At 71.5% G+C, this 40,748-nt stretch carries 35 protein-coding genes; 17 read left to right on the forward strand and 18 right to left on the reverse strand.

The window, feature by feature from the left end; genetic code table 11:
* Positions 1-1,738 (forward strand): SpoIIE family protein phosphatase (locus tag AB0I98_RS40810; protein WP_362950760.1); only part of this gene is annotated, 1,738 nt, incomplete at its 5' end.
* A 40-nt stretch (positions 1,739-1,778) separates the two neighbouring features.
* On the opposite strand, the gene AB0I98_RS40815 is transcribed toward AB0I98_RS40810, so the two are convergent.
* The 4 genes from AB0I98_RS40815 to AB0I98_RS40830 all read right to left on the reverse strand — a co-directional run bounded on the left by AB0I98_RS40815 (position 1,779) and on the right by AB0I98_RS40830 (position 6,229).
* Positions 1,779-2,003 carry a heavy-metal-associated domain-containing protein gene (locus AB0I98_RS40815; protein ID WP_362950762.1) on the reverse strand — a complete coding sequence of 75 codons (225 nt, stop codon included), beginning with the start codon at positions 2,001-2,003 and terminating at the stop codon, positions 1,779-1,781.
* Positions 2,004-2,116: 113 nt separating this feature from the next.
* Positions 2,117-2,734, reverse strand: coding sequence for a 2'-5' RNA ligase family protein (locus AB0I98_RS40820; RefSeq protein ID WP_362950763.1), 618 nt, complete (start codon positions 2,732-2,734; stop codon positions 2,117-2,119).
* 361 nt (positions 2,735-3,095) lie between these two features.
* Positions 3,096-5,474, reverse strand: a complete 2,379-nt coding sequence (locus tag AB0I98_RS40825; protein ID WP_362950764.1) for a glycosyl hydrolase family 65 protein — start codon at positions 5,472-5,474, stop codon at positions 3,096-3,098.
* Positions 5,471-6,229 (reverse strand): beta-phosphoglucomutase family hydrolase, encoded by a 759-nt coding sequence (locus AB0I98_RS40830; protein ID WP_362950766.1) that lies wholly within the window; start codon positions 6,227-6,229, stop codon positions 5,471-5,473. The genes AB0I98_RS40825 and AB0I98_RS40830 overlap by 4 nt, the downstream gene beginning before the upstream one ends.
* A 101-nt stretch (positions 6,230-6,330) precedes the next feature.
* On the opposite strand from AB0I98_RS40830, the gene AB0I98_RS40835 reads away from it, so the two are divergent.
* Positions 6,331-6,774, forward strand: coding sequence for an archease (locus tag AB0I98_RS40835; protein ID WP_328369391.1), 444 nt, complete (start codon positions 6,331-6,333; stop codon positions 6,772-6,774).
* An 11-nt stretch (positions 6,775-6,785) separates the two neighbouring features.
* Here AB0I98_RS40835 and AB0I98_RS40840 read toward each other — a convergent pair whose 3' ends face one another.
* From AB0I98_RS40840 to AB0I98_RS40855, 4 genes are all read right to left on the reverse strand, one after another.
* On the reverse strand, positions 6,786-8,198 hold the full coding sequence (locus AB0I98_RS40840; RefSeq protein WP_362950767.1) for an RtcB family protein: 1,413 nt from the start codon (positions 8,196-8,198) through the stop codon (positions 6,786-6,788).
* A 25-nt stretch (positions 8,199-8,223) separates the two neighbouring features.
* Positions 8,224-9,057: a universal stress protein gene (locus tag AB0I98_RS40845; RefSeq protein WP_362950769.1), complete on the reverse strand. Its 834-nt coding sequence runs from the start codon at positions 9,055-9,057 to the stop codon at positions 8,224-8,226.
* A 14-nt stretch (positions 9,058-9,071) separates the two neighbouring features.
* Positions 9,072-9,728 (reverse strand): phosphoribosyltransferase family protein, encoded by a 657-nt coding sequence (locus tag AB0I98_RS40850; RefSeq protein ID WP_362950770.1) that lies wholly within the window; start codon positions 9,726-9,728, stop codon positions 9,072-9,074.
* Positions 9,729-9,796: 68 nt separating this feature from the next.
* Positions 9,797-10,453, reverse strand: a complete 657-nt coding sequence (locus tag AB0I98_RS40855) for a dienelactone hydrolase family protein (RefSeq protein ID WP_362950772.1) — start codon at positions 10,451-10,453, stop codon at positions 9,797-9,799.
* Positions 10,454-10,565: 112 nt separating this feature from the next.
* On the opposite strand from AB0I98_RS40855, the gene AB0I98_RS40860 reads away from it, so the two are divergent.
* Entirely contained in the window at positions 10,566-11,018 is a 453-nt protein-coding gene (locus AB0I98_RS40860) for a YbhB/YbcL family Raf kinase inhibitor-like protein (RefSeq protein ID WP_362950774.1), read from the forward strand.
* 17 nt (positions 11,019-11,035) lie between these two features.
* On the opposite strand, the gene AB0I98_RS40865 is transcribed toward AB0I98_RS40860, so the two are convergent.
* Positions 11,036-12,505 (reverse strand): alpha/beta hydrolase, encoded by a 1,470-nt coding sequence (locus AB0I98_RS40865; RefSeq protein ID WP_362950776.1) that lies wholly within the window; start codon positions 12,503-12,505, stop codon positions 11,036-11,038.
* Positions 12,506-12,721: 216 nt separating this feature from the next.
* On the opposite strand from AB0I98_RS40865, the gene AB0I98_RS40870 reads away from it, so the two are divergent.
* Both AB0I98_RS40870 and AB0I98_RS40875 read left to right on the forward strand, forming a co-directional pair.
* Complete coding sequence (locus AB0I98_RS40870) at positions 12,722-13,900, forward strand: histidine kinase (protein WP_362950779.1); 1,179 nt, start codon at positions 12,722-12,724, stop codon at positions 13,898-13,900.
* Entirely contained in the window at positions 13,901-14,578 is a 678-nt protein-coding gene (locus AB0I98_RS40875; RefSeq protein ID WP_362950782.1) for a response regulator transcription factor, read from the forward strand.
* Between the two features lie 156 nt (positions 14,579-14,734).
* On the opposite strand, the gene AB0I98_RS40880 is transcribed toward AB0I98_RS40875, so the two are convergent.
* The gene (locus AB0I98_RS40880) at positions 14,735-15,154 is read right to left on the reverse strand and encodes a CBS domain-containing protein (RefSeq protein ID WP_362950784.1); all 420 of its coding nucleotides are present in this window, start codon (positions 15,152-15,154) and stop codon (positions 14,735-14,737) included.
* Between the two features lie 18 nt (positions 15,155-15,172).
* Positions 15,173-15,598 (reverse strand): CBS domain-containing protein, encoded by a 426-nt coding sequence (locus AB0I98_RS40885; RefSeq protein WP_362950786.1) that lies wholly within the window; start codon positions 15,596-15,598, stop codon positions 15,173-15,175.
* A gap of 296 nt (positions 15,599-15,894) precedes the next feature.
* Between AB0I98_RS40885 and AB0I98_RS40890 the strand changes: the two genes are divergently transcribed.
* Both AB0I98_RS40890 and AB0I98_RS40895 read left to right on the forward strand, forming a co-directional pair.
* Positions 15,895-17,100: a hypothetical protein gene (locus tag AB0I98_RS40890; RefSeq protein ID WP_362950789.1), complete on the forward strand. Its 1,206-nt coding sequence runs from the start codon at positions 15,895-15,897 to the stop codon at positions 17,098-17,100.
* Positions 17,101-17,234: 134 nt separating this feature from the next.
* Entirely contained in the window at positions 17,235-19,181 is a 1,947-nt protein-coding gene (locus tag AB0I98_RS40895; RefSeq protein ID WP_362950790.1) for a protein-arginine deiminase domain-containing protein, read from the forward strand.
* 51 nt (positions 19,182-19,232) lie between these two features.
* Here the strand turns inward: AB0I98_RS40895 and AB0I98_RS40900 are convergent, their stop codons facing one another.
* The gene (locus AB0I98_RS40900; protein WP_362950817.1) at positions 19,233-20,234 is read right to left on the reverse strand and encodes a LacI family DNA-binding transcriptional regulator; all 1,002 of its coding nucleotides are present in this window, start codon (positions 20,232-20,234) and stop codon (positions 19,233-19,235) included.
* Between the two features lie 191 nt (positions 20,235-20,425).
* On the opposite strand from AB0I98_RS40900, the gene AB0I98_RS40905 reads away from it, so the two are divergent.
* The 4 genes from AB0I98_RS40905 (at position 20,426) to AB0I98_RS40920 (ending at position 24,844) form a co-directional block, all read left to right on the forward strand.
* On the forward strand, positions 20,426-21,376 hold the full coding sequence (locus AB0I98_RS40905; RefSeq protein WP_362950793.1) for a TIM barrel protein: 951 nt from the start codon (positions 20,426-20,428) through the stop codon (positions 21,374-21,376).
* 9 nt (positions 21,377-21,385) lie between these two features.
* Positions 21,386-22,810: a sugar porter family MFS transporter gene (locus tag AB0I98_RS40910; protein ID WP_362950795.1), complete on the forward strand. Its 1,425-nt coding sequence runs from the start codon at positions 21,386-21,388 to the stop codon at positions 22,808-22,810.
* A gap of 154 nt (positions 22,811-22,964) precedes the next feature.
* Positions 22,965-23,981 carry a Gfo/Idh/MocA family oxidoreductase gene (locus AB0I98_RS40915; RefSeq protein ID WP_362950796.1) on the forward strand — a complete coding sequence of 339 codons (1,017 nt, stop codon included), beginning with the start codon at positions 22,965-22,967 and terminating at the stop codon, positions 23,979-23,981.
* Positions 23,978-24,844, forward strand: coding sequence for a sugar phosphate isomerase/epimerase (locus AB0I98_RS40920; protein ID WP_362950797.1), 867 nt, complete (start codon positions 23,978-23,980; stop codon positions 24,842-24,844). Before AB0I98_RS40915 ends, AB0I98_RS40920 begins: the two co-directional genes overlap by 4 nt.
* Here AB0I98_RS40920 and AB0I98_RS40925 read toward each other — a convergent pair.
* Positions 24,834-25,547: a response regulator gene (locus AB0I98_RS40925; protein WP_362950799.1), complete on the reverse strand. Its 714-nt coding sequence runs from the start codon at positions 25,545-25,547 to the stop codon at positions 24,834-24,836. The genes AB0I98_RS40920 and AB0I98_RS40925 overlap by 11 nt on opposite strands.
* Entirely contained in the window at positions 25,544-27,169 is a 1,626-nt protein-coding gene (locus tag AB0I98_RS40930; protein WP_362950800.1) for an ATP-binding protein, read from the reverse strand. Before AB0I98_RS40930 ends, AB0I98_RS40925 begins: the two co-directional genes overlap by 4 nt.
* Positions 27,170-27,388: 219 nt before the next feature.
* Between AB0I98_RS40930 and AB0I98_RS40935 the strand changes: the two genes are divergently transcribed.
* The 4 genes from AB0I98_RS40935 to AB0I98_RS40950 all read left to right on the forward strand — a co-directional run bounded on the left by AB0I98_RS40935 (position 27,389) and on the right by AB0I98_RS40950 (position 31,568).
* Entirely contained in the window at positions 27,389-28,375 is a 987-nt protein-coding gene (locus AB0I98_RS40935) for a tripartite tricarboxylate transporter substrate binding protein (RefSeq protein ID WP_362950819.1), read from the forward strand.
* Positions 28,372-28,908 (forward strand): tripartite tricarboxylate transporter TctB family protein, encoded by a 537-nt coding sequence (locus tag AB0I98_RS40940; protein WP_362950802.1) that lies wholly within the window; start codon positions 28,372-28,374, stop codon positions 28,906-28,908. The genes AB0I98_RS40935 and AB0I98_RS40940 overlap by 4 nt, the downstream gene beginning before the upstream one ends.
* A gap of 1 nt (position 28,909) precedes the next feature.
* On the forward strand, positions 28,910-30,403 hold the full coding sequence (locus tag AB0I98_RS40945; protein ID WP_362950803.1) for a tripartite tricarboxylate transporter permease: 1,494 nt from the start codon (positions 28,910-28,912) through the stop codon (positions 30,401-30,403).
* Positions 30,404-30,569: 166 nt separating this feature from the next.
* Positions 30,570-31,568 (forward strand): peptidase, encoded by a 999-nt coding sequence (locus tag AB0I98_RS40950; protein WP_362950805.1) that lies wholly within the window; start codon positions 30,570-30,572, stop codon positions 31,566-31,568.
* A gap of 51 nt (positions 31,569-31,619) precedes the next feature.
* On the opposite strand, the gene AB0I98_RS40955 is transcribed toward AB0I98_RS40950, so the two are convergent.
* Both AB0I98_RS40955 and AB0I98_RS40960 read right to left on the reverse strand, forming a co-directional pair.
* Positions 31,620-33,260: a thiamine pyrophosphate-binding protein gene (locus AB0I98_RS40955; protein WP_362950808.1), complete on the reverse strand. Its 1,641-nt coding sequence runs from the start codon at positions 33,258-33,260 to the stop codon at positions 31,620-31,622.
* Positions 33,260-34,042, reverse strand: a complete 783-nt coding sequence (locus AB0I98_RS40960) for a cyclase family protein (RefSeq protein WP_362950809.1) — start codon at positions 34,040-34,042, stop codon at positions 33,260-33,262. The genes AB0I98_RS40955 and AB0I98_RS40960 overlap by 1 nt, the downstream gene beginning before the upstream one ends.
* Positions 34,043-34,108: 66 nt before the next feature.
* Between AB0I98_RS40960 and AB0I98_RS40965 the strand changes: the two genes are divergently transcribed.
* Positions 34,109-35,287, forward strand: a complete 1,179-nt coding sequence (locus AB0I98_RS40965) for a cytochrome P450 (RefSeq protein WP_362950811.1) — start codon at positions 34,109-34,111, stop codon at positions 35,285-35,287.
* Between the two features lie 6 nt (positions 35,288-35,293).
* On the opposite strand, the gene AB0I98_RS40970 is transcribed toward AB0I98_RS40965, so the two are convergent.
* Positions 35,294-37,231: a serine protease gene (locus AB0I98_RS40970; RefSeq protein ID WP_362950813.1), complete on the reverse strand. Its 1,938-nt coding sequence runs from the start codon at positions 37,229-37,231 to the stop codon at positions 35,294-35,296.
* 223 nt (positions 37,232-37,454) lie between these two features.
* Positions 37,455-39,146, reverse strand: coding sequence for a heme peroxidase family protein (locus AB0I98_RS40975; protein WP_362950814.1), 1,692 nt, complete (start codon positions 39,144-39,146; stop codon positions 37,455-37,457).
* Between the two features lie 277 nt (positions 39,147-39,423).
* Here AB0I98_RS40975 and AB0I98_RS40980 point away from each other — a divergent pair.
* On the forward strand, positions 39,424-40,748 hold a 1,325-nt coding region (locus tag AB0I98_RS40980), incomplete at its 3' end, for an ATP-binding protein (protein WP_362950815.1).

Below are 40,748 nucleotides of genomic sequence, written 5' to 3' on the forward strand. Positions count from 1 at the left end.
GCGACTGGTCCCGCTCCCCGACCGCCACGCCTTCCACAACACCGACCTCCACGACCGGCGCGTACGGGAGGCCGAACGTGAGGCCGCCGCCCGCGCCCAGGCCGACCGGGCCGCCCGCATCGGCGAACTGACGGCGGCGCTCGCCAAGGCGATCAGCTCGCAGGACGTCGTCGACGCGGTCGCCCGCCATGTGCTGCCGCCGTTCGGCGCGGCCGGGCTGATGATGCAGGTCATCGAGGACGAGCGGACCCGGGTCGTCGGCAGCGTCGGCTACTCCCAGGAGTTCCTCGACCTGGTCGACCACCTTCCCGTGACGGGACGCAGCGCGGTCACGGACGCGCTCTTCAGCCGCACCCCGCAGTTCTTCTCCTCCCCCGAGGAGTACGCGGGCCGCTACCCGGCGCTGGCCGGGCAGCCCGCGGCGGGCGGCAAGGCGGCCTGGGCGTTCCTGCCGCTGATCGCCTCGGACCACCCGGCCGGGGTGTGCGTGATCTCCTTCGAGCAGCCACGCCGCTTCACCGGCGAGGAACGCACGCTGCTGGTCGCGATCAGCGGCCTGGTCGCCCACGCCCTGGAGCGGGCCCGCCTCTTCGACGCCGAGCACATCCGCGCCCAGGAACTGCAGCGCGGCCTGCTCCCCCGGACGCTGCCGCCGCTGCCCGCCTGCACCTCCGCGGCGCGCTATCTGTCGGCCCGGCAGGGCATGGACGTGGGCGGCGACTGGTACGACATCATCCCGCTCTCCGGCGACCGGGTCGCCCTCGTCATCGGCGACGTGATGGGCCATGGACTGCCCCAGGCGGCCACCATGGGACGGCTGCGCACCGCCGTCCACACCCTGGCGGATCTGGAACTGGCGCCCGACGAGATCCTGGCCCACCTCAACGACGTCGTCTCCGAACTCGGCGACGACTCCTACGCCACCTGCCTGTACGGGGTGTACGACCCGACGACCGGCGTGTGTGCCTTCGGCTGCGCCGGGCATCCGCCGCCCGCCGTCGTGCGGCCGGACGGCACGGTCGAGTTCCCGGCGGTGGCCCAGGATCCCCCGCTGGGCGCCGCCGACCCGCCCTTCGAGAGCGTCGAGGTCGCCCTGCCGGAGGACTCCCTGCTCGTGCTGTACACCGACGGCCTGATCGAGTCCGCCAGCCGGGACATCGACGTGGGCATGGCCCATCTCGCGCGGCTGCTCGGCGGGGCCGACACGGAGGACGACCTCGACCGGCTCTGCGATCGGCTCACCTCGGGCCTGGTCCCGGCACAGCAGCAGTCCGCCGACGACGCGGCCCTGCTGGTGGTGCGGGTGCACCGGCTGCCGCCCGAAGCGGTCGCCGTGTGGCCGCTGAGCACGGAGCCGCAGGCGGCCGGCGAGGCACGCAAGCTGGTCCGGGCGCAGCTGTCCGAGTGGGGCCTGGACGATCTGGCGATGACGACGGAACTGCTGGTCAGCGAGCTGGTGGGCAACGTCGTCCGGCATGCCAAGGGCCCGGTCATGCTCCGTCTGCTGCGCAGCCGCGCGCTGATCTGCGAGGTCTCCGACGGGAGCCTCACCACCCCCCGGATCCGCCGGGCGTCCGAGACGGACGAGGGCGGCCGGGGCCTCCAACTGGTCGCGGCCCTCTCCCAGCGGTGGGGTGCCCGCTACACCGGGACCGGCAAGTGCATCTGGACGGAACAGGCACTGACCGGCCCCGACTCCCCCGCCGCCCTGCTGACCTTCTTCGACCAGGTGGCATGAGACCAGGTGGCGTGAGAGGCGGCACGCTCCCCCACGGCGCTCAGGCCGCGGCGGCCCGTGCGCCCCGCGCCACCTCGAAACCCGCCTCGACGATCGCGCTGCGCACCGCGTCCTCGCCGAACTGCTCCCCTCGTACGATCACCCGGCCGGCCCGCACATCGACGTCGACCTCGGTGACGCCGGGTACCGCCACCACCTCTTCGGTGACGCTCGCCGCGCAGTGGCCGCAGCTCATGCCGATGACGGTGTACTGCTTCTCGGCCATGGCAGGTACTCCTGTCGTCCGGGATCGGTGTGCCCTGAGGTACGCGACCGGGACGGGTGATGTTCAACGCCCTTACGGAGAAGGCCGGTTGACGATCCGGTTGAGGACGGACCTCATCCCGCACCGCCCAGCGGCACGAACGCCAGCTCCTGCCAGCGGATCTCGTGCTGCTTGCGGTCCTGGACGGCCTCCACGAGCCGTGCGCCGTCCACGGTCAGCGTGGCCCGCCGGCCCGAGGCGCTGCGCAGCCTGCCCTGCAGGAGCCGCGAGTCGCCGAGTGCGGTGCCGTAGGCCAGCGAGATCCTCGGGCGTTCGTCCTCGTAGTCGTCGGCGTCCTCGCCGAACACCTCCACGACGGCGTCCCTGGCCTGGTGCCGGAGCTCCTGGAACTCGTCCTCGGGAGCGATGTCGAGCAGGACACCGCACCGGCCCGCCACCGCCGCGCCCACCGTCACCGTGAAGGGGCGCACCGCGCCGAGCCGTTCCCGCAACCGGCCTTCGAACAGGGCGAGTTCCGGTCCGGTCACCTCGCTCGCGGGCCGGTCGTCGACGACGGCCAGCGTCTCGTGCAGCCACTCGTCCTTGACCGGCGAGACGAACCCGAACCGGGCGAGGACCGGGCGATAGATGTCGGTCACCGGTTTGATCTCGGGGAGTCGCGGGACGAAGTCCACCCTGAGCTTGGTCCACCCGTCGGGCCAGAGCCTCGCCCCCCTGAGATACCGGTCCATGAAACTCCCTCTCATCCAGCCGAATCGACGCCTTTCGTACCGCCCACCCGGTGCCGCGATCGCCCACGCCCGGGTACGGCTCACGGCAGTCTGCCGCACCCGGGGCTCCGGTGGGTAACCGCCGCAGTACCGGGAGTCGCCACCGAATGCCCTACGGTTGACCGGAAGTTGATGCTCGAACACACCGATCTAGAGCGCGCTCGCGCAGGTCAGCAGGGTTTCGACAGCGTCGGCGGCTCGGGCCGAGAGGTCAGCCGTCCGCGATACGCCGCGAGTTGACGCCGCCGGAGTCACAGATCAGGCGTGTACACCCGCCGACCACGTCCGGTACCTTGACCCCCGTCCTGTGCGGGGGGTGACGTCACCCCCGCAGCATCAGCCGTCGCATCTCGCCCGGCCGGACGGACACCGTGCGGTCCGGCAGGCGGACGTCGATCGGGTCGAGGTCGGACGCGGGAACCGTGATCTCCAAGCGCCCGTGTTCCAGCCGGAGGTGGATGCCCCAGTGGCCCTGGTAGTGGATGGCGAAGCCGTACGAGGACAGCTCCGGCAGCGGAACCGGGTCGAGGCACAGCGCCCCGCCGCTGGTCGCCAGTCCGGTCAGTCCACGCTGGACGAGGTCGAGGGTGCCGGCCATGGCGCCGAGGTGGATGCCCTCGCCGGTGGTGCCGCCCTGCAGGTCGGCGATGTCGCCGCGCAGCGCCTCCTGGCAGAACATCCAGGCCTCCGCGCGCCGGGCCCGGGCCAGCACCCAGCCGTGGACCAAGCCGCTGAGGGTCGACCCGTGGCTGGTGCGCCGCAGGTAGTAGTCGACCGTGCGCCGCCAGGTGTCCTGGTCAAGGCGGTGGCCCAACCGGCGGAAGATTTCCTGGAGTTCGGCGGGTGAGAAGAGGTAGCCGAGCATCAGCACATCGGCCTGCTTGGACGCCTGGTAGCGGTTGACGGTGTCGCCCTCCGCCTCCAGGATCCGGTCCAGGCGCCGGATGTCGCCGTAGCGCTTGCGGTAGCCCTCCCAGTCGAGTTCGGCGAGGTCGCCATAGCCCTCGAACTGGCTGATGACACCCCCGTGGAAGGGCACATGGAGGGTGCGCGACATCTCATCCCAGTGTTCCCGCTCGCCGCCGTCCAGGCCGGTGCGCTCCAGGAGTTCGCGGCGGCGGGGTTCGGGCAGGGCGCGCAGCATCTCCAGGGTGCGGGTGAGCACCCATGCGGCGGTGACGTTGGTGTACGCGTTGTCGTCGAGGCCGGGCAGCTTCGCGTCGGGGTAGGCGTCGTGGTACTCGTCTGGGCCGACCACGCCCCGGATGCGATACCGGCCCAGGCCCTCGTCGTACACCGCCGAGTCCGCCCAGTAGCGGGCGATCTGGAGCAGCATCTCGGCGCCCTTGGTGTGCAGGAACTCGGCGTCGCCGCTGGCCTCGCAGTACCGCCACACGTTGTACGCGATCGCCGAGCCGACGTGGTGCTGGAGTCGAGAGTAGTCCGGCAGCCAGCGCCCCGAGCGCGGGTTGAGATGCAGTTCCTGGGTCTCCTCGCGCCCGTCGCTGCCGCTCTGCCACGGGTAGAGCGCGCCGCGCCGCCCGGCCGCGCGGGCGGCGGCACGGGCCTGGTCCAGGCGCCGGTGGCGGTAGCCGAGCAGGGCCCGGGACACCTCCGGGAAGTGCAGGTTCAGATACGGCAGCACGAACAGCTCGTCCCAGAAGACGTGCCCCCGGTACGCCTCGCCGTGCAGTCCCCGGGCCGGCACGCCCACGTCCAGGTCGGCGGTGTGCGGCGAGAGGGTCTGCAGGACGTGGAAGAGGTGCAGCCGGAGAATGCGGCCCGCGGCGCCGGGGACGTCGATCTCGGCCCGCCGCCACAGCTGGTCCCAGGCCGTGCGGTGGGCCTTCAGCAGGTCGTCGAAGCCGGAGGCCGCGTCCACCCGGTCGACGGCGGCGTCCAGCGGATCGCTGATCGCGGGGTCGCGGGAGGTGTGCAGGGCGACGGTCTTGTCCACGGTGACGGTACGGCCGGGGATCAGCTCGAGGTGGATCCGCTGGACGGCTCGATTGACCTCCAGCCGCTCCGTCACCGGGACGTCGGCGGTCAGCCGGGCCGCCATGCCGATCCGGATGTCCGAGGTGCGGGTCCGGCAGCGCAGCCACACCGTGTCAGGTGCGGAACTCCCGGTGTGCACGTGGGTCAGATGGTGGCCGTCCAGATCGCGGTAGCGCGCGACCCCGGAGTTGGTGACGCCCCCGTCGAGCGCCGCCTCGACGTCGAGGGCGCCCGCGAAGCCCTCGGCGGTGAGCTCGGTGCGCAGGACCGCCAGATGGGGGTCGGCCATGCCCACGAACCGCTGCTGCCGTACGAACAGGGCCTTGCCCTCCGCCAGCGCGTACCGCGTGACGCGCTCCAGCATCCCCGAGTCGAGGTGCAGCACCTGCCGGTGGTCCAGGACCGTCGCCGTGTCGGGGGTGAGCCACCGCCCGCCGGGGCGGCGGAAGCGCAGCGCCAGCCAGTTCGGCAGGTTGACCATGTCCTCGTTCTCGACGCTGTGTCCTGCCACGTCCGAGGCGAGCCGGTTGTAGCAGCCGGCCGCATACGTGCCGGGGTAGTGCACCTCGTCGGCGATGCACTCCGGGAACGCGCCACGGGTGGCGAAGTATCCGTTGCCGAGCGTGCACAGCGACTCCCTGAGCCGTTCGTCCGCTGGTTCGTAGCCGTCGTACTCCCAGGTCCAGGACGTCGGTGCGGTCACCGCGGTGCTCCTTCCACGAGCAGTTCTGCCAGATCTCGTACGACGATGTCGGCGCCGTGCCGCAGCAGCCTCGCGCCGGTGTCCGCACCGGCGGCCCGGTCCACGCCGACGACGAGCGCGAACGCACCCCGACGCCCCGCTTCCACGCCCGCCAGCGCGTCCTCCACGACGGCGGCGTGCCCGGCGGGGACGCCGAGCCGGCGGGCCGCCTCCAGGAAGAGGTCGGGTTCGGGTTTGCCGGCGAGCCCCAGCCGGGCCGCCTCACCGCCGTCCACCAGGGCGTCGAAGAGGTCCCGGACCCCGGCCCGGGTGAGCAGCTCACCCGCGTGCCGGGACGCCGAGGCCGCCGCCACGGGTACCCCGGCCTCGCGCAGGGCACGCACCAGCCGGACCGTCCCGGGATAGGCGTCGACGCCGTGGGTGCGCAGCCGCTCGGTGAAGAGGCGCTCCTTGTCCGCGGCGACGGCCCGTACGCTCCCGTCCGATGTGTCGAGGCCGCGGGAGGCGAGGAAGGCGGCGGCCCCGTCGAGGCGGGATTTGCCGTCCACGTGCCGCAGGTAGTCGTCCCGGGGATCGAAGGGGCGCCGCTGGTCCGGGTCCTCGGGCGGGTGCTGACGCAGATAGGTGTCGAAGGCGGTCCGCCAGGCGGCGGCGTGCACCCGGGCCGAGTCGGTGATCACTCCGTCGGTGTCGAAGACGACGGCCCGCACGTCCCGCAGTGCGGGTGCGAGCGCCAGGCGGGTCGGGTCGGTCATGGCGGCTCCTGAGGCGGTGGCTCCTCTGCCGGTCCGGACATGCCCCCCGAATCCAGTGTGCGGCGCCGCGCAGTGGGCACACGGGGGACATGGTCGGCGACATGGGCGACGACATCACGGCGCGCAGGCGCGGGACGAGTGGGCACCGGCTGGTGCCGCACACGGCTGACGTGCGCGTCGAGGCCTGGGCGGAGAGCCGCGAGCGCTGTCTGGTGGAGGCCGTCACGGGCATGGTGGAGGGCTTCGCGGACGTCTCCGGGACCCGGGCGACCGGCGTGGCCCGGCTGCGGCTGGCCGAGGGCAGCCCCGAGGATCTGCTGACCACGCTGCTCGACGAGGTCGTCTTCCGGCTGGAGGTGCACGGGCAGGTGCCGGTCGACGTGGAGGCGGAGGCGTACGACGAGGGGCTCGACGTGCGGATGGCGGTCGCCGACCTCGGCGTGGTGGAGGTCATCGGCGCCGCGCCGAAGGGCATCGCGTGGGAGAACCTGCGCATCGAGCCCGGTCCGTACGGCTGGTCCTGCGCGGTGACCATCGACGTATGAGCGCATCCGGCTCATCCCTTCACCACGCCCAGCGGCACGAGCTTGGCCACCGTCCGGCACAGCCCCGCCGTCTCGCTCGCGGCGACCACCGCGCTGACGTCCTTGTATGCCTCCGGGGTCTCCTCGGCGAGACCGCGCATCGACTTCGGCCGGACGGCGATACCGGCCGACTCCAGCCGGGTGCGCAGTTCCTTGCCCGTCACGGTGCGGGCGGCCCGGTGCCGGCTGAGGGTGCGGCCCGCGCCGTGGCAGGTGGAGTGGAAGGCGTCGCCGCCGGGCACCCCGGCCAGCACGTAGGAGGCCGTGCCCATGGTGCCGGGGATGAGCACCGGCTGGCCGAACTCCCGTAGATCCTCGGGCAGTTCGGGGTGGCCGGGCGGGAAGGCGCGGGTGGCTCCCTTGCGGTGCACGCACAGCAGGCGCCTGGCGCCGTCCACCTCGTGCGTCTCCATCTTGGCGAGGTTGTGGGACACGTCGTACACCAGCGACAGCTGTGCGCCGGTGACGCGGCGGAAGACACTGCGGGCCGCGTCGGACAGCAACTGGCGGTTGGCGCGGCCGTAGTTGGCGGCGGCTGCCATCGCGCCCAGGTAGGCCTGTCCCTCGGGCGAGTCGACCGGGGTGCAGGCCAGCTGGCGGTCGGGGACGGTGATGCCGTAACGGGTCATGGCCCGGTCCATCGCCCGGACGTGGTCGGTGCAGATCTGGTGGCCGAGGCCGCGGGAACCGCAGTGGATCATCACGCACACCTGGCCGGGGGCGAGCCCGAAGGCGGCGGCGACCGGTTCGTCGTACACCTCGGCGATCTCCTGGACCTCCAGGAAGTGGTTGGCGGAGCCGAGGCTGCCGACCTGGCCGAGGCCCCGTTCCCGGGCCCGCTCACTGACCTGCGTCGCGTCGGCGTCGGCGACCGCCCCGCCGTCCTCGCAGCGGGTGAGGTCGCGCTGCTCGCCGTGGCCCTGCTCGACGGCGTACCGGGAGCCGCCCCGCAGGATCCCCTCCAGCTCCGCCTGCCCGCTCAGCCGCCACACCCCGCCGGGCCCGGCGCCGCGCGGTATCCGCCGGTCCAGGCCGTCCATGACCGCGGGCAGCGCCCTGCGCAGTTCCCGCCCGTCGCAGTCGGCCGCCAGCAGCCGCACCCCGCAGGAGATGTCGAAGCCGACCCCGCCGGGCGAGACCACGCCGCCCTCGTCCACGGCGGTCGCGGCGACGCCGCCGATCGGGAAGCCGTAGCCCCAGTGGATGTCCGGCATGGCGTACGAGGCGCCGACGATGCCGGGCAGCGTGGCCACGTTGACGACCTGCTCCAGCGACTGCTCGGCGTCGCTCAGCAGGTCACGGGAGGCGAACACGATGCCGGGCACGCGCATCCCGTCGTGCGGGTCGATGCGGAATCGGCAGGGGCGTTCCTCGACCAGGTCCATCGCTCCGCCTCCGTGACGCGAGGGTCTATGACGTGGGTACGACGGCCACGGGACAGTCCGCGTGGTGCAGTACGGCATGGACGACCGAGCCCAGCCGCAGCCCGAACCGGCCCTCGACCGGGTGGCGCGGGAGCACCAGCAGCCCGGCCTTGGCCGATGCCTCCACCAGGACGTCGGCGGGCGAACCGGTGATCAGCTCCTGCTCCACGTGCAGCCGCGGATACGCGGCGGCGGGGCGTGCGGCGTGCTTCAGGAGCTGGGCGTGGGCGTGCTGCTCGTCGTCGATGGTGCTGACCTGGGGGACCATGAGGCCCGCCCTCGCGAGCGGCGACCAGGCGTGCACCAGACGCACCGGGGCCCCGCGCAGGTCGGCCTCGGCGAGGGCGAACCGTACGGCGTCCTCGTCCCGCTCGTCGCGGACGCCGGCCACGATGCCGTCGTGCCCGGCCTTCTCCGTGTGACCGCGGGCGACGACGACCGGTCGTTCGGCGTGGGCGGCTACCTTCAGGCTCACGGATCCCAGGAGCAGCCCGGCGAAGCCGCCTCGTCCGCGGGTGCCGAGCACGATCAGGTCGGCGTCGGTGTCCTCGGCCGCGTTCAGGACCGCCTCGGCGGGCTCCCCCTGCCCGAGGACGGTGTCGACCCGCAGCCCGGGATGGGCCGTCGTGATGCGGGTCCGGGCGTCCTCCAGCAGATCGGCGGCCGCGCCGCGGACCCGCTCGTCGGCGTGTCCCACCGCGTGCACGACCTGGAGTGCCGCTCCGCGCAGCGCCGCCTCCCGGGCCGCCCAGTCCGCGGCGAGCCAGGCCTGCGGTGTGTCGTCGACGCCGACCAGGACGGTGCCGGTCGCTTCGGTCACTCGCTTCTCCTCCTTCAGCCGGGCAGGGTGTGGGAACCGTGCAGCGCGTCGAGGACCTCGTCGTCGGTGAGCTGGTCGAAGTTCTCGTACCAGAGGCCGACGGCCATGAACTGCTCCGGCCGGTGCAGGCAGATCACCTCGTCGGCCTCGTCGCGCAGCAGCTCGACCGCCTCCGGTGAGCAGACCGGCACGGCCAGGACGACCTGCTCGGGCGCCTCACGGCGGACCCGGCGCAGTGCGGCGCGCGCGGTCGCGCCGGTGGCCAGGCCGTCGTCGACGACGATCACGGTGCGGCCCCGCAGATCCACCGGGGGACGGCCACGCCGGTAGCGCCGTTCGCGGCGCCGTACCTCCTCCCGCTCCCGGTCGACGGTCTCGGCGAGGGCGGCCTCGCTCAGGCCCAGCCGGTCCAGGGCCCGTTCGTCGAAGAGCGGCGGGTCGTCGCCGGCGATCGCGCCGACGCCCAGCTCCTCCTGGAACGGCGCCCCGATCTTGCGGACCACGAGGACGTCCAGCGGGGCGTCCAGCGCGTGTGCGACCTCGCGGGCGACCGCGGCACCACCGCGGGGCAGCGCGAGGACGACAGCGTGCGGGAGAGCCCCTTTCTCCTGCAGGGTGCGCAGCCGCGCGGCCAGTTCCCGCCCGGCCTGCTTGCGGTCGCGGAACTGCATGGCTGCTCCTTCCGATTGCCTCCGTGCGCGGCTGCCGGGTACCCGGCCCTCCGGTGCCCCACACGGCGTCACCGCTGCTGGGCGCCCAGCCGTTCCACGCACCACTCCCTGGCCAGGCCGGCGACCTGCTCCAGCGCGCCCGGCTCCTCGAACAGGTGGGTGGCACCCGGCACGACACTCAGCGTGCAGGGGGCCCGCAGCCGCCGGGCGGCGTCCTCGTTGAGCCGCAGCACCTGCGCGTCGTGCCCGCCGACGATGAGCAGCACGGGCGCGCGTACGAGGTCCAGGGCGTCGCCCGCCAGGTCGGGCCGTCCGCCGCGTGAGACCACGGTCAGGACCCGGTCCGGCCGGTCCGCCGCGGCCATCAGGGCGGCGGCCGCACCGGTGCTGGCTCCGAACAGGACGACGGGCAGTCCCTGGACCTCGGGTTCCGCGTCGAGCCAGTCGATCGCGGCGACCAGACGGCGCCCGAGCAGCGGAATGTCGAAGCGGTGCTCGGCGGTCAGCTCGTCCTGCCGGTCCTCCGCCTCGGTCAGCAGGTCCATCAGCAGCGTGCCCAGGGCGGCGGTGCGGAGTTCGGCGGCGACCTGCCGGTTGCGCGGGCTGTGCCGGGAGCTGCCGCTGCCGTGCGCGAACAGGACGACGCCGTGAGCGGGCGCCGGGACGTCGAAGTCGCCGGGGAGCTCGACGCCGTCGGCGGGCACCAGAACGGTCTGCGAGATCATCGGGCCGGCCTTCCTCAGTCCGTAGCACTCCTGACCTGGCCCGGGTATCCGTCGCGCGGAGATCCACACGTCTTCCTGATATGTCCCGCCGCCCAGGGGTACTCCGGGCCACATGACCGGCATCGAACTCAAGAGCAACGCATTCACCGACCACGCCCCCGTCCCCCGCCGGTACGCGCTGGAGGGGGAGAACGTCTCCCCGCCCCTGACCTGGTCCGGCGTACCGGACGACGCGGCCGAGCTGGTCCTGATGTGCGAGGACCCCGACGCCCCGTCGGGGAACTTCGTGCACTGGATCGTCGTGGGCATCGACCCCCGCAGCGACGGCATCAGCGAGGGGCAGAGCCCGCCCGGCGGCACCGAACTCGTCAACGGCTACGGCCGTCCCGGCTGGGGCGGACCCCACCCCCCGCCCGGGGACGAGTCCCACCACTACGTCTTCCACCTCTACGCCCTCGCCGAGCCCTGCGTCCTCCCGGACGCCCCGCGCGCCGACGACGTCCGGCAGGCCGTGGAGAAACGGGAACTCGCCGACGGCACCCTCATCGGGCTGTACCGCCGCTGAGCGCTCCGCCGCTCCCGCTACGTGCTCGGCTCCGCCGCGCAGGCGAGGTCGTGCGACGGGCGCTGCCCGGTGGTCAGGAACGCCGTCACCGTGCTGTTCGCACACGTGTTGGGTCCGAACGGATAGACACCGTGCCCGCCCTGGTCGGCCGTCACCATCGTGGCCCGCTTCCCGAACGCCCGCCGCAGCTCCTGGGCACCGACCAGCGGGGTCCCCGGGTCGCGCTCGTTCTGCACCATGAGCACGTTCGACGGGCCCCGGTCACCGATGCGTACCGGCGGCTCGACCCGCTCGTCCGGCCAGAACGCGCACGGTCCGATGCCGGCCGTGGCCCCGCCCAGCATCGGGTACTTCAGCCGGTCGACCGCGACGTTGCGCTGGTACTCCCGGACCGTCTCCGGCCAGCGCGTATCGCCGCATATCACTGAAAAGCGGGCGGACATGAAGTTCTCCATGTTCGGAATCGGCGGGCTGGGCGGCACCGGCCGGTCGGTGTCGAGCGCGTGCCAGAACTCGACCAGCTCGGGCATGTTCGCATCGACGTAGAGGCGGTCGAACGTGAGCCCGCGGAACAACATCCCGTCGATGCCCTGGACCGGTTTCGCCTCCAGCCGCTCCGCGAGATCGAAGTACTTCGCCCTCACCTGCTCCGGTGTGGTGCCCAGACCGTACTCGGGGTGCGCGGCCGCGAACGCCGCGAAGTCCGGGAACCGGTCCTCCAGTCCACGGGCGAGCAACCGCATGGCCGTGACGTCGTAACCGCCGGGGCCCAGGTTGCTGTCGAGCACGACCCGGTCGCTGCGCTTCGGGAACAGCGTCGTGTACACCGCACCGAGGTAGCTGCCGTAGGAGGCACCGAGGTACGAGAGCTTCGGCTCGGCCAGCGCCGCCCGGATCCGGTCCATGTCGCGTGCGATGTTCGCGGTGGTGGTGTGCGGCAGCATCCACGCCGTCCGTGAGGTGGCGCACTGCTCGGCTACAGTGCGCGCGTTCCCCGCCTCCCGAGCGACATCGGCCGCGGTGTGCGCGTACGGCGGGACGTTGCCGCGTGCCTGCTGCTCCGGCGTCAGATCGCAGGTCACCGGCGCGCTGCGGCCGACGCCACGCGAGTCGAAGCCGATCAGGTCGTAGGAGTCCAGCACCTTCTGCGGCAGCCCTGAGCCGGCCAGCACGGCCGGGTAGCCGAGTCCCGTGATGCCGGGGCCGCCCGGATTGGTCAGCAGTACGCCGCGGCGCTTCGAGGGTTCCTTGCTCGCCAGCCGGGAGATCGCGATCTCGATCTGCCGGCCATCCGGATCCCGGTAGTCCAGGGGGACTTCGAGCATCGCGCACTCCAGACGGGGCAAAGCGGCCTTCTCCGAGGCGGTCTTCTCCGAGCACGGGCCCCACCGCACGGTGTCCGGCGTCGCAGCCACCGTCCTTTCCGGGATCGCGGTCGCCGCAGCCACCGCGGTGGCGGCGAGGGCAAGGGACAGAGTTCTGCGCATCTGATGTCCTCCTGAGGGGGTGTGTGGGGCGCACGGGGCGAGGGTGATCACCATCCCGACCGCCTCGACGAGTCTGTTCGTGCGGCGCCACCGGCACATCGGCCCGGCGGCTCGAATGGCCTTCGCCCAAAGTCGAGGCGGCGATTCAACTCTGGTCGAAGGCACTTCAGCCCCTGGTCTGACTCACCGGCCGTACGGTGTCGCGACAATGGCCAGGTGAATACAGACGCCGCGCCACGGCTCGGATGGTGGCAGCAGACCTGGCGGCTGGCGGCAGCCGCGGCAGTGGGCATACCGGCGTGGCTCTCCACCGGTGCGGTGCTGCACTGGCAGGCGGACGAAACGGGCTCCTGGTTCCTCACCGGTGATCCGCTGGTGGCTCTCGGCTGCCTGACGGCGCTTGTGTGGCGACGGCGGTTCCCGTTCGCTGTCGCCATGACGGTCGCGATCGCCTCGACCGCGTCGACACTCGCAACCGGCGCCGCGCTTCTGGCGCTGGGCTCGATCTCCGCCCGTCGCCGTCCGGTGGAGATCGGGGTCGTCGGGCTGGCCTACGTGACCGCGTCACAGTTCGCCATCGGGCTCTACCCGGTCGAGAGCCCGCCCGGCTCGTTGTGGTTCCAGCTCGCGTTCCCGGCGCTGACCGCGGGCATCGCGGTGGCCGTGGGCATCGCCGTCGGCGCGCGGCGTGTCGAAGTGCGGTTCTTGCGGGAGCGGGCGGAGAGCGCGGAACGGGAACAGACCGCACGAGCGGCGCAGGCACGGGCCCTGGAACGGAACCGGATCGCCCGCGAGATGCACGACGTGCTCGCGCACCGGATCTCCCTGGTCGCCATGCAGGCCGGAGTGCTGGGCCACCGCAGCGACCTCGCAGCAGAGGAAAACCGTGTGCTGGTCCGCGGCATCGCCGAGGGCTCCCACCAAGCCTTGGAAGAACTACGGGATGTCCTCGGTGTGCTCCGGGCCGACCCGGGCCGCCCGGAACCACCCCAGCCCTCCCTCGACCTCATCCCCGACCTGGTGGCCGACGCCCGCACCTCCGGACTGGACGTCACGCTCACCACCACCGTGACGGGAACACCGTCCGACGTCGTCGGGCGAACCTGCTATCGCATCGTCCAAGAAGGGCTGACCAACGCCGCCAAGCACGCCCCAGGCGCACGCGTCCACATCACCCTCGACGGAACAGCGGGCGCCCAACTCGACGTCAGTGTCCACAATTCCGCGGCCACCAAAGCCGCACCACGACCGGCATCGGGCTTCGGCCTACTCGGTCTCACCGAACGAGTCGACCTCGCCGGCGGAAAGCTCGACCATCGCCCCACACCCGACGACGGATACCTCCTCACCGCCCAACTACCCTGGCCGGACCCCACCCACGAAAAGAGATCCTGAGTGGACAGCGAGCGGAAGCCGGTGCGTGTCGTCATCGTCGACGACGAACAACTGGTGCGCATGGCGCTGCGGCTCGTCATCGACGGCGAACCGGACCTGACCGTCGTCGCGGAGGCGGCCGACGGGGACGCCGCGATCACCGTGGTGGACGAGCAGCGACCGGACGTCGTACTGATGGATGTACGCATGCCCGGCCGTGACGGTCTCAGCACGACCCGGGAACTCCTTGCCCGACCGGCGCCGCCCCGGGTACTCATGCTGACCACATTCGACTCCGACGATCTGGTGCTCGGCGCACTGCGCGCCGGAGCACTCGGGTTCGTCCTCAAAGACACCCAACCGCCGCAGATTCTCGACGCGGTGCGAACCGTCGCTGACGGCAACCCCGTGCTGTCTCCGGCGGCCACGGCACGGGTGATCGCCGCGGCCACCGGCCCGCAGTCCTCTCACGCTCGCAGCTCAACCCGCGAAGCCGCACGGAAGCAGCTGTCCACACTGACCGAGCGAGAACGCGAAACTGCTCGGGCCATCGCGGATGGACTGGGCAATCCGGAGATCGCCCAGCGGCTGCACATCAGCATCGCGACGGTCAAGGCACACACAGGCAACCTATTCGCCAAGCTGGCCGTCGAGAACCGGGTGCAGATCGCACTCCTGGTCCGCGACGCAGAGGAATGACTTGGGTGCTCGTCGGACAGGTCGAGCCGGTCGCGATGGGCGTTGATCTCCAGGGCGGTGCCTGTGCGGGCGCAGGCGGGAAGCCCTACGGCCAGTCCACCTCGCCGCCCGGGTCGATGTTCAGTTCCGCGCCATGCAGCAGCCGCATACCCCTCGCTACCGGTTGGGCTTGGACGAGCTGATGTTCCCGAGCGGCGTCTCCGGGGCCCGTTCGACGGCCAGGTCGCCGAGGGAGACGATGCCCACGGGGTGCTCGTCCGCCACGACCGGGATCCGGCGTACGGCGTGCTCGCGCATCAGCTCGGCCACCCGGTCGACGTCGTCGTCGGGGCCGACGCTGAACACATCGGCGCTGCACACCTGGGCCACGGTCGTGTGCTCCGGGTCCTCGCCCTCGGCGACGGCGCGGACCACGAGGTCACGGTCGCTGACGATGCCGCGCAGCCGTCCTTCCTCGGTGACCAGGACGTCCCCGATGTCCTGGTCCCGCATGAGCCGGGCCACCTCGGTCACCGACGTGAGGGGTTCGACCGTCACGGGTGCGCTGGTCATGATGTCGCGTACGTGCTGAGTCATGGCACGCTCCTCACTGCGTCAGCGGGTGGGATCCGCCCTGCTGATGTCGGCCAGCGCGGAACGCGGGTCGTCGACCGTGGCGAGGTCGCCGAGGCTGACGACGCCGACCGGGCAGCCGCCCCGCTCGACGACCGGCAGCCTCCGGACGGCGTGGCGGCGCATCAGCTCGGCCGCCCGGTCGGTGGTGTCGTCGGGGGTCAGGGTCACCACGGGCGGGCGCGTGCACACCGATCCGACGGCGGTGGTGCCGGGGTCGCGGCCCTCGGCGAGCGTCCGGACCACGATGTCGCGGTCGGTGAGCACACCGAAGAGATCGCAGTCGTACGCCACCAGCACATCGCCGACGTTCTGCTCACGCATCAGCCCAGCCGCCCGCGCCACGGTCGTCATCGGCTCGACGGCTGCCGCACCGGGCGACATCACGTCACGTATCTGCCGGGTCATCGGACCTCCCGGATCCACGGAGCAGGGCACGCCGCCCGCGTAGCCCGTACGCGCGGCACCAAACCCGTCCTCGCCCCTTGACGCCCACGAACCGGCGTTGGCACACTCACCGACCGCTCGTAGAAAACGCTTGCTACAGCCTCGCCACACGCCGCGGGACCCCTTGGAGCCACGACCCTCCAGGTCACGCACACCCCGATCGTGAATCGATTCAGTCGAACGGGATTCGACGACGGCACCGGCGAGGGATCCAACCCCCCGCACACCCCACATCTGGATCACTTGGAGAAGACGAGATGGGACGCAGAGCCGCACAACCCCTCGCCGACACTCCCGCAACGGCCCCCAGAGGACGCGTTGTTGCCGCCGCCGCATGCGCCACCGCCCTGCTCACCGGAGCGGCCCTGCTCACCGAACCCGCGCACGCGGCCGCCCCGCCGCAGGTGGCGGCGGCGTGCGGCGAGGGCTCGTACCAGGCAGAGGCGGTACTCAGCGGCAGCACCTGGACCGCCCGGCGCGGCAGCAGTGTCGTGTACACCGGCAGCGACATGCGCGCCGCGATGCAGGCCGCCGTCAGCAGCCTTACAGCGGGCCGCACTTCGAAGGAACGGGTCGTCGTCCGCGGCTCGGGCTCCATCAGCGCCGGATCCCGGGTCTCCCTGCCCAGCTACACCGTGCTCGACGTCTGCGGCACGATCAACGTCACCGGATCGGGCTCCGGCGACCAGGCCCCGGTGTACGCCCGCGGCGCCCGCGACATCGAGGTCCAGCACCTCACCCTCACCGGCGCCCCGCTGTACGGCGTCTTCATGCGCAACGTCCAGAACGTCGTCCTCGGCCAGCTCGACATGCGCCTGTCGCGCGGCCTCGGCGTCCGCATCGACAACCGCGGCGACACCAGCCAGTGGACGCGGAACGTCCGGATCGACAACGTGTACGTCTCCGGCGCGAGCAGCCACGCCGTGGAGACGTACGGCGTCGACGGCCTCACCGTCGGTACGGTCACCGCGCGCAACGTGGGCGAGTCCGGGCTGCTGCTCAACCAGACCATCAACGCCACCGTCACCAAGGTCGACGCGGACGGAGCGGGCACCGGCACCGGCTACGCGGCGTTCCGCATGGCCAACCGCAATGGCCGGGTGGGCAGTTCGTACCCCACCAACATCCGCGTGGGCGAGGTGATCGCGCGCGGCGGCGGCCGAGGGGTGTTCTGCGTCTCCGAGAGCGGCGGCGCGGTCATCGACCGGGTGAACATCTCCAACACCGGCAACAACTCGATCCTGATCGAGAACTGCACCAACGTGAACATCGCCGCGCAGAGCGGCAGCGTCACCGGCGGCGGCGAGATCCGGCTCGCGGCCCGCTCGGAGTTTCCCAACAACTCCGACATCATCATCCAGAACCTCCGGGTGACCAACTCGGGGATCAGAGAAAGCCCTTGCGGCACGAACACCACGTTCCGCAACAACACGTTGGTGAACAGCAGCCAGAACATCTGCTAGGCATCGCCTCACTGGGGCCGCCGGTGCGGCCCCAGTGTGCGGACCCCGGTAAGAACTCTTACCTTCGCAGTCAACGCACAGCCCCCATTTCCCCTCTTGCACGGCGAAACACCCCCACCGAGAAGGGATTCGCCGTGCGCGCACGTACGCGTATACGCACCCACCCCGCGGGATCCGTGTTCCTCGCCCTCGCCGCCACGGGATCCGTGCTGGCCACGCAGCTCTCCCCTGCCGCCGCCGCGGAGCCGGCCGCGACAGCCGATCTCCGAGCGGACGTCAACCGTGACGGCCGGGTCGATCTCACCGGCGACACCGACACGGCCGGCGAGGACAGTTGGACCGTCGGCCGGGGTGCCGTCACCCTGCCCAACCTCGACGACGACACCAATCGCTGCCCGGTCACCGGACCCGGCGGCAGACCGTTGCCCGACGCCAAGCTGGCCGCCTGCAAGGACGCCTCCGACACCAAGGTCAACGGCGCGGCGGACGCCGCCGATCTGGCCCGGGTGCGCTCAACGCCCTTGCCGGGGCTGGCGGGTGACGCCACGGGCGGCATCAAGGTCACCACGGGTGCCCAGCACACCCACGTCTTCCTCAAGCGGTCCGGGAACTGGGTCCTGGTCACGCCCGACACCCGGCTGACCGCCGCCGAGCTGCGCTCCGGCGTGGAGTTCGGCGTCGAGTCGACCGACATCATCCGCGACAGAGCGCAGTGGGACGGCCGTACGGTCATCCGCCTGACCGTGACCTCCGCGGGCGCCACCACCTCCGACGAGGTCACCCTGCGTGTGGCTCCGCTGCTCACCCACCACCATCTGCAGCAGACCCAGCAGGCGATGGTCACCAAGCCGTGGGGGGAACCGCTGTTCGTGCGGTTCGTCCAAGGTCTGGCGAAGCAGGCCCGGCGCGCCGGCGTCACCAAGCCGCTGGTCACCTTCGACAAGTACGGCGACATCTGGGCGCAGGACTTCGTGGAGCCCGGGTACGTCGCCATGACCGGACCCGACGGGGACCGCCACGTCATGCGGGTCATGCTGCGCTCGGCCCAGCCGGAGCGTGAGTCGGGCCGGGAACTGTTCGAGAAGATCCGCGGCCGGGACATCGGCGTCGTCCAGGTCACCGACCGGTCCCCACAGCGCGACTGGTCGCTCAACTCGATGGGCAACCTGGAGACCATCCCGCCGTACGCGCACAATGGGCGCTCGTTCCCGGCCGGGCGGATCATCATGGGCGAGCGCAAGGACAGCGGGACCCGGCCGTCCCAGGCGATGCGCACCATGCTGAAGTCCCAGGGTCTCCAGGACCCGCTGCTGCTCGACACCTCCTGGCTCGGCGTCGGCCACGTCGACGAGTTCGTGCAGTTCCTGCCCGCCGACACCCCGCGCGGCTGGCGGATCGGCGTGGCCGACCCCGAGGCCGGGCTGAAGCTGCTGCGCGACGCCCGGGAGGCCGGTCACGGCCGGACGAAGATGTTCTCGGTGCCGCCTTCCGCGAACGGGCCCGTGCCGAGGGAGACCATCGAGCAGGCCCTGACCTCCCGCCACTTGGTGGCCGACAACACCATGGCGGCCCAGCGCATCGCGGCCAACCTGGAGATCCTCAAGCGCGAGACCGGAGTCACCGACGCCGAGATCGTCCGCGTACCCGCCCTGTATACGCGCGACGTGGCCGTGTCGGCGAACGGAAGCGACACTCCCATGCCTCGCCTGACCCGTGTGGGCGGCGACAGCGCTCTCGCGGACGCGGCCAGGAAGCACGGTCAGCAGAAGTGGCTCGCCGAGGAGCCGAACGCCGCGGCGGCTCCACAGACCGTCACGACGAGCGCCTATGTCCCCGGGGCGGTCAATGGCGTGCTGCTCGCCCGCGACCGCTATCTGGCGCCCAAGCAGTGGGGGCCGGTGATCGGCGGCAAGGACATCTTCACGGAGGCGGTCACCGCGGCCTATCGGCGCGTGGGCATGAAGGTCTCGTACCTCGACGACTGGTTCACGTACCACCTCGGCATGGGTGAGGTGCACTGCGGCACCAACACCCTGCGGGATGCCTCGGCCGCCTGGTGGGGACAGGGCGACTTGCGCTGAAGCAGGTGACCGGCCGGCATCGCGGTGGCGGTGCCGGCCGGGTGCGGTGACTCAGCCCCGCTCCTCCGGTACCGGCCCGCTGGTCCCCCGTACCACCAGCTTGCAGTCCAACACCGCTTCACGCGGCTCGAGTTCGGGCTTCTCCAGCCGCTCCACCGCGAACCGCACCGCGTGCTCCGCCATGAGCATCGCGTCCTGACGGACGGTGGTCAGGCCGACCGGCATCAGATGGGAGAGGTGGCTGTCGTCGTACCCGACGACGGACAGATCGCGCGGGACCTCGACGCCGGCCCGCGTCAGCGGCATCAACAGCCCCAGCGCGCAACGGTCGTTGCCCGCGAGGACCGCCGTCGGCAGCGGAACGTCGCGCTCCCGTTCCGCCAGCAGCAGCCGGCCCGCCTCGATGCCCGACTGTTCCGTGTGATGCCCGGGGATCACCCTCGCCTCGGACTCCAGCCCGTGGCGCCGCATCGCCGCCCGGTAGGCCCGCCGCCGCTCGGCCGAGCCGGGACCGCGGCCGCCGTCGATGTGCACGATGCGACGGTGCCCCAGTTCGAGGAGGTGCTCCATGGCCTGCCGTACGCCCTTGCCCTCGGCCGAGTGCACGAAGTCCACGCGGGCATGGGGGACGCGCCGGCTGACCGAGACGGTCACCGCACGCTGTCCGAGTTCGTTGAGGTAGGCGGCCTCGGCGTCGGGGCCGAGCACGATCAGTGCCTCGCAGCGGTGGGCGAGCAGCGCCTCGATCGCCTTCGCCTCGCTGCGGCTCTCGGAGGCCGCGGAGAGCAGCACGTCGTAGCCGAGCCGTTCGGCCTCCGGGTAGATGCCCTCGATGAGGTCCGTGTGGAAGGTCTGGTGCACGGTGAACATCACGCCGAGCGTGCGGCTGCGCCCGCGCGCCAGCAGCCGGGCCGCGGAGTCGGGCCGGTAGCCGATCTCGTCGGCGACCCGCAGCACCCGCTGCCGCGTCTCCTCGCTGGCCCCCGGCTGGTTGCGGAACACGATGGAGACCAGCGCCCGGGAGACACCCGCCTTCTTGGCGACGTCCGCCATCGTGGGCCGCTGCTTGCCCGCTGCATCCACCTGTGAACCCACCCTTCGACGCGGCCACCTTACGTCTGCCGCGAAATCCCCCGGCAACAAGCTATTGACATGACATTTGGACAGGGGTCATCGTACTCGCACTAGAGCGCGCTAGTAGCGCGCGACAGCACATCTCGATGCCCCCATCGAAAGGCACCGCCATGGCAACGGCGCCATCCTCGCTCCGCACCTCCGCAGGCAACCTCTGCCTGGGCTCCGCCCCCGACTCCTGGGGCGTCTGGTTCCCCGAGGACGAGCACCAGGTGTCGTACACCCGCTTCCTCGACGAGCTGGCCGCGGCCGGCTACCAGTGGCTCGAACTCGGCCCGTACGGCTACCTCCCCACCGATCCCCAGCGGCTGAAGGAGGAACTCGACGCCCGCGGTCTGCGGGTCTCCGGCGGCACCGCCTTCGGCGCACTGCACCGGCCCGAGGTCTGGGACGAGATGCTCGCGCACGTCCGCCAGGTCGCGACGCTGACCGCCGCCGCGGGCGCCCACCACCTGGTGCTCATCCCGCCGATGTACCGGGACGAGAAGACCGGCGCGTTCACGGAGTCGCCCGAGCTGACCGCCCAGCAGTGGGCCGGGTTCGGCAAGGCCGCCGACCGGCTCGGGAAGCTGCTGCTCGACGAGTACGACGTACGGCTCGTCGTCCATCCGCACGCCGACAGCCACGTCCAGACGCAGCCGGAGATCGAGCGGCTGCTCAACGAGTCGGACTCCCGGTATACCAACCTGTGCCTGGACACCGGGCACGTCGCCTACGGCGGCGGCGACAACCTCGATCTGATCCGCCGGTTCGGCGAGCGCGTCGGCTACGTGCACATCAAGCAGATGGACCCGGAGATCCTCGCTCAGGTCGCCGCGGAGGATCTCCCCTTCGGTGAGGCCGTCAAGCGCGGGGTGTGCGTGTCGCCGCCCGCCGGTGTGCCGAAGCCCGCGGATGTCGTGGCCGAACTGGCGAAGCTGGACGCGGAGTTGTTCGTGATCGTCGAGCAGGACCTGTACCCGTGCGCTCACGAGGTGCCGCTGCCCATCGCGGTGAGCACGCGTGAGCATCTGTTCGGGTGCGGTCTGTCCGGTACCCGACGTCCGGCCGTCAACCGGTAAGGGGCTGCCATGGACGTCAGGAACGACGCGATCACAGCAGCCGTCACGCCGGTGGACGACGCTCCGCCGGCGGTCTCCCGCAGGCTGCGGCTCATCACGGTCATCGCCACCTTCGGCGGACTGCTCTTCGGCTACGACACCGGTGTCATCAACGGTGCGCTGCCCTACATGACGGACGATCTGGGCCTGACCGCGGTCACCGAGGGCATGGTCACCAGCTCGCTGCTGCTGGGCGCGGCCCTGGGCGCGGTGGCCGGCGGGCGGCTGTCGGACGCGCGGGGACGGCGCCGTACGATCCTCGTTCTCGCGGTGCTGTTCTTCGTCGGTGCGCTCGGCTGCACGCTCGCGCCCACCACCGCGGTCATGGTCGTGGCCCGGTTCGTGCTGGGCCTCGCGGTCGGCGGCGCCTCGGTGACCGTGCCCGTGTATCTCGCGGAGATCTCCCCCGCCGAGCGGCGCGGCGCGCTGGTGACACGGAACGAACTCATGATCGTCAGCGGCCAGTTGCTGGCGTTCACCTCGAACGCGATCATCGCCCGGGTGGGCGGCGAGTCCGGCGGTGTCTGGCGCTGGATGCTGGTGATCGCCACGATCCCGGCCGTGGTGCTGTGGTTCGGCATGCTGGTCATGCCGGAGAGCCCGCGGTGGCTCGCCTCCAAGACACGCTTCGGCGAGGCCCTCGAGGTGCTCAAACAGGTGCGTTCGCAGCAGCGGGCGGAGGCCGAGCTGGCCGAGGTGTCCGCGCTCGCGGTCAAGGAGGAGCAGGAGAAGCTCGGCGGCTGGCAGGACATGAAGGCCACCCCGTGGATCCGCAAACTGATGTTCGTCGGCTTCGGCATCGCGATCGTGCAGCAGATCACCGGCGTCAACACGATCATGTACTACGGCACTCAGATCCTCACCGATGCCGGTTTCGCCGCCGACAGCGCGCTGACCGCGAACATCGCCAACGGTGTGATCTCGGTGCTGGCCACCTTCGTCGGTATCTGGCTGCTGAGCCGCGTGAACCGCCGCCCGATGCTGATGACCGGTCAGATCGGCACGACCGCGGCCCTGTTGCTGATCGGTGTGTTCTCCCTGGTGCTGCCGTCCGGTGACGGACGGGCGTATGCCGTGCTCGCCATGACGGTCACCTTCCTCGCCTTCCAGCAGGGCGCGATCTCGCCGGTGACCTGGCTGATGCTGTCGGAGATCTTCCCGATGCGGATGCGTGGCTTCGGGATGGGCGTCGCGGCCGTGGTGCTGTGGCTGACCAACTTCGCGATCGGCCTGGTCTTCCCGTCCCTGGTCTCCGGGATCGGGATCTCCAATACCTTCTTCCTCTTCGTGGTGGCGGGAATCTTCTCGCTCGCCTTCGTGAAGCTCTACGTCCCCGAGACCAAGGGCCGCTCACTGGAAACCCTCGAAGCCGAACTCCGGGCGCGCTACGCCTAGGCGCTCCGCTGGATATGCGGTTCTTCCGCCGCGGGCCGGCGGGGGCTGGTCGCGCCCACGCGGCGGTAGCCGCAGATTCAACACAGCCCCGCGCCCCTTGCGGGGCGCGGTTCCGCACCCGACTTCCGCAAGACCGCTTAGTTAGGAAACGACCATGACTGTACGTGTAGGAGTCGTCGGCGCCGGCTGGATCGGCAACGACCACATCCGGCGCCTCAGCGACACCATCGCCGGAGCCCGTGTCACCGCGGTCACGGACATCGACGCCGCCCGCGCCGCGGAGGCAGCGGCGCCGGTCGGCGCCCGGGTGGTGCCCGACGGCGCGGCGCTGATCGCGGCGGACGACGTGGACGCCGTGCTCGTGACGTCCTGGGGTCCGACCCACGCCGAGCATGTGCTGAACGCGATAGCCGCGGGGAAGCCGGTGTTCTGCGAGAAGCCCCTCGCGACGACCGCCGAGGACTGTCTGAAGATCATCGAGGCGGAGACGGCACACGGCCGCCGCCTGGTCCAGGTCGGTTTCATGCGCCGCTACGACGCCGGATACCGGCAGATGAAGCAGGTCATCGACGCGGGCCGGATCGGTGAGCCGCTGATCGTGCACTGCGCCCACCGCAACCCGACCGTCCCGGAGTCGTACATCTCCTCCATGGCCGCCCTGGACACGGCGGTGCACGAGGTGGACGTACTGCGCTGGCTGCTCGACGACGAGATCGTCTCCACGCAGGTGGTCACCCCGCGCGCCACGAGCAAGCGGTTCGCCCACCTGAAAGACCCGCAGATCATGCTCTTCGAGACCGCCAAGGGTGTCCGTATCGACCTGGAGGTCTTCGTCAACTGCCAGTACGGCTACGACATCCAGTGCGAGGCGGTCGGCGAGGAGGGGCTCGTCCGGCTGCCCGACCCGGCCGCGGTCGGTGTGCGCGGCGCGGGACGGCACAGCACGGAGGTGCTCACGGACTGGGTGGGCCGGTTCGCCGACGCCTTCGACACCGAGTTCCGTGAGTGGATCGCCGCGGTCGCGTCCGGTACCGAGCCCAACGGCCCGTCCGCGTGGGACGGCTACGCCGCCACCGTCATCACCAGCGCGACCGTCGAGGCCCTGGAGTCGGGCCGCGTCGTCGCCACGGACCTCAAGCCCCGCCCGACCCTCTACGGAGGCGCCGTATGAAGATCGCCCTCGACCCGTACATGCTCCGTGCGCTCCCCATCGACGAGATGGTGCGCACCGTCGCCGAACTCGGCTACGAGTACATCGAGTTGTCGCCGCGCGACGACTTCATGCCGTTCTTCGTGCATCCGCGGGCGGACGACGAGCGGATCGCGGAGCTGAAGAACTCCCTGCGCGCCCACGGCGTCCAGCTTTCCTCCGTGCTGCCGCTGTACAAGTGGTCCTCGCCCGACGAGACCGAGCGGCAGGCCGCCGTCCGCTACTGGAAGCGGATGATCGAGATCACCGCCGACCTCGAATGCCCGCTGATGAACAGCGAGTTCAACGGCCGCCCGGAGCGCGCCACCGAGAGCGAGGCCGCGTTCTGGCGCTCGCTGGAGGAGCTGCTGCCGCTCTTCGAACGCGAGGGCATCGCCCTCAACCTGGAAGCGCACCCGGACGACTTCTGCGAGGAGAACACCCCGGCCGTCGATCTCGTCCGCGCCATCAACAAGCCCTGGGTGAACTACCTGTACTGCGCCCCGCACACCTTCCACCTCTCGGGAGCCGACCCCACGGCCGACATCGCGGCGATGATGCGCTACGCGGGCGACAAGCTCCAGCACGTGCACATCGCGGACTCTTTCAACCACAAGGGTTCGTCGGGCCTGCGCTACATCCTCAACCCGCCCGGCACCCCGGCCCGTATCCACCAGCACCTCGACATCGGCCAGGGCGAGGTCGACTGGGACGCCTTCTTCGGCACCCTGCGCGAACTCGGCTTCGACGGCGTCGCCACGTCCTGCGTCTTCGCCTGGGAGGAACGGGCCCGCGACTCCTCGGCGTTCATGCTGGACCGCATCCGCAAGGAACTCACCGCATGACAGCGGGCTGCCCACGGAACCGGTAGCGGCGTTCGGGACGCCCTGCCGCGCCGTAGCGCAGGGAGACCTCCGCATGGCCGGTGGTGTGGAAGTACTCCAGGTAGCGTCGGGCGCTCACCCGGGAGACACCGGTCAGGGTCGCGCACTCGGAGGCGGACAGGGTGCCGGCGCAGTCGCGGAGGGTGCGCTCGATGAGTTCGGCGGTCTCCACGCTCATGCCCTTGGGCAGCGGGCTGACCGCCGGCACCGGTGCGGTGCCTCCGGCCATGACCCGGTCCACGTCGGCCTGGCTGCGGACGACCGTGGTGAGCAGCCGGCCGCGCTGGGCGGCGTACCGCTCGAGTCGGGAGCGCAGGTCCTGGAACTCGAACGGTTTCAGCAGGTAGTCGACGACGCCGCGGCGCACGGCACGGCGTACCGTGTCGCCCTCCCGCGCGGCGCTGATCACGATGATGTCGCAGTCGTGGCCGGCGGTGCGCAGCCGGGGGATGACGTCGAGGCCGAAGACATCGGGCAGGTAGAGGTCGAGCAGGACGACGTCCGGGCGGAGTGCGTCGACGGCGGCGATAGCCTCCTCGCCGGTGGTGGCGACGCCGACGACGGTGAAGGGCGGGACGCGTTCGACGAAGGTGCGATGGACTCTGGCCACCATGAAGTCGTCGTCGACGATGAGGACGCCTATCCGATTCGGGTCGTCGGTCATGTCGCTCCTTCCGCCACCGCGTCGGTGAGGTGGCTGACGGTCATGCGCGCGGTGAACATGGCCCCGTCGGGGGTGTTGGTCACCGAGATCTCACCGCCGTGACGTTCGCAGACCAGCCGGGTCAGCGCCAGGCCTATGCCGCGCTCGCCCTCCTGGGCGGCCTTGGTGGTGAAGCCGTGCTGGAACACTTCCTGGGCGAGTTCCGGTGCCACGCCGGGACCTGAATCCCGTACGACGATCTCCACACTGGAGGCGTCCTGCCGCAGACCGACCTCGACCCAGCGTCCGCCGTCGTGCGCCGCGGCGTCCACGGCGTTGTCGACGAGGTTGCCGACCACGGTCGCCACGTCGGCGGCGTCCTCCGGGGTGAGCCGGTCGAGCGCGGTGTCGTCCGAGATCCGCAGCGTGACCTTCCGTTCAGCGGCGAGGGACGCCTTCGCCGTCAGCAGCGCGGCGACGGCCGTGTCGCGGACCCGGCGGCTGAGGGTGATGTCCAGCGACTGCCGGTGCCGGCTCAGGGCCCGGATGTAGCGGACCACCTCGTCCTGTTCGCCGATCTGGATGAGCCCGGAGATGGTGTGCAGCTGGTTGGCGAACTCGTGGGCCTGCGCGCGCAGCAGCTCCGACGAACTGCGGAAGGAACCGATCTCCCGCTCCAGACGGGCGAGTTCGGTGCGGTCGCGCAAGGTGGTGACGGAGCCGAGCAGACGGCCGTCCTTGGTCACGGTCATCCGGTTCATCACCAGGACCCGGCCGTGGCGTACGACGACCTGGTCCCGCTGGTCGGGCGTGGCCCCGGCGAGGACGTCCCGCAGCCGTCCCTCGATGCCGAGTTGGTCCAGGCTCCGGCCCACGCACTCCTCGGGCAGGTCGAGCAGGGTCCGGCCCATCTCGTTGACGAGGGTCAGCCGGGCCGCCGGGTCCAGGGCGATCACGCCCTCGGCGATGCCGTACAGCATGGCCTCGCGGTGTTCGGCCAGCCCGGCGATCTCACGTGGCTCCAGGCCGAGCGTCTGCCGTTTCACGCGCCGGGCGAGCAGCCAGGAGCCGGCCACGCCGAGGCAGCTCGCGATGCCCAGGTAGGCGAGGAGGTAGGAGGACGCGCCGCTGAGGCGCTGCCACACGGTCGGGTCGGCCTCGCCGATCATCACCGTGCCGAGGTGCCGGCCGAGGTTCTGCCGGGTCGCCCCGAGGACGGGCACCTGGGCCACCAGTTCGTGGCTGCCGTCGAGCGTCAGCGGCCCCGACCAGCCGCGTCCCGCCGCGGCGCCCTCGCCGAGGGGCAGCCGGTCGCCGATGACCGTGGCGTTGGTGGAGCTGACGATCCGGCCTGCGGCGTCGGCCACGGTCACCGAGGTGACTCCGGACTGGGTCTGCATGGAGTTCACCAGTGGGGCGAGGGCTTCCTGCGGCAGGGGCTGGGTGAGCTGGCTGCGCACCAGGGGCGTGGCGGCCAGCTGCTCGGCGAGCGCGGCGACACGGCGGCCCTCGACGCGGTTGAAGGTCGCCTCGGACTGGGCAAGGGAAACGGCGGCGACTGCCACCAACACCACCACGACGATGGCGAGTTGGAGCACCAGCATCTCGCCCGCGAGGGTCTGGCGACGGAAGGTGGTGACCACGACCTGCTCAATCTCTGACCTGGTGGTTTCGGGTGCCGGGACGGCCCCATGATGGCGCCGGCCCGGGAGCGGGGGAAGACATCCGTCGCCGCCCCGCCGCTGACACAAAGACCAAAACCTCCGTTGGTTCCGGAAGCGAGACAGGCCGTCGCCGCCCGTGCACCATGTGGCGCACATCACGCTCCACAAACCCGCATCGACCGACAGGTGGTGGCACTCGTGCGTCTGCGCACCCCGCTCGCCCTGCTCGGGGCCGCCGTGCTGGTCCTGGTGGCACCGCCGCTGCTGACCACCGGCAGCGGCTCCGACACCGGCACGCAGATCCCGGGCCTGCGCTTCATGGTCCCCAACACGCCCGGCGGCGGCTACGACATCACCGCCCGGACCGCCGCGAAGAACGCCGAGGACGCCGGACTCACGCACTCCATCGAGGTGTTCAACCTGCCCGGCGCCGGCGGCACCGTCGGACTGACCCGGCTGGTGGGCGAGCACGGCAACGGCAAGCTGGCGATGTCCATGGGGCTCGGGGTCGTGGGCGCGGCCCGCTCCAACCACGCGCCCAAGACCCTCGCCGACACCACCCCGATCGCCCGGCTCACCGAGGAGCAGGACGTGGTCGTGGTCGCCAAGGACTCCCCGTACAAGACGATCGACGAGCTGATCAAGGCCTGGAAGGCCGCCCCGGGCAAGCTTCCGGTCGGCGGTGGCTCCTCGCCCGGCGGGCCCGACCATCTCGCGCCGATGCTGATGGCGCGGGCCTCGGGCATCGCGCCGAAGGAGGTCAACTACATCCCCTTCGACGGCGGCGGTGAGCTGCTCGCCTCGATCCTCGGCAACAAGGTCGGCTTCGGGGTGTCCGGCGTCGGCGAGTACCTCGACCAGATCAAGGCGGGCGAGCTGCGGGTGCTCGCGGTCACCGGCCCGGAGCGCGTCGACGAGCTCAAGGACGCGCCCACGCTCAAGGAGTCCGGCTACGACGTGAACTTCACCAACTGGCGCGGCATCGTCGCCCCGCCCGGCCTGTCCGCCGCCGAACGCGAGAAGCTCACCCGGCTTCTCGAGGAGCTCCACGACTCCCCCGAGTGGCAGAAGTCCCTGGAGCAGAACGGCTGGGAGGACGCCTTCCTGACCGGCGAGGAGTTCGGCGACTTCCTGGACGCCCAGGACAAGCGCGTGGTGTCGGTGCTGAAGGAGCTGGGACTGTGACGACGCAGACGGATACTCCCCTCGCCGAGCCGGCCGAGCGGCGCTCGTGGCTGCGCGAGCACTCCGAACTCGGCGTCTGCGCCCTGCTGTTGGCGCTCGGCGTGCTGGTGCTGACCGACGCGCTCACCATGGACGTGGACATCGCCCAGCGCGGTCCCGTCGGCCCGAAGACCGTGCCGATCGTCGTCGGCATCGGGCTTCTCGTGATCGCCGCGCTTCTCGCCGTGGACGTGCTGCGCGGCGGCCGTGGCCAGGCGGAGACCGGCGAGGACATCGACCTGTCCGAACCCGCCGACGGGCGCACGGTGTTGTTGCTCGCCGGGGTGTTCCTCGGTGCCGCCGTCCTCATCGAGCCGCTGGGGTTCCCCGCCGCGGGCGCGCTGCTGTTCTGGGGCGCCGCCTTCGCCCTCGGCAGCCGCCGTATCGACCGCGACCCGCTCATCGCGGCCGTGCTCTCCCTCGTCACCTACGCCGTCTTCAACAACCTGCTCGGAGTGCCGCTGCCCGGTGGCCCCCTGATGGGAGCGCTGTGACATGAACGCCCTCAACTCCCTTCTGGACGGCTTCGGTACGGCCCTCACTCCTGTCAATCTGCTGTGGGCGGCCCTCGGTGTGCTGCTCGGCACCGCGATCGGAGTGCTGCCCGGCATCGGGCCCGCGATGGCGGTCGCGCTGCTGCTGCCGGTGACGTACGGGCTCGATCCGATCGCCGCGTTCATCATGTTCGCGGGGATCTACTACGGCGCGATGTTCGGCGGCTCCACCACCTCGATCCTGCTCAACACGCCCGGTGAGAGTGCCGCCGTGGTCGCGGCCATGGAGGGCAACCCCATGGCCAAGTCGGGGCGTGGCTCGCAGGCTCTCGCGGCTGCCGCCATCGGTCACTTCGCGGGCGGCCTGATCGGCACGATCCTGCTGGTGGCGCTGGCGCCGACGGTGGCCGACCTGGCCGTGGACATCGGCGCTCCGGACTACTTCGCCATCATGGTGCTGGCGTTCATCGCCGTGACGTCGGTCCTCGGCTCGTCCCGGATCCGGGGTCTCGCCTCCCTGCTGATCGGCCTGACGCTCGGCCTGGTGGGCCTGGATCAGATGACCGGGCAGCAGCGTCTCACCTTCGGTTCGCTCCAACTCGCCGACGGCATCGACGTGGTGATCGTGGCGGTGGGTCTCTTCGCGATCGGCGAGGCGCTGTGGGTCGCGGCGCATCTGCGGCGCAATCCGGGCGAGCCGATTCCGGTGGGCCGCCCGTGGCTGGGCCGCGGGGATGTGCGGCGGACGTGGAAGTCGTGGCTGCGCGGCCCGTTCATCGGCTTCCCGTTCGGCGCGATTCCGGCGGGCGGCGCGGAGATCCCCACCTTCCTGTCGTACGTCACCGAGAAACGGCTGTCGAAGCACAAGGACGAGTGGGGCAAGGGCGCCATCGAGGGCGTCGCGGGACCGGAGTCGGCGGCGTCGGCCTCGGCGGCGGGCACGCTGGTGTCGATGCTGACGCTGGGCCTGCCGACGACGGCGGTCGCCGCGGTGATGCTGGCCGCGTTCCAGCAGTACGGCATCCAGCCCGGGCCGCTGCTGTTCGAGCGCGAACCGGAGCTGGTGTGGGGCCTGATCGCCTCGCTGTTCGTCGGCATGGTGCTGCTGCTCGCGCTCAACCTGCCCCTGGCGCCGCTGTGGGCGAAGCTGCTGCGCATTCCGCGGCCGTACCTCTACGCGGGGATCCTGTTCTTCGCGATGGTCGGCGCGTACGCGGTCGGCGGTGAGGTGATCGACCTGGTCACCCTGCTGGTCATCGGGCTGATCGGGTTCGGTATGCGGCGCTACGGCCTGCCGATCCTGCCGGCCGTCATCGGCGTGATCCTCGGCCCGAACGCCGAGCAACAGCTGCGGCGTGCCCTGCAGATCAGCGACGGCAGTGTGTCGGGGCTGGTCAACACGCCGTTCGCGGTGACCGTTTACGCGGTGGTCGTGCTGCTGCTGGTGTGGCCGCTGCTGCGGAAGCTCGTGGTCCGGGGCGGTGCCAAGGCCTGATCCATGCGGACTTTGTGGATTTTCGGCCATGGTTATGGCGTGCACCTGCCCAGACGCCGCTTCTTGGTGGCACGCTGCGTTGAACTGCGCACGCAGTAACACCCCTGCCCACCCGGGCGGATGGTCCCCACCGCCCGGTCGTCCCCCCACCGCAGAAGGAGACCGCGTGATAGGCAGATTCCGCATATCCGGCGGCGCCCGCGTCCGGCGCACCGTCCTCGGCGCGCTGGCCGGCGTCGCCGCCCTCCTGGCCACGGGTGTCACCGCCGCCCCGGCCGGTGCCGCCACCCCGGAACCGGGAGCGGTGCCCCTCGCGGCGCAGGAAAGCGCCCGTGACTTCTGGACCCCGGCGCGGATGCGGCAGGCCGTCCCGCTCGACGTCCTGTCCGTCGACCGCTCCGACGTGACAGCCTCGACCCCGCGCCAGGGCAAGAAGTCCGTCGTCGCGCCGAGCGCCCCGGCCTCCCCCGTCGGAACCCTGGCCATCCCCAACGCCGGTAGCGCCTGGACCGGCGGCGGGGCCGTGGTGAAGACCGCGGGCCGGGTCTTCTTCACCTACCAGGGCCGCACCGCGTCCTGCTCCGGCAACGCCGTCACCAGCGCCAACAAGAGCACGGTGATGACCGCCGGCCACTGTGTGAAGCTGGAGGGTTCCTGGCACACCAACTGGGTGTTCGTGCCCGGGTACCACGACGGACAGGCACCGTACGGCAGGTGGTCGGCATCCAAGACGCTGTCCACGCCGCAGTGGACGGCCAGTGAGGACATCAACTACGACGTGGGCGCGGCCGTGGTCGCCCCGCTCGACGGCAAGAGCCTGACCGATGTCGTCGGCGGCCAGGGCCTGGCCTTCAACACCGGCTACAACAAGGCGATGTACGCCTTCGGCTTCCCCGCCGCCGCCCCCTACGACGGCGAGAAGTTCATCTACTGCAGCGGGACCACCTACCGCGACTTCCTGCTGTCCAGCGACCACGGCATGACCTGCAACATGACCGGCGGCTCCAGCGGAGGCCCCTGGTTCACCCAGTTCGACGAGGCGACCGGCACCGGTCTGCAGTCCTCGGTGAACAGCTTCAAGTACAACTTCCTGCCGAACGCGATGTACGGGCCGGTCTTCGGCGCGGACGCGCAGAACCTGTACCAGACCGCCCAGTCGTCCTGACTGGACGTTGCCGCGCGGGAGCCTTCGTGCTGCCGCGCGGCTTCTGTGTCTTCAGTGCCCCCGGAACGCCTCCTCCAGCCACCAGGACCCGTGATCCCGGACCACCTTGGCGTCGATGAGCAGCGGGGCGGAGCGTGGCCCGGCCACCCAGTCCGCTACGGCCTTCAGGTCCGCCCGCGAGCGCACGGTGACCGCCTCGAAGCCGTACCCGCGCGCCACGGCGGCGATGTCCGTCGGCGGGAACTCGACCAGGCCGAGCGGGTGTCCTCCGGGCCCGAAGTGGTGCACCTCCGCTCCATACGCGTCGTCGTTGTAGACGACGACCACCATCGGCAGCCCGAGCCGGCGGACCGTGTCGAGGTCGGCGGCGCCCATCAGCGCGCCGCCGTCCCCGAGCGCGGCCACGGGAAGCCGGTCCGGCCGGGCCAGCGCCGCGCCGATCGTGGTGGCCAGCCCCAGGCCGATCGACTGGAACGCTTGGGTGAAGCAGAAGCCGTGCTGGTCGGGCACCGACAGGTACATGCTGGGGTAGCCCATGAAGTTGCCGGAGTCCACGCCGACGACCCGCTCGCCGGGGAGGATGTCGTCGAGCGCGATGCTCAGCGTCCGCGGGTCGATCCGGTCACGGCCGCTCGTGTCCTCGTACGGCACGTCCCGCCAGCGCACGCGTGCGGCGATGTCCGCGCCGACCTCGGGGGTGCGGTAGCCCTGCCGTGGTCCACCGCCCGCGGCGAGCACGAGCCGTGCCGTGCGTGTCACATCGCCGGTGACGCCGAGGTCGAGTGCCCGGTGTGCGCCGAGCGCGGACGCGTCGTCGTCGACCTGGACGACCGTCGCCTCCGGGCCGATCAGCCGGCCGTGCCGCATGGTCCACATGTTCAGCGCGCAGCCCCAGCCGACGATCAGGTCCGCGCCCTGGATCAGTTCGGCGGCCGCGGGGGACGCGAAGCCTCCGGACACGTCGAGCGACCAGGGGTTGCCGTGGAACAGGCCGCGGGCGACGGCCGAAGTCGCGAGCAGTGCGCCGTGGCGCTCGGCGAGCGCTTCGAGGGCGTCCCGGCCGCCGGGACCGCGTGCTCCCCGCCCGGCGACGAACACCGGGTGCCGGGCCTGCTCCAACAGCCGTGCCAGCGCGGTCACTTCGGCCGCCGACGGTTCGACCGGCGCTCGTTCCGGTGGCGCGGCGGCCTGCGCCAAGGCGCCGTCCGGCACGTCCAGGGCCTGCACCGGAAGGGGGAGGTTGAGCAGGACGGTGCGGCGCTCGTGCAGGGCCCGCCGTACGGCCGCGCAGGCCTGCTCGACCGCGTCCTCGGCGGACGTGATCCGCGCCGTGACCGCGCCGACGGCGTGTGCCAGTGCCTCCTGGTCCACGTAGAAGTTCGACTTCGGCTCGGTCACCTCTGCCGCGAGCACGACGAGGGGCGTACGGCTCTTGGCCGCCTCGGCGATCCCGGTGACCGCGTTCGTCAGGCCGGGCCCCTGGTGCACGCTCAGCGCCGGGACCGTGCCGCTCATCCGCGCGTACGCGTCGGCCATGGTCGCCGCGCCGCCCTCATGGCGTGCGGCGACGAACCGCGCGCCCGCCGCGACCATGGCGTTGGTCGGGTGGAAGTTGCCCGACCCCACCACGCCGAAGACCTGCTCGACCCCGGCCGCCACCAGCGCCCGGCCGACCGCCTCCGCGACATTCATCAACGCTCCACCAGCGCGAGCACCCGCGCGGGAGCCCCCGAGCCGGTGACGATGGGCAAGGGGCCCGCGATGACGACGGCGCCGGTCGGCGGCAGCGCGGCCAGATTCCGCAGCTGGGTGAGCCCGTACTTGTCGCTGCCCATGAGATAGGAGTGGCACGGGAACATCGGGTCGAAGGAGTGGGCGCCTCCGGCGTCGGTGCCCACCGTCTCGACGCCGAGGCCGATCACCGGGGACTCCTCGGCCACCCAGCGAGCGCATTCCGGCGACAGGCCGGGGGTGTGCGGACCGTTCTCGTCCGCGTTGAGGAAGGCCTCCTGGGTGTCCGAGCGGGCGTCCCAGCCGGTGCGCAGCAGCAGCCAACCGCCGTCGGGCAACGAGCCGTTCTCCGCCTCCCAGGCCTTCACATGGTCCACTTCGACGAGGAAGTCCGGGTCGGCGTCCGCTTCAGCGGTGAAGTCCAGCACGGCCGCCGGTGCGATCAGCCGCCCCGCCGGCACCGAGGCCACGTCCGCGAGGTCCTTGCCGGTGACCCAATGGTTCGGTGCGTCGAAGTGGGTGCCGGTGTGCTCGCCGCTGCGGAAGTTGTTCCAGTACCACGCCGGTCCCCGGTCGTCGTACCGGCTGATCTCCTCCAGTGCGAACACCGCGGTCTGGCCGAACTCGGGCGGCAGCTGGATCACCGGTGTCGACGACGACAGCGGCGACGTCAGATCGACGACCTCGATCGAGCCGCTCCGCAGCCCGGACACCAGCGAAGCGAGGACGGACGGCTCGGGCATGGCGGCCTCCTGAGACGATGCTGGAGCCGGAACTCCACGTAGAGGTACAGGAACAGGGCAGCTCCCATGGTGACAGCAGAACGCTTTCCGCTCGGCTCCGCGACCACGCTCGCCGAGCTGGAGGCAGACCCCCACCCCAGGCTGGCCCTGCTGCGTGCCCACGAGCCGGTCTCCTGGCTCCCCGCGCTGGGCGGCTGGCTGGTGACCCGGCGGGATCTCGCGCTGCGGGTGATGCGCGACGCGGACACCTTCACCGTGGACGACCCGCGTTTCTCCACCGCCCGGGTGGTCGGGCCCAGCATGCTCTCCCTGGAAGGCGCCGAGCACGCGCGGCACCGCGCTCCCTTCACCGATCCGTTCCGCCCGCGAGATGTGCGGGAGCGGTTCGCCGGGTTCGTGGCGGACGAAGCGGCCCGGCTCGTGGAGACGGTCCGGCCGCGGGGCCGCGCCGAGCTGCGGCGGGAGGTGGCCGGGCCCCTGGCCGTCGCCGTCGTCGCCGAGTCCCTGGGACTGGTCGACGCCGACGCCAAGGCGGTGCTGTCCTGGTACGACGCCATCGTGGGCGCGGTCTCCGACATCACCGCGGGACGGCCCGCGACTCCTGCCGGAGCGGCGGCCTTCGACGAGTTGAGAGACAGCGTCGAGGCGACGGTCACCGCCGGTGTCGATACGTCGCTGCTGGTCGCGGCCGCCGAGAGGCTGAAGCTGCCGGAGGTGGTCGCCAACGCCGCCGTGCTGCTGTTCGGCGGCATCGAGACCACCGAGGGCATGATCGCCAACGCGGTACTGCACCTGCTGTCCGAGCCCGGTCAACTCGCGCTGCTGCGGGCCGATCCGGGCCTGGTCGACGCGGCGATCGAGGAGTCGCTGCGCCTGGAACCCGCCGCGGCGGTCGTCGACCGCTACGCCACCGCCGATGTGACGATCGGCGGGGCCGAGGTACGCCACGGGGATCTCGTGGTCGTCTCGCTCGCCGCCGCCAACCGTGACCCCGAGGTCTTCCCGGACCCCGACCGTTTCGACCTGCGACGCACCAACTCCCGTCTCCAGCTGGCCTTCGCCCACGGCCCGCACTTCTGCCTGGGCGCCCATCTCGCCCGGCTGGAGACCCGCGTCTGCCTCCTCACGCTCCTCGACCGTCTGCCCGGACTGCGCCTCGACGCCGCCGCATCCACCGCACCCAGCGGCCTGCTCTTCCGTAAGCCCTCGGCCGTGCACGTCCGTTGGGACAGCCCGGTGGCGTGACGCCGGCTACGGGCGGGCGGCGCGGCCGATCTCGCCTGCGAGCCGGGCGTCGGCGAGGTACTGCGTGATGTCGTGCGCCCGGTCCTTCCGGTTGGCGCAGAGCACATCGCGGACCCCCGTCCAGGTGTCGCCGAGCGGACAGCCGATGGCGACGGCGTCCCCCGCCGCCCACGCGTTGATCCACACGCCGACTTGATCGGGCCGGACGGGTCCCCCTGCCAGCAGCCGCCGGTACACGGCGTCGAGTCCGAGGGGGCTGCCCGCGGTCACCAGCACCGGCACCGAGGCCCGCCGGTGCAGCCGGGTGAACAGGTCGAGCGCGACGACCGTGCCGAGGCTGTGGGCGACCAGCACGATCTCGCCGTCGTCGGGCATGTCGGCCAGGACGGCGTCGAGCACCGCGTCGCGTACCGGCTTGTCGTCGAGGTAGGCCGCGACGTCGCGGAACACCGTCGCGATCACCACGTCGTCGAGCCCGCTGCGCGCCGCGATCCAGGACAGTGGCTTCTGCAGTGCGGCGACCACTCCGCCGAACAGCCTCGACTCCTCGGCAGGCACGGGCTCCCGCTCCGACGCGGGCATCCCGGCGGCCTTGGCGGCGTCGGCCAGCAGTGCGGCGTACACCGCGCGAGCGCCGGGTTCGACGGGCGCGTATGCCTCGGCCGGGTTCGTGGCCGTGTCGACGGCGACCGATTCGCGGCCAACAGCGGTCAACGCATGGCCGTAGTAGGGGAACCAGACATCGGCGGCCTCGATCGGAGCGAGGTTCGCCGCCGCCAGCCCGATGGCCAGGCTTCCGCACCATGCGGCGCGCAGCGCGGCGGGATCGCGGCCCTCCTGTCCACGGCCGTGCAGGAACACGACGCGCCGGCCGGCGCCGGGCCGCCCTATGACACCGCGCCGCTGAAGAGCAACCGCACCGGCCTCGGCTTGGGCGGGCAGGGGTGCCGGAGCCGGGACGCCACCTGCGCTCAGCGCCGCCTCACTCGGCACCGACTGCGGGCCCAACTCGGCGAGCAGCAGCTTCTGTTGGGGTGGCAGCTGGACCAGGGCGAGATGCCGCAGGATGGCGCTGACGCGTGCGCCCTCGTTGGCGATCCAGCCTTCGCCGTCCGGGTCGGGCACGCCGGCGTGGTGCAGCGCGACGACCTCCCACTGGTCGTTGAAGACGGGCGAACCGGAGTTACCGGGCTCGGTGTCCGTGCGGTAGTGCAGGAACTGGGGCAACTGGTTGAGCAGGGCGTTGTCGCGGACGGCGATCTCTTTCGGCCGCGCGTCAGGATGGCCGACGACGTTCACCGGCTCACCGATGACGATCTTCCCCTGCTGGGCGATCAGCTTCAGCGAGCCGTGCACCGCGCCGGGCAACCTCCCGTCGGCACCGGCCGCGACCGCGACGAGGGTGTAGTCGAGCCGGGCGTCGGTGACGAGCAGGGCGTCAGGGGCCAGGTCGTAGACGGCGACCGGCTTGGGCACGCCGTCGACGTCGGATTCGAGGTCGAACTCCGCGAACGACCCGGTCGCCGTCGCCACGTCGGGCAGCACATGGTTGTTGGTGAGCAGCAGCCGCTCGCCCACGAGGAACCCGGTGCCGAACCCGGCCCGCCGTCCGTTGTCGATGATGGAGATGCGGGCGACCGCGCGTGCCGCACGCGCCCCACGGGCAAGGAAGTTGACGCTCTGCAGCTCGCTCGCGGCGCCCAGGATCCGTTCGGGTACGCCGGCCGGAAGCACCGGGCCCCCGTCGGTCGGCACCGGCGCCAGCAGCTCCGGGTCGACCTCGCCCTTGCTCAACAGCCGCTCCGCGCGGGCGCGCAGTTGCTCCTCGCTGTCGACGACGAAGGGGACGCCGGTCTCCGCCTGCCGACGCCGGATGTCCTCGCGCTGCTTGGCCGTGTCCCGGTACCGCTGCGCCATGCTCTGCTGCTGTTCTGGTATGTCCATGCGCGGATGCTCCTCGGAGGGTGACGGGGTGGAACCGGGTGCCGTGGCCGGCGCTTCGGGGAATTCCCTGCGCCGGACCTGTGCGGCCCCCGACGGCACGGGTCGGCGGGGGCGCGGGGGCACAGGTGGGCGCCGTGGGGGGGCACGAGTTGGCGCCTTGGGGTCAGAGATCAGACGCGGGCGCTGTGGGGCGCCGATGGACGCTGTGAGGTGGCCTCCGGGGTCAGAGGACGCCGGCGAAGCGGAGGAAGTCGGCGATCGTGCGGACGGGACGGCCGTTCGGGAGCAGGACGCCCTGCGCGGGGCTCCAGCTCGTGCGGTTGACGTACGAACCGGGGTCGTTGCGGATCTGACCGATGACGGTCTCGGCGACGATGCGGCTGCCGACCTCGCCGAGCCGCCGGCCGAGCTCCTTCACCTCGGCCTCCTTCAGCAGGTAGAACCACAGCGGGGTCCGGTCGAACAGGCCACCCGCCTCCAGGGCCTTCTTGACCCCGTCGCTGCTGTCCTGCTCGAGTTCGGTGCGGCTGAGGGGGGTGACGCCGAGCGCCTCGGCCACTGCCTGGCCGGTGGGAGCCGCGAGGCGGTATCCGCGCAGGAGATTGCGTTGGGCGAGGTGCTTGAGCAGCTTCTTGAGCCGGTCGGCCAGACCGGGGTCATTGCCCTCGCCGCGCAGATCGGCGAGCGGGGGCGCGAGCCTGGTGTCGATGAGCCGGGCGAAGCGGTTGGCGAACTGGCTGTTCTTGTCGACCATCCGGTCCCACTCCGCGGGCCAGTTCGACGGGAGCGTCGTCAGCTGGCCGGCGAAACCGCCCTTGCCGGTGAACTGGAAGAGTTCGTTCAGGGTCGCCACGGGAGACCTGTCGCCGGGGCGGCCGAAGTTGCGGTTCCAGTCGTAGGCACCGCGCACCATGCTGTGGCCGAAGCGGAAGGCCGCGACGGCGAACTCGACCGGCATGTAGGTGCCACGACGGTCCAGTTCGAGCAGGTTGCCCTCCGCGGTGTCCACCCGGTCGACGACGTCGGGGCGTGCCACGGTGCGCAGATAGTCGTGCACGCACAACCACTGGTAGGTCCACCGGGTGAGGTCCCTGGCCCGTCGGAAGACCTCGGCGTCCGACTCGAACTCGGGCTCGTGGTCCCGCACCCAGTCGACCGCCGCGTTGTGGAACCGCAGGAACGCCACATGCAGTTGGGCCACCACGAGGTTCTCGTCGTTGCGTGTGTCGCCGATGAGCGGGGCGCGCTGGTCATCACGCGGCAGATCACGCTGGGTGTCGGCGACCGGAGGGATGGCCGCGCCCGCAGCGGCGGGAACCGGCGCCAGCAGGCCCAGCCGGAACTTGATCCCGTCGTAGGGAACGGCGACCTTGCCCACGGCCGGGGGCGCGAACGGCCCGTCGCCATAGACCGAGTCGAGGTTCAGCGCCGACATCCTCAGGTTCTGCAGCTTCTCGACCACCTTGTCCGGCGCTATGGGCGGCAGCTTCTCGTCGGTGATGTTGATGCCCAGATCGCGGTCGGTGGCGGCCGTCAGATCGTGGTCGAGGAACTGGCCCCAGTACGTGTAGATCGCCGGGATCGGCGAGTTGAGCTCCGGGTCGCGCACCTCGTCCGGGGTCTCCACCATGGCCGCGCCCAGGTCGAGCAGGGCACGGACGACGGTGGCGACCTGCTTGCCCTGCGGCAGGTGCTCGGCCGGGAACTTCTTGGCGAGGTCGGGGAACAGGAAGTCGAAGGAAGTGGTGCCCACATGTGCCGCGATGTCGGTGGACTCCTGCACCACCGTGCTGCGGGTGCTCAGGCCCTCCTGGGTCTGGGCGGTCTTCTCCGCCTCGTCCGCACTGTCGAGGATCGCGTGCCCGCCGTGCGTGAGGTTGGTGATCACCCGCCGGAACTGTCCCTGCTCAGCCATCCCGTGCCCCTTTCCGCTCTCAGGACAGGCGAGTATTGACGGGCCCTCGCGCCACGGCTTCGGGGAACTCCCTACTTCCGCCCCGAACTTGCGCCATGGCGTGCTCCGGCGGCACGTCTGTCCGGAACCCCTACGCCATCCGCCGCGCCACCCGGCCTGATGCACATGGCACGTCCTACGCGCCCGAGGCTCACCGCCCGGCCGGACCGTACGGAGGCCGCCGTAGGACCGTCGGGACCGCCCACGCCGATCACCTTTCCGGGGGCACCCTGGCGATATGACGGACCGCCGCTGGGGAGCGGCGGGATACGGGGGCGTCATGAACGAGACAGCGATCACCGGAGTGCCGGTCGACCTGGATGGGGACGGGTGTGCGGTCGCGGGCGCGCACGGACCGTACTGCGTCGTGCCTCCCGCCGCACCCGACCATCCCGCACCAGAACATCCCAGCCCCGCCGCGCCCGACCAGCCCGGTCCCACCGCACCCGACCACCCCGGCCCCGTCCCCCTCGTCGGCCGGACCGCCGAACGCGACCTGGTGGCCGGTCTGGTGGACGCCCTGCCCCGGCGGGGCGGTGCGCTGCTGCTGAGCGGGGAACCGGGGATCGGCAAGAGCATGGTGCTGCGCCACGCCGCCGCCCGCCGCCGGGACGCCCGGGTGCTGTGGGCCCGCGGAGTGGAGTCGGAGGCGGTGCTGCCGTACGCGGTGCTCGCCGACGTACTGCTGCCGCTCCGCCACCACTTCGGCGAGCTGCCGTCGGCCCAACGGCGGGCCGTGGAGGGTTGTCTGGCGCTCACGGACATCGCCGAGCCGAACCCGTACGCGGTGTGTGCGGGCGCGCTCGGCGTGCTGGCCGCCGCCGGGGAGGCACAGCCGCTGCTGGTCCTCGTCGACGATCTGCACTGGGCCGATCCGTCGTCCCGGCAGGTCCTGCAGTTCGTGGCCCGGCGGCTGGCCACCGAGCGAGTGGCCCTGATCATGGCCGCGCGCAGCGGGCCGGAAGAGGACGGGAGCCAGGAGAGCCTGCCGCACGCCGTGCTGGGGCCGCTGACGGACGACGAGTGCTGGACCCTGCTGCGGCGCCATACGCTCGACCGTTCGGATCCGGCGGCGGACCGGATCGTACGGCTGGCGCACGGCAACCCCTTGGTCCTGGTCGAGTACGCCGCGGCGCTCGCCCGGAGCCGTGCGGGTGGTGCGGAGCCGTGGGACGACTCGTGGGAGGCGCCCGGGCCGCTGGTGGAGCGTGCGTGGCGCGGGCAGCTGCGGATGCTGCCGCCGCGCAGCCGGGAGGCGTTGGTGTACGTCGCCGCCGGCCGGACCCCGCAATGGCCGCTGCTGCAACGGGCGTTGGCGTCCGACGGACTCACCACCGCCGATCTGGACGCCGCCGAGGCGGCCGGACTCGTGCGGATGCGGGTCGGCGCGTGCGAGCTGCGGCATCCCGTGCTGCGGCCGGTGGTGCTGGGGCAGTGCGCCACGGTCCGGCGGCTGGAGGTATACCGGAGGCTGGCCGCGGTGAGCTCGGGCGAACTGCAGACCTGGTACCTGGCAGCCGCCGCCCCCGGACCGGACGAGTCGGTCGCCGCCCGCCTGGTGGC

This window comes from Streptomyces sp. NPDC050211 (genome assembly GCF_040656035.1).
Lineage (GTDB): Bacteria > Actinomycetota > Actinomycetes > Streptomycetales > Streptomycetaceae > Streptomyces.

Bases quoted from the DNA above. Each gene is read 5' to 3' on its own strand.
- AB0I98_RS40865 (WP_362950776.1), bottom strand. From the start codon at position 12,505: ATGCGCAGAACTCTGTCCCTTGCCCTCGCCGCCACCGCGGTGGCTGCG.
- AB0I98_RS40910 (WP_362950795.1), top strand. From the start codon at position 21,386: ATGGACGTCAGGAACGACGCGATCACAGCAGCCGTCACGCCGGTGGAC.
- AB0I98_RS40905 (WP_362950793.1), top strand. From the start codon at position 20,426: ATGGCAACGGCGCCATCCTCGCTCCGCACCTCCGCAGGCAACCTCTGC.
- AB0I98_RS40820 (WP_362950763.1), bottom strand. From the start codon at position 2,734: ATGGACCGGTATCTCAGGGGGGCGAGGCTCTGGCCCGACGGGTGGACC.
- AB0I98_RS40840 (WP_362950767.1), bottom strand. From the start codon at position 8,198: ATGGACCTGGTCGAGGAACGCCCCTGCCGATTCCGCATCGACCCGCAC.
- AB0I98_RS40970 (WP_362950813.1), bottom strand. From the start codon at position 37,231: ATGGACATACCAGAACAGCAGCAGAGCATGGCGCAGCGGTACCGGGAC.
- AB0I98_RS40915 (WP_362950796.1), top strand. From the start codon at position 22,965: ATGACTGTACGTGTAGGAGTCGTCGGCGCCGGCTGGATCGGCAACGAC.
- AB0I98_RS40850 (WP_362950770.1), bottom strand. From the start codon at position 9,728: ATGCAGTTCCGCGACCGCAAGCAGGCCGGGCGGGAACTGGCCGCGCGG.
- AB0I98_RS40975 (WP_362950814.1), bottom strand. From the start codon at position 39,146: ATGGCTGAGCAGGGACAGTTCCGGCGGGTGATCACCAACCTCACGCAC.
- AB0I98_RS40815 (WP_362950762.1), bottom strand. From the start codon at position 2,003: ATGGCCGAGAAGCAGTACACCGTCATCGGCATGAGCTGCGGCCACTGC.
- AB0I98_RS40960 (WP_362950809.1), bottom strand. From the start codon at position 34,042: ATGCCCGAGCCGTCCGTCCTCGCTTCGCTGGTGTCCGGGCTGCGGAGC.
- AB0I98_RS40880 (WP_362950784.1), bottom strand. From the start codon at position 15,154: ATGACTCAGCACGTACGCGACATCATGACCAGCGCACCCGTGACGGTC.
- AB0I98_RS40945 (WP_362950803.1), top strand. From the start codon at position 28,910: ATGAACGCCCTCAACTCCCTTCTGGACGGCTTCGGTACGGCCCTCACT.
- AB0I98_RS40890 (WP_362950789.1), top strand. From the start codon at position 15,895: ATGGGACGCAGAGCCGCACAACCCCTCGCCGACACTCCCGCAACGGCC.
- AB0I98_RS40835 (WP_328369391.1), top strand. From the start codon at position 6,331: ATGGGCGACGACATCACGGCGCGCAGGCGCGGGACGAGTGGGCACCGG.
- AB0I98_RS40965 (WP_362950811.1), top strand. From the start codon at position 34,109: ATGGTGACAGCAGAACGCTTTCCGCTCGGCTCCGCGACCACGCTCGCC.
- AB0I98_RS40925 (WP_362950799.1), bottom strand. From the start codon at position 25,547: ATGACCGACGACCCGAATCGGATAGGCGTCCTCATCGTCGACGACGAC.
- AB0I98_RS40900 (WP_362950817.1), bottom strand. From the start codon at position 20,234: ATGGCGGACGTCGCCAAGAAGGCGGGTGTCTCCCGGGCGCTGGTCTCC.
- AB0I98_RS40830 (WP_362950766.1), bottom strand. From the start codon at position 6,229: ATGACCGACCCGACCCGCCTGGCGCTCGCACCCGCACTGCGGGACGTG.
- AB0I98_RS40885 (WP_362950786.1), bottom strand. From the start codon at position 15,598: ATGACCCGGCAGATACGTGACGTGATGTCGCCCGGTGCGGCAGCCGTC.
- AB0I98_RS40920 (WP_362950797.1), top strand. From the start codon at position 23,978: ATGAAGATCGCCCTCGACCCGTACATGCTCCGTGCGCTCCCCATCGAC.
- AB0I98_RS40855 (WP_362950772.1), bottom strand. From the start codon at position 10,453: ATGATCTCGCAGACCGTTCTGGTGCCCGCCGACGGCGTCGAGCTCCCC.
- AB0I98_RS40860 (WP_362950774.1), top strand. From the start codon at position 10,566: ATGACCGGCATCGAACTCAAGAGCAACGCATTCACCGACCACGCCCCC.
- AB0I98_RS40955 (WP_362950808.1), bottom strand. From the start codon at position 33,260: ATGAATGTCGCGGAGGCGGTCGGCCGGGCGCTGGTGGCGGCCGGGGTC.